General features: G+C 73.3%; 54 protein-coding genes (1 of these 54 only partly in view). 24 read left to right on the top strand and 30 right to left on the bottom strand.

What is annotated here, in order from left to right:
* Positions 1-31: 31 nt before the first annotated feature.
* Together QWZ14_RS12935 and QWZ14_RS12940 are read right to left on the bottom strand one after the other, a co-directional pair.
* Entirely contained in the window at positions 32-1,912 is a 1,881-nt protein-coding gene (locus QWZ14_RS12935) for an ABC-F family ATP-binding cassette domain-containing protein (protein ID WP_290317088.1), read from the bottom strand.
* Positions 1,913-2,031: 119 nt separating this feature from the next.
* The gene (locus QWZ14_RS12940) at positions 2,032-2,271 is read right to left on the bottom strand and encodes a hypothetical protein (RefSeq protein WP_290317089.1); all 240 of its coding nucleotides are present in this window, start codon (positions 2,269-2,271) and stop codon (positions 2,032-2,034) included.
* A 126-nt stretch (positions 2,272-2,397) separates the two neighbouring features.
* On the opposite strand from QWZ14_RS12940, the gene ndk reads away from it, so the two are divergent.
* Positions 2,398-2,820 carry a nucleoside-diphosphate kinase gene (gene ndk / locus QWZ14_RS12945; protein WP_290317090.1) on the top strand — a complete coding sequence of 141 codons (423 nt, stop codon included), beginning with the start codon at positions 2,398-2,400 and terminating at the stop codon, positions 2,818-2,820.
* A gap of 46 nt (positions 2,821-2,866) precedes the next feature.
* Here ndk and QWZ14_RS12950 read toward each other — a convergent pair whose 3' ends face one another.
* The 3 genes from QWZ14_RS12950 to purM are packed head-to-tail and all read right to left on the bottom strand — an operon-like array spanning position 2,867 to position 4,792.
* Positions 2,867-3,025 (bottom strand): aa3-type cytochrome c oxidase subunit IV, encoded by a 159-nt coding sequence (locus tag QWZ14_RS12950; protein WP_290317091.1) that lies wholly within the window; start codon positions 3,023-3,025, stop codon positions 2,867-2,869.
* A gap of 11 nt (positions 3,026-3,036) precedes the next feature.
* Positions 3,037-3,696, bottom strand: coding sequence for a phosphoribosylglycinamide formyltransferase (purN, locus tag QWZ14_RS12955; RefSeq protein WP_290317092.1), 660 nt, complete (start codon positions 3,694-3,696; stop codon positions 3,037-3,039).
* A gap of 7 nt (positions 3,697-3,703) precedes the next feature.
* The gene (purM, locus tag QWZ14_RS12960) at positions 3,704-4,792 is read right to left on the bottom strand and encodes a phosphoribosylformylglycinamidine cyclo-ligase (protein WP_290317154.1); all 1,089 of its coding nucleotides are present in this window, start codon (positions 4,790-4,792) and stop codon (positions 3,704-3,706) included.
* A 115-nt stretch (positions 4,793-4,907) separates the two neighbouring features.
* Between purM and QWZ14_RS12965 the strand changes: the two genes are divergently transcribed.
* Genes QWZ14_RS12965 through QWZ14_RS12990 form a run of 6 tightly spaced genes read left to right on the top strand, consistent with a single transcriptional unit; the run spans position 4,908 to position 11,989 of the window.
* Positions 4,908-5,660, top strand: a complete 753-nt coding sequence (locus tag QWZ14_RS12965) for a hypothetical protein (RefSeq protein WP_290317093.1) — start codon at positions 4,908-4,910, stop codon at positions 5,658-5,660.
* Positions 5,644-6,255: a CDP-alcohol phosphatidyltransferase family protein gene (locus tag QWZ14_RS12970; RefSeq protein ID WP_290317094.1), complete on the top strand. Its 612-nt coding sequence runs from the start codon at positions 5,644-5,646 to the stop codon at positions 6,253-6,255. The genes QWZ14_RS12965 and QWZ14_RS12970 overlap by 17 nt, the downstream gene beginning before the upstream one ends.
* Positions 6,252-7,445, top strand: a complete 1,194-nt coding sequence (locus tag QWZ14_RS12975) for an AI-2E family transporter (protein WP_290317095.1) — start codon at positions 6,252-6,254, stop codon at positions 7,443-7,445. Before QWZ14_RS12970 ends, QWZ14_RS12975 begins: the two co-directional genes overlap by 4 nt.
* A complete protein-coding gene (locus QWZ14_RS12980) occupies positions 7,442-8,221 on the top strand; it encodes a P-loop NTPase family protein (protein ID WP_290317096.1) in 780 nt (259 codons plus the stop codon). The genes QWZ14_RS12975 and QWZ14_RS12980 overlap by 4 nt, the downstream gene beginning before the upstream one ends.
* Before the next feature lie 9 nt (positions 8,222-8,230).
* Positions 8,231-10,435 carry an RNA degradosome polyphosphate kinase gene (locus QWZ14_RS12985; protein ID WP_290317097.1) on the top strand — a complete coding sequence of 735 codons (2,205 nt, stop codon included), beginning with the start codon at positions 8,231-8,233 and terminating at the stop codon, positions 10,433-10,435.
* Between the two features lie 33 nt (positions 10,436-10,468).
* Positions 10,469-11,989, top strand: coding sequence for a Ppx/GppA phosphatase family protein (locus QWZ14_RS12990; protein WP_408903680.1), 1,521 nt, complete (start codon positions 10,469-10,471; stop codon positions 11,987-11,989).
* Between the two features lie 19 nt (positions 11,990-12,008).
* On the opposite strand, the gene QWZ14_RS12995 is transcribed toward QWZ14_RS12990, so the two are convergent.
* The 3 genes from QWZ14_RS12995 to rnd form a co-directional block, all read right to left on the bottom strand.
* The gene (locus QWZ14_RS12995; protein WP_290317098.1) at positions 12,009-12,290 is read right to left on the bottom strand and encodes a YMGG-like glycine zipper-containing protein; all 282 of its coding nucleotides are present in this window, start codon (positions 12,288-12,290) and stop codon (positions 12,009-12,011) included.
* Between the two features lie 13 nt (positions 12,291-12,303).
* Complete coding sequence (locus QWZ14_RS13000; RefSeq protein ID WP_290317099.1) at positions 12,304-12,756, bottom strand: Rap1a/Tai family immunity protein; 453 nt, start codon at positions 12,754-12,756, stop codon at positions 12,304-12,306.
* A 171-nt stretch (positions 12,757-12,927) separates the two neighbouring features.
* On the bottom strand, positions 12,928-14,112 hold the full coding sequence (rnd, locus tag QWZ14_RS13005) for a ribonuclease D (protein WP_290317100.1): 1,185 nt from the start codon (positions 14,110-14,112) through the stop codon (positions 12,928-12,930).
* Positions 14,113-14,237: 125 nt separating this feature from the next.
* Between rnd and aspS the strand changes: the two genes are divergently transcribed.
* Both aspS and QWZ14_RS13015 read left to right on the top strand, forming a co-directional pair.
* Entirely contained in the window at positions 14,238-16,037 is a 1,800-nt protein-coding gene (gene aspS, locus QWZ14_RS13010; protein WP_290317101.1) for an aspartate--tRNA ligase, read from the top strand.
* 30 nt (positions 16,038-16,067) lie between these two features.
* Positions 16,068-16,889, top strand: coding sequence for an EipB family protein (locus QWZ14_RS13015; protein ID WP_290317102.1), 822 nt, complete (start codon positions 16,068-16,070; stop codon positions 16,887-16,889).
* 6 nt (positions 16,890-16,895) lie between these two features.
* Here the strand turns inward: QWZ14_RS13015 and QWZ14_RS13020 are convergent, their stop codons facing one another.
* A complete protein-coding gene (locus tag QWZ14_RS13020; protein ID WP_290317103.1) occupies positions 16,896-18,470 on the bottom strand; it encodes an ABC transporter substrate-binding protein in 1,575 nt (524 codons plus the stop codon).
* 165 nt (positions 18,471-18,635) lie between these two features.
* Between QWZ14_RS13020 and QWZ14_RS13025 the strand changes: the two genes are divergently transcribed.
* The 3 genes from QWZ14_RS13025 to QWZ14_RS13035 all read left to right on the top strand — a co-directional run bounded on the left by QWZ14_RS13025 (position 18,636) and on the right by QWZ14_RS13035 (position 22,027).
* Positions 18,636-19,502, top strand: a complete 867-nt coding sequence (locus tag QWZ14_RS13025) for a TauD/TfdA dioxygenase family protein (protein ID WP_290317104.1) — start codon at positions 18,636-18,638, stop codon at positions 19,500-19,502.
* Between the two features lie 63 nt (positions 19,503-19,565).
* Positions 19,566-20,522: an acetyl-CoA carboxylase carboxyltransferase subunit alpha gene (locus QWZ14_RS13030; RefSeq protein WP_290317105.1), complete on the top strand. Its 957-nt coding sequence runs from the start codon at positions 19,566-19,568 to the stop codon at positions 20,520-20,522.
* Positions 20,523-20,527: 5 nt separating this feature from the next.
* On the top strand, positions 20,528-22,027 hold the full coding sequence (locus tag QWZ14_RS13035; protein WP_290317106.1) for an MFS transporter: 1,500 nt from the start codon (positions 20,528-20,530) through the stop codon (positions 22,025-22,027).
* Positions 22,028-22,096: 69 nt separating this feature from the next.
* On the opposite strand, the gene QWZ14_RS13040 is transcribed toward QWZ14_RS13035, so the two are convergent.
* Both QWZ14_RS13040 and QWZ14_RS13045 read right to left on the bottom strand, forming a co-directional pair.
* A complete protein-coding gene (locus tag QWZ14_RS13040) occupies positions 22,097-24,058 on the bottom strand; it encodes an AI-2E family transporter (RefSeq protein ID WP_290317107.1) in 1,962 nt (653 codons plus the stop codon).
* A gap of 78 nt (positions 24,059-24,136) precedes the next feature.
* Entirely contained in the window at positions 24,137-25,315 is a 1,179-nt protein-coding gene (locus QWZ14_RS13045) for a M20 aminoacylase family protein (RefSeq protein ID WP_290317108.1), read from the bottom strand.
* 91 nt (positions 25,316-25,406) lie between these two features.
* Here QWZ14_RS13045 and QWZ14_RS13050 point away from each other — a divergent pair, with 91 nt between their 5' ends.
* From QWZ14_RS13050 to QWZ14_RS13060, 3 genes are all read left to right on the top strand, one after another.
* On the top strand, positions 25,407-26,336 hold the full coding sequence (locus QWZ14_RS13050) for a class I SAM-dependent methyltransferase (RefSeq protein WP_290317109.1): 930 nt from the start codon (positions 25,407-25,409) through the stop codon (positions 26,334-26,336).
* A 236-nt stretch (positions 26,337-26,572) separates the two neighbouring features.
* On the top strand, positions 26,573-27,061 hold the full coding sequence (locus QWZ14_RS13055) for a MarR family winged helix-turn-helix transcriptional regulator (RefSeq protein ID WP_290317110.1): 489 nt from the start codon (positions 26,573-26,575) through the stop codon (positions 27,059-27,061).
* Between the two features lie 91 nt (positions 27,062-27,152).
* Entirely contained in the window at positions 27,153-27,809 is a 657-nt protein-coding gene (locus QWZ14_RS13060; RefSeq protein WP_290317111.1) for a hypothetical protein, read from the top strand.
* Positions 27,810-27,845: 36 nt separating this feature from the next.
* On the opposite strand, the gene QWZ14_RS13065 is transcribed toward QWZ14_RS13060, so the two are convergent.
* The 3 genes from QWZ14_RS13065 to QWZ14_RS13075 all read right to left on the bottom strand — a co-directional run bounded on the left by QWZ14_RS13065 (position 27,846) and on the right by QWZ14_RS13075 (position 30,604).
* On the bottom strand, positions 27,846-28,922 hold the full coding sequence (locus QWZ14_RS13065) for a tartrate dehydrogenase (RefSeq protein ID WP_290317112.1): 1,077 nt from the start codon (positions 28,920-28,922) through the stop codon (positions 27,846-27,848).
* Between the two features lie 67 nt (positions 28,923-28,989).
* Entirely contained in the window at positions 28,990-29,784 is a 795-nt protein-coding gene (locus QWZ14_RS13070; protein WP_290317113.1) for a calcium-binding protein, read from the bottom strand.
* A 100-nt stretch (positions 29,785-29,884) separates the two neighbouring features.
* Entirely contained in the window at positions 29,885-30,604 is a 720-nt protein-coding gene (locus QWZ14_RS13075) for a DUF1028 domain-containing protein (RefSeq protein WP_290317114.1), read from the bottom strand.
* A 130-nt stretch (positions 30,605-30,734) separates the two neighbouring features.
* Here QWZ14_RS13075 and QWZ14_RS13080 point away from each other — a divergent pair, with 130 nt between their 5' ends.
* From QWZ14_RS13080 to QWZ14_RS13090, 3 genes are all read left to right on the top strand, one after another.
* Entirely contained in the window at positions 30,735-31,742 is a 1,008-nt protein-coding gene (locus QWZ14_RS13080) for a Bug family tripartite tricarboxylate transporter substrate binding protein (protein WP_290317115.1), read from the top strand.
* A gap of 5 nt (positions 31,743-31,747) precedes the next feature.
* On the top strand, positions 31,748-32,533 hold the full coding sequence (locus QWZ14_RS13085) for an NUDIX hydrolase (RefSeq protein WP_290317116.1): 786 nt from the start codon (positions 31,748-31,750) through the stop codon (positions 32,531-32,533).
* A 119-nt stretch (positions 32,534-32,652) separates the two neighbouring features.
* Complete coding sequence (locus QWZ14_RS13090; RefSeq protein WP_290317117.1) at positions 32,653-34,512, top strand: carbohydrate-binding domain-containing protein; 1,860 nt, start codon at positions 32,653-32,655, stop codon at positions 34,510-34,512.
* A gap of 36 nt (positions 34,513-34,548) precedes the next feature.
* Here QWZ14_RS13090 and QWZ14_RS13095 read toward each other — a convergent pair whose 3' ends face one another.
* The 3 genes from QWZ14_RS13095 to QWZ14_RS13105 are packed head-to-tail and all read right to left on the bottom strand — an operon-like array spanning position 34,549 to position 37,138.
* Positions 34,549-35,274, bottom strand: coding sequence for a haloacid dehalogenase type II (locus QWZ14_RS13095; protein WP_290317118.1), 726 nt, complete (start codon positions 35,272-35,274; stop codon positions 34,549-34,551).
* Positions 35,271-36,161: an isocitrate lyase/PEP mutase family protein gene (locus QWZ14_RS13100; protein WP_290317120.1), complete on the bottom strand. Its 891-nt coding sequence runs from the start codon at positions 36,159-36,161 to the stop codon at positions 35,271-35,273. Before QWZ14_RS13100 ends, QWZ14_RS13095 begins: the two co-directional genes overlap by 4 nt.
* A 14-nt stretch (positions 36,162-36,175) precedes the next feature.
* The gene (locus tag QWZ14_RS13105) at positions 36,176-37,138 is read right to left on the bottom strand and encodes a Bug family tripartite tricarboxylate transporter substrate binding protein (RefSeq protein WP_290317122.1); all 963 of its coding nucleotides are present in this window, start codon (positions 37,136-37,138) and stop codon (positions 36,176-36,178) included.
* A gap of 120 nt (positions 37,139-37,258) precedes the next feature.
* On the opposite strand from QWZ14_RS13105, the gene QWZ14_RS13110 reads away from it, so the two are divergent.
* Complete coding sequence (locus tag QWZ14_RS13110; RefSeq protein WP_290317123.1) at positions 37,259-37,663, top strand: nuclear transport factor 2 family protein; 405 nt, start codon at positions 37,259-37,261, stop codon at positions 37,661-37,663.
* A 21-nt stretch (positions 37,664-37,684) separates the two neighbouring features.
* Here the strand turns inward: QWZ14_RS13110 and dctP are convergent, their stop codons facing one another.
* From dctP to QWZ14_RS13135, 5 genes are all read right to left on the bottom strand, one after another.
* Positions 37,685-38,725: a TRAP transporter substrate-binding protein DctP gene (dctP, locus tag QWZ14_RS13115; protein WP_290317124.1), complete on the bottom strand. Its 1,041-nt coding sequence runs from the start codon at positions 38,723-38,725 to the stop codon at positions 37,685-37,687.
* 150 nt (positions 38,726-38,875) lie between these two features.
* Complete coding sequence (locus tag QWZ14_RS13120) at positions 38,876-39,991, bottom strand: Ldh family oxidoreductase (RefSeq protein WP_290317125.1); 1,116 nt, start codon at positions 39,989-39,991, stop codon at positions 38,876-38,878.
* Between the two features lie 73 nt (positions 39,992-40,064).
* A complete protein-coding gene (locus tag QWZ14_RS13125) occupies positions 40,065-41,048 on the bottom strand; it encodes a Bug family tripartite tricarboxylate transporter substrate binding protein (RefSeq protein ID WP_290317126.1) in 984 nt (327 codons plus the stop codon).
* A gap of 95 nt (positions 41,049-41,143) precedes the next feature.
* Positions 41,144-42,046, bottom strand: a complete 903-nt coding sequence (locus QWZ14_RS13130) for a fumarylacetoacetate hydrolase family protein (protein ID WP_290317127.1) — start codon at positions 42,044-42,046, stop codon at positions 41,144-41,146.
* Position 42,047: 1 nt separating this feature from the next.
* Positions 42,048-42,929, bottom strand: a complete 882-nt coding sequence (locus QWZ14_RS13135; RefSeq protein WP_290317128.1) for a TauD/TfdA dioxygenase family protein — start codon at positions 42,927-42,929, stop codon at positions 42,048-42,050.
* Between the two features lie 110 nt (positions 42,930-43,039).
* On the opposite strand from QWZ14_RS13135, the gene QWZ14_RS13140 reads away from it, so the two are divergent.
* Both QWZ14_RS13140 and QWZ14_RS13145 read left to right on the top strand, forming a co-directional pair.
* On the top strand, positions 43,040-44,005 hold the full coding sequence (locus QWZ14_RS13140) for a Bug family tripartite tricarboxylate transporter substrate binding protein (protein WP_290317129.1): 966 nt from the start codon (positions 43,040-43,042) through the stop codon (positions 44,003-44,005).
* Positions 44,006-44,022: 17 nt separating this feature from the next.
* Complete coding sequence (locus QWZ14_RS13145; protein WP_290317130.1) at positions 44,023-45,264, top strand: NAD(P)/FAD-dependent oxidoreductase; 1,242 nt, start codon at positions 44,023-44,025, stop codon at positions 45,262-45,264.
* A gap of 9 nt (positions 45,265-45,273) precedes the next feature.
* On the opposite strand, the gene QWZ14_RS13150 is transcribed toward QWZ14_RS13145, so the two are convergent.
* Positions 45,274-45,597 (bottom strand): nuclear transport factor 2 family protein, encoded by a 324-nt coding sequence (locus tag QWZ14_RS13150; RefSeq protein WP_290317131.1) that lies wholly within the window; start codon positions 45,595-45,597, stop codon positions 45,274-45,276.
* Between the two features lie 107 nt (positions 45,598-45,704).
* Here QWZ14_RS13150 and QWZ14_RS13155 point away from each other — a divergent pair, with 107 nt between their 5' ends.
* A complete protein-coding gene (locus tag QWZ14_RS13155) occupies positions 45,705-46,067 on the top strand; it encodes a winged helix-turn-helix transcriptional regulator (protein WP_353959304.1) in 363 nt (120 codons plus the stop codon).
* A gap of 31 nt (positions 46,068-46,098) precedes the next feature.
* Here the strand turns inward: QWZ14_RS13155 and QWZ14_RS13160 are convergent, their stop codons facing one another.
* The 5 genes from QWZ14_RS13160 to QWZ14_RS13180 form a co-directional block, all read right to left on the bottom strand.
* Complete coding sequence (locus QWZ14_RS13160; RefSeq protein WP_290317132.1) at positions 46,099-46,314, bottom strand: hypothetical protein; 216 nt, start codon at positions 46,312-46,314, stop codon at positions 46,099-46,101.
* A gap of 62 nt (positions 46,315-46,376) precedes the next feature.
* Positions 46,377-47,492 (bottom strand): LLM class flavin-dependent oxidoreductase, encoded by a 1,116-nt coding sequence (locus QWZ14_RS13165; protein ID WP_290317133.1) that lies wholly within the window; start codon positions 47,490-47,492, stop codon positions 46,377-46,379.
* A gap of 106 nt (positions 47,493-47,598) precedes the next feature.
* Entirely contained in the window at positions 47,599-49,086 is a 1,488-nt protein-coding gene (locus tag QWZ14_RS13170; protein ID WP_290317134.1) for a phospholipase D-like domain-containing protein, read from the bottom strand.
* Between the two features lie 48 nt (positions 49,087-49,134).
* Positions 49,135-50,283, bottom strand: coding sequence for an iron-containing alcohol dehydrogenase (locus QWZ14_RS13175; RefSeq protein ID WP_290317135.1), 1,149 nt, complete (start codon positions 50,281-50,283; stop codon positions 49,135-49,137).
* Complete coding sequence (locus tag QWZ14_RS13180) at positions 50,280-51,263, bottom strand: tripartite tricarboxylate transporter substrate-binding protein (protein WP_290317136.1); 984 nt, start codon at positions 51,261-51,263, stop codon at positions 50,280-50,282. The genes QWZ14_RS13175 and QWZ14_RS13180 overlap by 4 nt, the downstream gene beginning before the upstream one ends.
* 235 nt (positions 51,264-51,498) lie before the next feature.
* On the opposite strand from QWZ14_RS13180, the gene QWZ14_RS13185 reads away from it, so the two are divergent.
* Both QWZ14_RS13185 and QWZ14_RS13190 read left to right on the top strand, forming a co-directional pair.
* On the top strand, positions 51,499-51,681 hold the full coding sequence (locus QWZ14_RS13185; RefSeq protein WP_290317137.1) for a hypothetical protein: 183 nt from the start codon (positions 51,499-51,501) through the stop codon (positions 51,679-51,681).
* A gap of 92 nt (positions 51,682-51,773) precedes the next feature.
* A complete protein-coding gene (locus tag QWZ14_RS13190) occupies positions 51,774-52,538 on the top strand; it encodes an SDR family oxidoreductase (protein WP_290317138.1) in 765 nt (254 codons plus the stop codon).
* Here QWZ14_RS13190 and QWZ14_RS13195 read toward each other — a convergent pair whose 3' ends face one another.
* Positions 52,539-53,318, bottom strand: coding sequence for an SDR family NAD(P)-dependent oxidoreductase (locus QWZ14_RS13195; protein WP_290317139.1), 780 nt, complete (start codon positions 53,316-53,318; stop codon positions 52,539-52,541).
* Positions 53,319-53,351: 33 nt separating this feature from the next.
* On the bottom strand, positions 53,352-54,240 hold the 3' portion of the coding sequence (locus QWZ14_RS13200) for an aspartate aminotransferase family protein (RefSeq protein ID WP_290317140.1). 455 nt of this gene lie beyond the right edge of the window; 889 of the gene's 1,344 nt are visible here — the last part of the coding sequence; its start codon lies off the right edge, out of view; the stop codon is at positions 53,352-53,354.

The following is a 54,240-nucleotide window of genomic DNA, read 5'->3' on the forward strand; positions in this document are numbered from 1 at the left end:
GCAACTGCCTGGGAACTTCAGAGTCAGGACACTAGGCGGCCTCGAGCTTCTCGGTCAGCTCCAGCCACTCGGTCTCCAGCCCCTGCAGGATCTTGGCGATCACCGCCCGGCGCGTGGTCGCCCGGTTCACCAGGTCCGACTTGTTGCCGGCATAGAGCCGCGGGTCGGCCAGCGCCCTGTCGATGACCGTGGCCTCGTCCTGCAGCTTGGCGATCTGCGCCTCGAGCTGCTTCAGCCGCTCCTTCAGCGGCGCCAGGGCGCGCCGCGTCTCCGCCTGGCCCTTCTTGTCGGCGTTGCGGTCGCCGCCGCGGGCCGCGGTGCCGGGCTCGGGCCGCGACGCCTTGCGGCCGCCGCCGCCGAGCAGCGCGCGGTAGTCGTCGAGGTCGCCGTCGAAATTGGCGACCACGCCGTTGCCGACCAGCCACAGCCGGTCGGCCACCAGCTCGACCAGGTGCGGGTCGTGGCTGATCAGGATGACGGCGCCGTTGTAGTCGGCCAGCGCCTTCACCAGCCCGTCGCGGGCATCGATGTCGAGGTGGTTGGTTGGCTCATCCAGGATCAGCAGCTGCGGCGCCTCCCGGGTGCAGAGCGCCAGCAGCAGCCGCGCCTTCTCGCCGCCCGAGCAGGCCGAGATCTTCGTCGTCGCCCGCTCCACGTCGAGGCCGAAGCGGGCCAGCTGGGCGCGGCATTGCTGCACCGTCGCCCGCGGCATCACCGCCTGCATGTGGGTCAGCGGCGTGCCCTCCATGTCCAGCTCGTCGGTCTGGTGCTGGGCGAAATAGCCGACCTTCAGCTTGGGCGAGCGGAACATGGTGCCGCCCATCAGCTCCAGCCGCCCGGCGAAGAGCTTGGCGAGGGTCGACTTGCCGTTGCCGTTGGCGCCGAGCAGGGCGATCCGGTCGTCCTGGTCCAGCCGCAGGTCGAGGCCCTTGAGGACCACCCGCTTGTCGTAGCCGATGCTGCCCTGGCTGATCGAGAGCACCGGCGGCGCCAGCTCGGCCGGCTCGGGGAAGGCGAAGCGGGTGACGTGGTCCTCGACGATGCTCTCGATCGCCGGCATCCGCTCGAGCGCCTTGATGCGGGACTGCGCCTGGCGCGCCTTGCTGGCCTTGGCCTTGAAGCGGTCGACGAAGGACTGGATATGCGCCCGCTCGGCCGCCAGCTTCTCGTTCTGCGCTGCCATCTGCGCCTGCCGCTCGGTCCGGACGCGGACGAAATTGTCGAAGGCGCCGGGGTAGAGCGTCAGCTTGGCGCGGTCGAGGTGGGCGATGGCGTCGACGCAGCGCTCGAGCAGCCCGCGGTCGTGGCTGACCACGATGGCCGCACCCGAGAAGCGCTGCAGCCAGCCCTCCAGCCACATGGTCGCCTCGAGGTCGAGGTGGTTGGTCGGCTCGTCCAGCAGCAGGATCTCGGGCTCGAGGAAGAGCACCCGGGCGAGGGCCACCCGCATCCGCCAGCCGCCGGAGAATTCGGTGCTGGGCCGTGCCTGGGCCGCGGCATCGAAGCCGAGGCCGGCGAGGATGGTGGCGGCGCGCGAGGGCGCGCTGTCGGCGCCGATGGCGATCAGCCGCTCGTGGATCTCGGCCATGCGGTGCGGCTCGGGGTGGCCCTCGGCCTCGGCGAGCAGGCCGGCGCGCTCGGTATCGGCGGCCAGCACGGTCTCCAGCAGGCTCTCCGGCCCGCCCGGGGCCTCCTGCGCCACATGCCCCATGCGGGCCCGGGCGGCGAGGCGGATCTCGCCGCCATCGGCCTGGATCTCGCCGGTGATGCATTTCAGCAGGGTGGACTTGCCGGCGCCGTTCCGGCCGACCAGCCCGACCTTGCGGCCGGGATCGACGATCAGGTCGGCGTTCTCCAGCAGCAGCCGGCCGGCGATGCGGAGGGTCAGGTCACGGATGGCGAGGACGGTCATGCGGAGGCTTCTACCGCTGCCGCCGCGCCCCGTCACGCATCGCCGGCCGCTGGGCTGCCCCGCGTGGCGCTACGCCGGCCTGACCGGCGTGGCGTTACGCCGGCCTGACCGGCATGGCGTTACGCCGGCTTGACCGGCAGGGCCTCGGGGTCGGCGGGCTCCTTCGACGCGTCCGGGCGCGGCCGCTGCTCCGGCCCGGCCGTCCCGTCGCCCCATTCGTCCGTGACCATGCCCTGCTGGCTGCTGACCTGGTCGATGTCGGACTTGCTGGGCGGGCGCGGGATATAGCCGGCCTTGGTCTGGCCCCCGGCGGCGTCGTTCCGGGCGGCGTCGGTCCTGGGCTTGTCCTGTTCGGCCATGCAGCGTTCCTCCATCGGACCCGGGTGCCGGATCCGGGGCGACAACGCGGGGGAGGGGGCCGGGTTGGGCTTGCATCGCGCCCTTGGCCCGCCTATCCCGCCGCCACCGTCACAAAGGAACGCCCCATGGCCACCGAACGCACCCTGTCGATCCTCAAGCCCGACGCCACCCGCCGCAACCTGACCGGCAAGATCAACGCGAAATTCGAGGCCGCCGGCCTGCGCATCGTCGCGCAGAAGCGCCTGCAGCTCTCCGAGGCCCAGGCCGGCGCCTTCTACGCCGAGCACAAGGCCCGCCCCTTCTACAAGGACCTGGTCGGCTTCATGACCAGCGGCCCGGTCGTGGTGCAGGTGCTGGAAGGCGAGGGCGCCATCGCCGCCAATCGCGAGATCATGGGCGCCACCAACCCGGCCAATGCCGCGGCGGGCACCATCCGCAAGGAATTCGCCGAGAGCATCGAGGCCAATAGCGTGCACGGCTCGGACGGTCCCGAGGCCGCCGCCCGCGAGATCGGCTTCTTCTTCGCCGGCACCGAGATCGTCGGCTGAGGCGCATCGGGCCGGGGGCTCACCCCCCGGCCCGGCATCCCGGGGCTCAGGCGACGAAGACGAGCATCGCCAGCAGGATCACCACCGTCACGCCGACGCCCCAGGTGGCGAATTGGACGAAGCCTTCCCAGCTCTTCTGACGGTCGGCCAGGATTTCGTTGCTGTCGATCGCCGAGAATTCGTAGTTCTGCTGATGTTCGGCCACGGGGCTGGTCCTTATCGGGTCTCGGGTTGGGGTTTAGGAAGCGGCGGCGATCCCGGCAAGGGGTTGCTCAGCACCGCCGCCGGCGCCGGCCAGGCGACCGCGCCGCCGGCCGCGAGCCGCAGCGCCGCCGGGTACAGCAGGTGCTCCTGCGCCAGCACCCGGTCCGCGAGCGCCGCCTCGTCGTCGCCCGGCAGCACCGGCACCGCCGCCTGGGCCAGGATCGGCCCGGCGTCCATCGCCTCGGTCACCCAATGCACCGTGCAGCCATGCAGCCGGGCGCCGGCGGCCAGCGCCCGGGCGTGGGTATCGAGCCCGGGGAAGGCCGGCAGCAGGCTCGGGTGGATGTTCAGCATCCGCCCGGCCCAGCGCTCCACCAGCCAGGGCGTCAGCAGCCGCATGTAGCCGGCGAGGCAGACCAGGCCGATCCCATGCGCCTCCAGCACCGCCTGCACCGCGGCCTCGTGCGCGGCGCGGTCGCGGCCGTATTCGCGGCTCGGCACCACCGCGGTCGGGATGCCGGCCGCCGCCGCCGTCGCCAGCCCGCCGGCATCGGCCCGGTTGGCCAGCACCAGGGCGATCTCGGCGGGGAAGCCCGGGTCGCGGGCGGCCGCCAGCAGCGCCGCCATGTTGGAGCCGCGGCCGGAGATCAGGATGGCCGTCCTCACCCGCATCACCGGCTCACCGCGGCCAGCTGGCCGGCAGGTTGTCGATGCGGACCTGCGCCTCGCCGCTGCCGGCCTCGAGCCGGCCGATGCGGAACACCGTCTCGCCGGCGCCCTCGAGCAGCGCGGTCGCCTGCGCCACCGCCGCCGGCGCGACCACCACCACCATGCCGATGCCGCAGTTGAAGACCCGCAGCATCTCCTCGGGCGCCACGTCGCCGGTGCGGGCCAGCCAGGAGAACACCGGCGGCACCGTCCAGGCCCCGGCATCGACCACCGCGGCGATGCCGGCCGGCAGCACCCGCGGCAGGTTGCCCGGCAGCCCGCCGCCGGTGATATGCGCCGCCGCCTTCAGCAGCCCCGCCCGGTGCAGCGCCAGCAGCGACTTCACGTAGATCCGGGTCGGCGCCAGCAGCGCCTCGCCGAGGCTCTGGCCGGCGGCGAAGGGCGCCGCCTCGTCCAGCCCGGCCCGGCCCGCCTCGACCACCCGCCGCACCAGGGAGAAGCCGTTCGAATGCACCCCGGTGCTGGCGAGGCCGAGCAGCACGTCGCCCGCGCCGACGTCGGGCTTCGGCAGCAGGTCGCCGCGTTCCGCCGCGCCGACCGCGAAGCCGGCGAGGTCGTAGTCCTCGGCCGCGTACATCCCCGGCATCTCGGCGGTCTCGCCGCCGACCAGGGCGCAGCCGGCCTGGCGGCAGCCCTCGGCGATGCCGCCGATGACGGCCCGGGCCTGGTCCAGCCGCAGCTGGCCGGTGGCGAAGTAGTCGAGGAAGAATAGCGGCTCGGCGCCCTGCACCACCAGGTCGTTCACGCACATGGCGACGAGGTCGATGCCGACGGTGTCGTGCCGCCCGGCATCGAGCGCGACCCGCAGCTTGGTGCCGACGCCGTCGGTCGCGCTGACCAGCACCGGGTCGGCGAAGCCGGCCGCCTTCAGGTCGAACAGCGCGCCGAAGCCGCCGAGGCCGCCCATGGTGCCGCGGCGGCCGGTGGACCTCGCCAGCGGCTTGATCGCCTCGACCAGGGCATCACCGGCGTCGATATCCACCCCGGCGGCACGATATGTCAGCCCGCCCGGCGGGGGAGGAGTGGTGGAACTGGTCAGGTCAGCCTCCGATCGGCTAAGGACATTCCCGGCTTTCTAGCGCGCCTTTGCCGGCGCGTCGCCCCGCCGGCGGCGACCGGCGGAACCGCGTGGGACAGAGCAGGAGATGGTTGGAATGCGGGGCATCCCTGGGCGCCTTGGTCACGGCATGGCGCTGGCGGTCCTGCTGATCGGCGTGCCCGCCGCGGCGCAGACCCTGCCCCCGGTCGGCTCGCCCCCGCCCAGCGCCGCCCCGGCCGGGCTGGCGGCCGAGGCGCCGCCGCTCAATCTCAGCCAGCGTGGCATCCCGGCCGAGGCCAGCGCCGAGAACGGCGTGCTGGCCCGCGACCGGGCGCTGGCCTCCGGTCGCCGCATCGCCTGGGAACGCGCCCTGGCCGAGGCCGGGCTGCCCGCCACCAGCCTCAGCGACCAGCGCATCGAGTCCCTGGTCAGCTCCATCGTCATCGAGCAGGAGCGCACCGCGCCGACCCGCTACACCGGCCGCATCACGGTGAATTTCGACCCCAACCGGGTCCGCGGCGCCCTCGGCGGCGGCACCGCCGTGCCCGGCGCCACCCCGCCGCCGGTGGTCGCCGCCCCGGCCTCGAACTGGCTGGTGGCGGTGGCCAGCTACCGCGGCATGACGGACTGGCTTGAGCTGCAGCGCCGGCTGCGGGCGGCCGGGCAGGTGGCCGGGGTGGATATCCTGGCGATCGCGGTGGACCGGGCGAAGCTGCGGCTCGGCCTGCGCGCCCCGGCGCCGGAGGTGGCGGCGGAGCTGGCCGCCGCCGGCATCGCGCTCGAGCCCCTGCTGCAGCCCGAGGCGGTGCCCATGCCGGGCGCCACCCCCGGCGCCGCCTGGCGACTCGGCCTTGCCGGAGGCGGCTGACCGCGATGGCACCCGGGTGACGCCGGCGCCGCCGCCGGAAGGGCCACCGCATGTGCTGGTGACCCTGCCGAACCTGATCACCCTGGCCCGGCTCTGCGCCGTGCCGGCGACCATCTGGCTCATCCTGCACGGCCGGCTCGACCTCGCCTTCTACCTCTTCATCGGCGCCGGCCTCTCGGACGGGGTGGACGGCTGGCTGGCGCGGGTGACCGACACCCGCAGCGCGCTCGGCGCCCTGATGGACCCGGTGGCGGACAAGGCGCTGCTGGTCTCGGTCTACATCGCCCTGGCCGGCATCGGCGTGCTGCCGGACTGGCTGGCGATCCTGGTGGTGTTCCGCGACCTGCTGATCGTCGGCGGGATCCTGGTGCTCTGGGTGCTGGGCCAGCCGCCGGCGATCGAGCCGCTGCTGGTCTCGAAGCTGAACACCTGCCTGCAGATCGGCCTCGCCGCCCTGGCGCTGCTGCTGGCCGGCTTCGCGCTGCGGGCCGAAGTGCTGCTGCAGGGCTTCATCTGGGCCACCGCGGCCACCACCCTGGCCTCCGGCGTCGCCTATGTCGGCGCCGCCCTGCGGCATCCCCGGGCGGGGCGATGACCCTGCTGCCGCCCGCCGCACCCTCCCGGGCCGAGCCGCCGGCGCCGAGCCCGGCGCCCCCCGCCGCGCCGCGCCCCGGCACCCCGCCCGGCCGCGCCCGCATCGCCCCGCCGGTGGCCACCCGCGCCCAGCGGATCGGCCTCGGGATCGGCGTCGGCGGCGGCCTGCTGCTGGCCTTCTGGCTGTTCTCGCCGATCCTGACGCCCTTCGTGCTGGCCATCGTCATCGCCTACTTCCTCGACCCGCCGGCCTCCCGGCTGACCCGCATCGGCATCCCGCGCGGGCTCTCGGCGCTGCTGATGATCCTGGCGCTGGTGGCGCTCGCCCTGCTGTGCCTGCTGCTGCTCTACCCGCTGCTGATCGCCCAGGTGACGGTGCTGCTGCAGCGGCTGCCGAGCTACGTGCTCGGCATCGGCCAGGCGGTGCGCGACGCGCTGACCCTGCTGGCCGAGCGGCTCGGCCCGGACATCTTCGATGCCCGGCTGCAGGACCTGGCGGTGGGCCAGGCGGGGGCGATCATCTCCTACCTCGGCACCTCGCTGGCGCGGATGATCAGCGGCGGCATCGCCATCTTCAGCGTCTTCACCCTGGTCACCGTCACCCCCGTGGTCGCCTTCTACCTGCTGCGGGACTGGCCGCGGATGATCCGCCGGATCGACGCCTGGCTGCCGCGCCGCTCGGCCGCGACCCTCCGCCAGCTGGCGCGGGACACCGACCGGCTGCTCTCGGCCTGGCTGCGCGGGCAGCTGCTCTGCTGCGCCCTGCTCGCGGTCTACTACGCCGCGGCGCTCTCGGCGGTCGGGCTGGAACTCGGGCTGACGGTCGGGCTGATGTCCGGGGTGCTCTCCTTCATCCCCTATGTCGGCTCCATCACCGGGATGCTGACCGCCCTGGCCCTGGCGCTGGCGCAGTTCGGCACCTGGAACGGGGTGCTGGTGGTGCTCGCCGTCTTCGTCACCGGGCAGGTGGTCGAGGGCTACATCATCTACCCCCGGCTGCTGGGCGACCGGGTCGAGCTGCATGCGGTCTGGGTCATTTTCGCGCTGTTTGCCGGCGGCGTCGCCTTCGGCTTCCTCGGGGTGCTGCTGGCGGTGCCGCTGGCCGCCGTCATCGGCGTCATCGCCCGCCACTGGCTGCGCCGCTACATCGAGAGCCCGCTCTACCTCGACCCGCCACGGACCGGCTCGTGAGCGCCTCGACCTGGACCGGGCGGCCCGCCGAGCCGCCCTTGCCCCGGCAATTGGCCCTGCCGCTGCCGGTCTGCACCCGGTACGACCCCGCCACCGTCTTTGCCGACGAGAGCAATGCCGAGGCCCTGGCCTGGCTGCACCGGCCGGAGGGCTGGCCGCAGGGCCGCCTCGCGCTGCACGGCCCTGCCGCCACCGGCAAGTCCCACATGCTGCGCAGCCTGGCGGCACAGCGCGGCTGGCCGGTGCTGGAGGGGCCGCTGCTGCGCGGCTGGCCGGAGCTGCCCCCGGAGCTGCCGCCCGGGGCCGGCCTGGCCGTCGACGATGCCGACTGCCTGGCCGAGGAGGCGGCGATGCTGCACCTGCTGAACCTCGCCGCCGAGGCCGGGCTGCCGCTGCTGCTGGCGGGGCGGGCGCCGCCGGCCCGCTGGCCGGTGGCGCTGGCCGACCTCCGCAGCCGGCTGCGGGCGATGACCGCGGTCGGCATCCGCGAGCCGGGCGAGGGGCTGCTGGCGACCCTGCTGCGGCAGGATTTCGCCCGCCGCCAGCTGCGGGTGGAGGAAGGGCTGCAGGCCTGGCTGCTGCTGCACCTGCCGCGGGAGGCCGCGGTGGTGGCCGAGGCCGCGGCCCGGCTCGACCGCGCCGCCCTGGCGCATGGCGGCCGCCTCACCCGCGCCCTGGCCCGGGCAACCCTGCCGGAGCTGGCGGGTTTCGGTCCCGATGACGAATCCATGGCAATGGCCGCGGCTGGCTGCCCGCAACCCCCGACCCTGCTGTAGGGTGGCGGCATGAGCCTCACCGAAACCCGCTCGCCGCCCCCGGCGGATGCCCATCCGGCCGCCGCCCTGACCAGGGACCCGGACCGCTTCATCAACCGCGAGCTGTCCTGGCTCGACTTCAACACGCGGGTGCTGGAGGAGGCGGGCAATCCGCAGCACCCCTTGCTGGAGCGGCTGCGCTTCGTCGCCATCTCGGCCGCCAACCTCGACGAATTCTACTCGGTCCGGGTCGCCGGGCTGATCGGGCAGGAACGCGCCGGCATCACCACCCAGTCGCCGGACGGCCGCACCCCGTCGCAGCAGCTCGCCGCGCTGCATGCCCGGGCGCAGGTGCTGATCGAGGCGCAGCAGGTCGAATGGCGCAACCTCCGCGACCAGCTGCGCGAGGCCGGCATCGCCGTCTGCACCAGCGAGGAGCTGGCCCCGGCCGACCGGGCCTGGCTCGACACCTGGTTCATGGAGCGGGTCTTCCCGGTGCTGACGCCCCTCGCGGTGGACCCGGCGCATCCCTTCCCCTTCATCCAGAACCTCGCCGCCTGCATGGTGCTGAAGCTGGTGCGGGAGGAGGATGGCGGCACCATGCGCGCTCTGCTGCCGCTGCCCTCGCAGATCGAGCGCTTCATCCGGCTGCCGAAATTCGACGGCCAGCCCGGCGGCCCCGCCGCCATCCGCTTCGTGCTGCTCGAGGACCTGATCGAGCTCAGCCTGCGCCGCATCTTCCCGGGCTTCATCCCGGCCGAGCACGGGCTGTTCCGCCTCATCCGCGACACCGACGTGGAATTTGAGGAGGAGGCCGAAGATCTCGTCCGCTCCTACGAGACGGCGCTGAAGCGCCGCCGCCGCGGCCGCGCCATCCGGCTCAGCGTCACCACCGCGACGCCGCCCGACATCGTCGACTTCGTCATCGAGGAGCTGGACGCCGAGCGCGGCAGCGTCTTCGTCGTGGAGGGGCTGCTCGGCCTCGACGACCTGAAGCAGCTCATCGTCGACGACCGCCCCGACCTGCTGTTCACGCCCTATGCGCCGCGCTTCCCGGAACGCATCCTGGACTACGGCGGCGACTGCTTCGCCGCCATCAAGGCCAAGGACATCGTCGTCCACCACCCCTACGAGAGCTTCGACGTGGTGGTGCAGTTCCTGCGCCAGGCGGCGCGGGACCCGAACGTGGTGGCCATCAAGCAGACGCTCTACCGCACCAGCCGCGACAGCCCGATCGCCCGGGCGCTGATCGAGGCGGCCGAGGCCGGCAAGTCGGTCACCGGCATCGTCGAGATCAAGGCCCGCTTCGACGAGGAGCGGAACATCGCCCTGGCCCGCGAGCTGGAAGCCGCCGGCGTGCAGGTGGTCTTCGGCTTCGTCGAGCTGAAGACCCACGCCAAGATGTCGCTGGTGGTCCGCCGCGAGGCCGGCACGCTGCGCTCCTACGCGCATTTCGGCACCGGCAACTACCACCCGATCACCGCCCGCATCTACACCGACCTCTCCTTCTTCACCGCCGACCCCGGGCTGACCGGCGATGCCGCCCGGCTGTTCAACTACATGACCGGCTATGCCCGGCCGGACCGGATGGAGGGTCTCGCCTTCGCGCCGCTGACCATCCGGCCGACGCTGATGGGCATGATCGAGGAGGAGCAGCGCCATGCCGAGGAAGGCAAGCCGGCCGGCATCTGGCTGAAGATGAACAGCCTGGTCGACGAGCAGCTGATCGATGCGCTCTACCGCGCCAGCGCCGCCGGGGTGAAGGTGGACTGCGTGGTGCGCGGCATCTGCTGCCTGCGGCCGGGCGTGCCGGGGCTCTCGGACAACATCCGGGTGAAGTCCATCGTCGGCCGCTTCCTCGAGCATTCGCGCATCTACTGCTTCGGCCATGGCCACCGGCTGCCCTCGCGCCGCGCCCGGGTCTTCATCTCCTCGGCCGACTGGATGGCGCGGAACATGGACTGGCGGGTCGAGACCATGGTGCCGGTCGAGAACGCCACGGTGCATGCGCAGATCCTCGACCAGATCATGGTGGTCAACATGAAGGATACGGCGCAGAGCTGGGAGCTCACCGCCGACGGCCTGTGGCGCCGCCTGCCGCCCGGCCCGCACCCGGTCTCGGCGCATGAGTACTTCATGACCAACCCCTCGCTCTCGGGACGTGGCAGCGCCCTCAAGCGCTCGACCCGGAGCGCCCCCCGCAAGGCCCGGCCGGACCGCTTCGCCCAGGATTGAGGCGGCCGGCCATGAACCTCAGGATCACACTGCTTGCCCGTTTCGCCGCTCGCTTCCCATGACGACACCGCCCGAGACGACCATGCCCGCTGCGGCGTGGTGGACCTCGGCTCCAACTCCGTCCGGCTCGTGGTCTTCGAGGGCCGTGGCCGCAATCCGCAGGCGATCTTCAACGAGAAGGCGGTGCTTGGCCTCGGCCGCGGGCTGCAGGCGACCGGCCGGCTGAACGAGGATGCGATCGGCCCGGCGCTGACCGTGCTGGCCCGGTACCACGCGGTCGCCCACGCCATGCGCGCCACGCCGCTGCAGGTGGTGGCGACCGCCGCGGTGCGCGACGCGACCAACGGCCCGGCCTTCGTCGCCGCCATGCACGAGCGCATGCCGGGGCTCGCGGTCCGCATCCTGACCGGGGAGGAGGAGGCGCGGCTCTCGGCCGATGGCGTGCTGCTCGGCTTCCCCGGCGCCGACGGCGTCCTCGGCGACCTCGGCGGCGGCAGCCTCGAGGTGGTACGGCTGGTCAGCGGCCGGGCCGAGCGCGCCGCCTCGCTGCCGATCGGCGCCATCCGCCTGGCCGAGCGCGCCGGCGGCGACGTGGTCCGCGCCCGGGCCATCGCCGAGGCGGAGATGGCCAAGGCCCCCTGGCTGGCCGAGGGCGGCGGCCGCGACCTGTATCTCGTCGGCGGCGCCTGGCGGGCGCTGGCCCGGATGCACATCGCCCAGACCGGCTATCCGCTCGCCATCGTCCACCACTACGTGCTGCGGCGGGAGGAGGCGCGGGACCTCTCGAGCGTGGTCATGGCGGCCTCCCGCCGGGTGCTGGAGCGCATGCCGGGGGCGCCGCAGAAGCGGCTCGGCGACCTGCCCTTCGCCGCCATCACCATGCGCCGGCTGCTGCGGGCGACCGGCGCGGCGCGGGTGGTCTTCTCCGCCAATGGCCTGCGCGAGGGCTGGTATTCCCGTCTGCTGCCGGATGCGGTGCGTGCCGAGGATCCACTGCTCGCCGCCGCCCGCGGCCTGGCCGAGACCTGGGGCCGCGAGCCGGCGCTGCCGCCGGCCCTGGTCGCCTGGACCGACCCGGTCTTCCCCGACCAGGACCCGGTGAGCCGGGGGCTGCGCGAAGCGGCCTGCTGGGTGTCCGACATCGGCAGCCACGACCACCCGGAGTACCGGGCCGAGCAGGCCTTCCTCCGGGTGCTGCGCCAGCATGGCGCCGGGCTCGACCACCATGCCCGGGCCTTCCTCGGCCTTTGCGCCGCGCTGCGCTACGAGGCGGAGCCGGGGGCGCCCTTCCTGGCGCCGACGCGGGTGCTGCTGGACCTGCCGACCATCCGCCGGGCGGAGACGATCGGCGCCGCGCTGCGCCTGGCCTATACGCTCTGCGGCGGCACCCCGGAGCTGCTTGCGGGCACCGCGCTGGAGCGCAGCGGCGGCCGGCTGGTGCTGCGGCTGAGCGAGGGGACCGGCGTCTTCGCCGGGGAGAGCGTTCTGCGCCGGATGGACCAGCTCGGCGCGGTACTGGGCCTGGAAGCGGTGGTCGAGGTGGCGGAGGGCTGACGCCCCCCGCCCGCCCGGTTCAGTACCCGCCGCGGTAGCCGCCGCGCCGGCCGCCGCCGTAGCCGCCGCCGCCATAGCCGCGCGGCTGCGACTGGTCGTACAGGTAGCCACCGGCCCCGCCGGCACCGGCACCGAGCAGCGCGCCCAGGCCGGCATTGCCGCTGAAGGATCCGATGATGCCGCCGATGGCGCCGCCGCCGAGGGCGCCGGTCGCCGTCCGCTGCTGGGTCTGGTTGAGGTTGCCGCAGGCCGAGAGGGCCAGGGCACCGAGGAGGGGCAGGGCGAGACGCATGCTGCGCATGATCATGATCCTCTCAGCGGGCCGCGTTCGGGGCAGGGCGCGTGGTGCGGCGGGCCGGGGCGGCCGCATCGGCCGGGCAGGGGTACTTCGACTGGGCGAAGCGCAGCAGCCCGTCCAGCGCCGGCTCGGCATTGTAGTTCGGGTTGGCGCGGCTCCAGGCGGCGAAGGCCAGGCCGGCCTCGGCGACCGTCGGCGCCGGGTTCGGCACGCAGTACAGCGGCTTGCGGGTGCCGCCGGCCGGATGCAGCAGGGTGTGGTACTGGCCGGCGCTGGTCAGGAAGCCCTGGCAATAGGCGATGGCCTCCAGCTTCGGCACGCCGGACCAGCCGGGATCGCAGACGGCGGCGAGGTCGGCGACGGTCTGGACATGGGTGACGGCGGGCGTGGCGGCCGGTGTCTGGGCCATGGCAGGCGCCAGGGCAAGCGGCCCGCAGGCAAGCAGCGCGGCGGCAATTCGGGTGCGCATGGTCATTCCCCCTATCGAAGCTTGGGCGTCCAGCCGCAGCACGAGACGGCACCGCACCGGAGGGCGGGCGACCGGAACCGCGGCGGGCTGTCCGGTACCGGACAGTCCCTGCTTAACCGGGCATCGCCGGATCGGTTCCATCAACCTTAGGAAGAACCGCGTGAGGCGAGATCACCCTGCGGCGATGAGCTTGATCCGGCGGCCCTCGACGCCGACCGCCAGCCGGCCGGCCTTCAGCGCCAGCGCCGCCTCGCCGAAGACCTCCCGCCGCCAGCCGCGCATCGCCGGCAGGTCGGGGTCGAGCTCGGTCGCCAGCCGGTCGAGGTCGTCGGCATTGGCCAGCAGCTTCGGCGCGACGTTGTGCTCCTCGGACTTGGCCGCCAGCAGCACCTTCAGCAGCGCGACCAGCGCCGGGGAGGGGCTGGGGCCACCGCGGTCCTTGGGCGCCTCCGGCATGGCGCTGTCGGGCAGCGCCTTGGCCTCGCGCATGGCGGCGATCAGGCCGAGGCCGCTGCGGCCCTTGGCGAAGCCCTCGGAGATGCCGCGCGCCCGCGCCAGGTCGGCGGGGGTGTCCGGGCCGGTCGCCGCCAGCTCCAGCAGGGTCTCGTCCTTGACCAGCCGCTGGCGGGGGATGTTGATCCGCTGCGCCTCCAGCTCCCGCCAGGCGGCGGCCGCGCGCAGCAGGCCGAGGAAGCGGCGGTTGGTGGTGCGGGGCTTGAGCCGTTCCCAGGCGGTCGCCGGGTCGGCGCGATAGGTCTCCGGCCGGTTCAGCACCGCCATCTCCTCGGCCACCCATTCGAGCCGCCCCTCGCGCGCCAGCCGCTCGCTGAGGGCCACGTAGATGCGGCGGAGATGGGTGACGTCGCCGGCGGCATAGATGATCTGCGAGGCCGAGAGCGGCCGCGCCGCCCAATCCGAGAAGCGGTGCGCCTTGTCGATCTGGGCATCGGCGAGCGACCGGCAGAGCTGGTCGTAGCTCACCTGGTCGCCGAAGCCGGCGACCATGGCGGCGACCTGGGTATCGAACAGCGGGGTCGGCACCGCGTCGAATTTCAGCAGGAAGATCTCCACGTCCTGCCGGGCGGCATGGAAGACCTTGACCACCTTGGGGTCGGCCAGCAGCACGCCGAGCGGCGCCAGGTCGAGGTCGGGGGCCAGGGCATCGACGACCGCCGTCTCGTGCTCCCCGCCGAGCTGGACCACGCAGAGCTCGGGCCAGTAGGTCCGCTCCCGCATGAACTCGGTATCGACGGTGACGAAGGTTTCGGCGCGCAGCCGCTCGCACAGGGCGGCGAGGGCGGCGGAGGTGGTGATCAGGGCCGGAATCGGCTCTGCGGCTGGCGGACGACGGCTCATCCCCCGTGTCTAGCCCCCCTGGCGGGGAAGGGAAAGCCGGGGAGGCGAGGCCCGGCGCCGCTTGACAGGACCGGCCCTGGGCGCCTCTTACCGGGCTCCGACGCAATTGCAGGTCCAGACCCCCCATGCACGCCTACCGCACCCATACCTGCGGCGCCCTGCGCGCCACCGACGCCGGCAGCCCGGCCCGCATCTCCGGCTGGGTGCACCGCAAGCGCGACCATGGCGGGCTGCTGTTCCTCGACCTGCGCGACCACTACGGCCTGACCCAATGCGTCGTGGCGCAGGGCAGCCCGGTCTTCGAGCAGGCCGACCGGCTGCGGCCGGAAAGCGTCGTCACCGTCACCGGCGAGGTGGTGAACCGCGAAGGTTCCACCGTGAACCCCAAGCTGCCGACCGGCGAGATCGAGCTGCGCGTCCGCGAGCTGGTGCTGCAATCCGCCGCCGAGGTGCTGCCCTTCCAGGTCGCCGGCGACCAGGAGGCGCCGGAGGAGATGCGGCTGCGCTACCGCTTCCTTGACCTGCGGCGCGAACGCCTGCAGCGCAACATGATCCAGCGCGCCCAGATCATCCAGGACATCCGGGAGCGGATGATCGCCACCGGCTTCAACGAATTCCAGACGCCGATCCTGACCGTCTCCAGCCCCGAGGGCGCCCGCGACTTCCTGGTCCCGGCGCGCCTTCATCCCGGCAAATTCTACGCCCTGCCGCAGGCGCCGCAACAGTACAAGCAGCTCACGATGGTGGCGGGCTTCGACCGCTACTTCCAGATCGCCCCCTGCTTCCGCGACGAGGCCGGCCGCGCCGACCGGACGCTGATGTTCTACCAGCTCGACGTCGAGATGAGCTTCGTGACGCAGGAGGACGTCTTCACCACCATGGAGCCGGTGATCCGCGGCACCTTCGAGCGCTTCGCCGCCGGCCGCCACGTCGATGCCAGCCCCTGGATCCGCATCCCCTATGCGAAGGCGATGCTCGACTACGGCTCGGACAAGCCCGACCTGCGCAACCCGCTGGTGATCCGCGACGTCACCGCCGATTTTGCCGGCAGTGGCTTCGGCCTCTTTGCCAAGATCGCAGCAGGCGGCGGCGTGGTCCGCGCCATCCCGGCGCCGGGGGCGGGGGCCAACCCGCGCAGCTTCTTCGACAAGATGAACGAGTGGGCGCGCGAGCAGGGCGCCGGCGGCCTCGGCTACATCACCTTCGACACTGAGGGTCCCAAGGGGCCGATCGCCCGCAACCTGGAAGCCGACCGCGCCGAGGCGATCCGCGCCGCCTGCGGCCTCAAGCCCGGCGACGCCGTCTTCTTCGCCGCCGGCAAGCCGGCCGAGGCGGCGAAGCTCGCCGGCCAGGCCCGCCTCAAGCTCGGCCACGACCTCGGGCTGAGCGAGAAATCCGGCTTCCGCTTCTGCTGGATCACCGACTTCCCCTTCTACGAGCTGAACGAGGAGACCGGCCAGGTCGACTTCAGCCACAACCCCTTCTCCATGCCGCAGGGCGAGATGGCGGCGCTGGAGGGCCAGGACCCGCTGACGATAGGCGCCTATCAGTACGACGTGGTCTGCAACGGCTACGAGATGGCCTCGGGCGCCATCCGCAACCACAAGGCCGAGATCATGGTGAAGGCCTTCGGCATCGCCGGCTACCCGCCGCAGGCCGTCGAGGACCGCTTCGGCGGCATGCTCAACGCCTTCCGCTACGGCGCCCCGCCGCACGGCGGCATGGCCGCCGGCATCGACCGCATCGTCATGCTGCTGGCCGACGAGCCGAACCTGCGCGAGGTCAACCTCTTCCCCATGAACCAGCAGGGCGAGGAGCTGATGATGGGCTCCCCCTCCCCGGTGGAGGAGGCGCGGACCCGCGAATTGCATATCCGCACGGTGCTGCCCCCGGCGAAGGGTGCGGCCGAGCCGAAGGCTTCCTAAGTCACACGCTTCGCCCCAAAGGACCTCCGCATGTCGTTGCGCCGCCCGCTGCTTGCCGCCGCCTTCCTCACCGCCGCCCTCCTCCCGGGCGCGCCGGGCGCCGCGGAGCCGGGGGTGGAGGCCATGGTCGGCCACCGTGCCGCCTATCGCCTCACGCTCGACCGCGCCCGGGACAATTCGGACATCGCCCGCGCCGAGGGGGTGATGCTGTATGAAGTCGTCGACGCCTGCGACGGCTGGGCGACGCGCCAGCGCTTCCAGCTGACGCTGACCGACCGCGACGGCACCGATGTGGAGACCACCTCGGACTACTCGACCTATGAGACCAAGGACGGCCGCAGCATCCGCTTCTCGCTGACCCAGACCTCGCAGGGCGCGGTGTCGCAGCGCGTGGCCGGGGATGCCGAGGTCACGCCGGAGGGCGGCACCGTCCGCTACACCGAGCCCTCGACCAAGCAGGAGGCGCTGCCCGGCGGCACCCTGCTGCCGATGCTGCATACCATCCGCACCCTCGCCGCCGCCCGCGCCAACCAGCGGCTGCTGGTGGTGCCGCTGTTCGACGGCACCAGCGCCGATGGCGCGCAGGACACCACCACCGTGCTGCAGGCCTGGCAGCCGCCGCAGGCGAACGAGCGCTTCCCCGCGCTGGCCAGCCTCGGCAGCGCCCGCATGCGCGTCGCCTTCTTCGACCGCACCCCGAGCGCAACCGGCGGCGGCGCCAGCGCCCCCGACTACGAGGTCGGGCTGCGCTACTACGAGAACGGCGTGGCGGACGAGCTGAAGATGGAATTCGGCGAGTTCAGCGTCGACGGCCGGATGCAGGAACTGGCGGTGCTGCCGAACCCCTGCTGAGCCCCGCTACCCCCGCCTGAGGTTCCACAGGAAGGGGTTCGGCCCCTGCAGCACGCCGCGCAGCTCGGCGCGGAAGGCGGTCCGCAGCCGGAACAGCCCGGTCGGCGCGAAGGGCACGCTGTCCCAGGCCGCCGTCTGCAGCGCCGCCATGGCCTCGGCCTGGGTCGCGGCATCGGCGGCGCCGATCCAGCGCTCCACCGCCGCCTCGCTGGCGACGTCGGTCGGCCAGCCGAACCAGGCGCGCTCGCCATGGCCGCGGATGATCGGGCTGACCGCGGGGTTGGCGATATTGGCCGCCGGGAAATTGGTGTTGTGCAGACTCCAGCCGCCCTGGGCCGGCGTCCCCTTGTTGGCGCGGCGGGCGATGATGGTGGCCCAGTCGCTCTCGACCAGCTCGACGTTCATCCCGAGGCGGCGCATCAGGTCGGCGGTCACCCGGCCCTGCTGGGTCACCGCGGGGAAGTCGCTGGGATTGATGTGGACGATCCGCTCCCCGGCATAGCCCGCCGCCTTCAGCGCGGCCCGGGCATTATCCATCGCGGCCTCGCCGCGTGGGGCTGCGGGAAACTCCCGCACCTGCGGCAGGCCGCAGGGGAAGACCGCATGGCATTCCGACCAGTCGCCGGGCAGGGCGACGGCGGCCATGTAGTCCGGCTGCACCAGCACGTCACGGATCGCCCGGCGCACCGCGACGTCGTCGAAGGGCGGGTGCAGGTGGTTGAAGCGGAGGAAGCCGAGGAAGCCGTTGGGGTCGTAGACCTGGGTGCCGATCCCGCGGTCCCGCTGCAGGACCGGCACGAGGTCGGGCAGCGGATACTCGATCCAGTCGATCTCCCCGGTCCGCAGCGCCGCCGCCGCGGTGCCGCCATCGGGGATCCAGACCAGCTCCAGCCGGTCGAAATGCACGCGCTTGCCACCCGAGGCGGCCTCGGCCGGCTCGTCCCGCGGCACATAGGCGTCGTTGCGGGCATAGGCGGCCAGGGCCCCCTGGTTGAACTCGCCGGCGAGGAAGCGCCAGGGGCCGCTGCCGACCATCTCGGTGATGGGCCGGTCGGCCGGCGTGGCCGCCAGCCGCTCCGGCATGATGAAGGCGGGGCTGGCGCCGGGCTTGGCCAGCGCGTCCAGCAGCGCGGGGAAGGGGCGGTGCAGCCGGATCACCAGGTCGCGGTCGTCGACCGTACCCCACTCCGCCACGGCGCGGGCGAGCACCTGGCCGAAGCCGTCCCTGACCGCCCAGCGCCGGAGGGAGGCGGCGCAGTCCCGCGCCCGCACCGGTGTGCCGTCGTGGAAGCGGAGGCCCTCCCGCAGCCGGATGGTCCAGGTGAGCCCATCGGCCGAGACCTCATGCCCCTCGGCCATCTGCGGCCGCGGCCGCAGCTTCGCGTCGCAGCCATAGAGCGTGTCGAAGACGCAGTAGCCATGGGTGGTGGCGATGGTGGTGGGGTTGAACATCGGGTCCAGCCCGGTCGGCGCCGCCTGCGGCATGAAGCGCAGGGTGCGGGCGCGGCTGGATTGCGCCAATGCCGGTTGCGCGAGTGCCGCCAGGGCGGCGGTCTTCATCAGGCTGCGTCGCTGCTGCATCGGCCGTCTCCTCATCCCGGCCCTGCCGATAGGCCAGCCGGCGCGGGTGGGGAAGGGGCGGGGCTTCCGCCCCGGGCGCATTCGGCGCCATACTCCGTCCAGCCGTCGCAGAACGGCCCGCCAGTCACCCGGCCAGCGCAGCACTGCCCCGGAGGCCACCCGGCCATGGACATGATGGTTTCCCCCCGCATCGAGGAGCATCCGCTCGGCGAGAGCTTCGGTGCCGAATTGCGCGGCCTGCGCATCGCCGGCGACCTGCCGGAGGCGGAGTTCTCCGCCTACCTCGATGCCTTCCACCGCCACCACCTGCTGCTGGTGCGCGACGTGCCCTTCAATCCGACCGCGCAGGTCGAGTTCAGCCGCCGCATGGGCCCGCTCGAGCTGCATTCGCAGACCCGCGCCATGCTCGACACCCACCCGGAGATCTTCTGCGTCGGCAACTGGACCGTGGACGGGGTGCTGAAGGCCAATTTCGCCCGCGGCATCGAGCAGTGGCACGCCGACAGCAGCTACCGCGAGATCCCCAGCGCGGCCTCGCTGTTCTACGGCGTGATCTGCCCGCCCGAGGGCGGCGAGACTTGGTTCATCGATGCCGCCGGCGCCTATGCCGGGCTGCCCGAGGCGACCAAGGCCGACATCGACGGCCTGCGCTGCGTGCATTCCCTGGCGACGCTGGCCGAATGGGGCCGCCGCCACAACCCCGACCGCCCGCCGCTGACCGAGGCGCAGACCGCCAAATGGCCGCCGGTCTCGCAGCCGCTGGTCCGCACCCATCCGGTCACCGGGGTGAAGTCGCTGTTCCTCTGCCCCGCCGTCATCAGCCATGTCGAGGGCATGGACGCCGCGGCCGGCCGGGCGCTGATCGAGGGGCTGATGGCCCATGCCGCCCAGGAGACGTACATCTACCGCCACCGCTGGCGGGCCGGCGACCTGGTGATCTGGGACAACCGCTGCCTGTTGCACACGGCGACGCTCTTCGACCACGAGAAGTACCAGCGCCTGATGCACCGGACGACGGTCGCGGGCGCCTGAGCCCCGGCGCGGAAGTTCCGGGGGCGCTTTCCGCCGCCCCGGATTTCGGCTAACCCGCCGGGCATGCGCCACTTCCTGGACTTCGAAAAACCGATCGCCGAGCTCGAGGGCAAGATCGAGGAGCTGCGGCGGACCTCGGATGCCGGCGGGATCGACGTGGCCGAGGAGGTCGGCCGCATGCGCGACAAGGCCCAGGCCCTGTTGCGCACCACCTACGGCAAGCTGACGCCCTGGCAGAAGACGCTGGTCGCCCGCCACCCGGACCGGCCCAAATGCCTCGATTACATCGCCGCGCTGATCGAGGAATGGACCCCGCTCGCCGGCGACCGCGCCTTCGCCGACGATGCCGCGGTGATCGGCGGCCTCGGCCGCTTCCGTGGCCGCGCCGTCGCGGTGCTCGGCACCGAGAAGGGCTCCGATACCGAAAGCCGGGTCATCCACAATTTCGGCATGGCCCGGCCGGAGGGCTACCGCAAGGCGCGGCGCATCATCGAGCTGGCCAGCCGCTTCAACCTGCCGATCCTGAGCTTCGTCGATACCGCCGGCGCCTTCCCGGGCATCGAGGCCGAGGCGCGCGGCCAGTCCGAGGCCATCGCCCGCTCGATCGAGGCCTGCCTCGACGCCCCGGTGCCCTTCGTCGCCACCATCATCGGCGAGGGCGGCTCGGGCGGCGCCATCGCGCTGGCGGCGGCCGACCGCATCCTGATGCTGGAGCACAGCATCTATTCGGTCATCAGCCCCGAGGGCTGCGCCAGCATCCTGTGGCGCGACGCCGCCCAGGCGGCGACCGCGGCCGAGGCGCTGAAGCTGACCGCCGAGGATCTGCGCCGGCTGAACATCGTCGATGCCGTGGTGCCGGAGCCGATGGGCGGGGCGCACCGCGACACCGCGGCGACGCTGGCGGCCGTCGGCGACAAGGTCTGGGGGCTGCTGGAGCCGCTGCTGGCGCTCGACGGCGCCACGCTGCGCGCCCGGCGGCGGGAGAAATTCCTGGAGATGGGCCGGAACAGCGTGGTCTGACGGCCATGGCCGAGCCGCGCATGTCGCCGGCCGAGATGCGCCGGGCCTTCTTCCTCACCTTCCCCGGCGTCGCCCCGGCGATCATCCTCTCGGCCATCGACCAGACCATCGTCGCCACTGCCCTGCCGGCCATCGCCGGCTCGCTCGGCGCGGTCGAGCACCTCTCCTGGGTGGTGGTCGCCTATCTCATCGCGGCGACCATCGCCGCCCCGGTCTTCGGCCGGCTGGGCGATGTCTTCGGCCGCCGCCGCCTGCTGCTGGTGGCGCTGGGGCTGGCGGCGCTGGGCGCCGCCCTCTCGGCCGCGGCGCCGAGCTTCGGCGTGCTGATCCTCGGCCGGCTGATCCAGGGCTTCGCCGGCGGCGGGATGGCGACCCTCGCCATGGCGCTGATCGGCGAGGCGGTGCCGCCGCGCGAGCGCGGCCGCTTCCAGGCCTATATCGTCGCCAGCTTCACCACCGCCTCCTGCCTCGGCCCGATCACCGGCGGCTTCATGACCGAGCATTTCGGCTGGCGCGCGGTCTTCTGGGTGCTGCTGCCCTGGATCGCGGTCGCGGTGCCGCTGGCGCTGCGCATCCCGGCCCGGCCGGAGGGGCTCTCCCGCGCCCGCCAGGCCGGCTTCCGCTTCGACCTGCCGGGGGTGCTGCTCTTCGCCGGCTTCGTCGCCCCGGCGCTGATGGCGCTGTCGCAGGTGCAGAAGCTGCGGCTCTCGGCGCTGCCGGCAGCGGCCGGGCTGGCGGCGGTGGCGGCGCTGTCCCTGGTCCTGCTGCTGCGGCAGGAGCGCCGGGTGCGCGACCCGCTGCTGCCGCTGCCGCTGCTGGCCGAGCCCACCGTGCTGCGCAGCAACCTGATGACCGCCTGCGCCCATGGCGCGCTGATCGCGCTGCTCACGTTCCTGCCGATCTACCTGCAGAGCGTCCGCGGCGCCTCGGCGGTGCAGGCCGGGGTGCTGCTGCTGCCGCTGTCGCTCGGCGGGGCGATCGGCGGGCTGTCCTCGGGCTGGCTGATGACCCGGACCGGCATCGGCATGCCCTTCGCCACCTTCGGCCTCGCCCTGGCAGCGGCGGCGCTGGCGGCCATCGCGCTGCTGGCCGGCGGCCTGCCGGACTGGGGCGTGGCCGGGCTGTTCGGGGTGGTGGCGGTGGGCTTCGGCTGCTCCTACCCGGTGGTGCAGATCACCGTGCAGGTGGCGGGCGGCCCGGGGCGGCTTGGGGCGGCCGCGGCCTCGGTGCAATTCTCCCGCACCCTCGGCGCGGCGGTGGCGACGGCGGTGCTGGGCGCGCTGCTCTTCGGCACCCTGGCGGCGGGCGACGCGACGGTCGCGGCGCATTTCGCCCGGCTGGTGCAGACCGGCCCCGGGCTGCTGGCGACCCTGCCGGCCGAAGCCCAGGCGGCGCTGCGCGGCGGGCTGGGGGAGGCCTTCCGCGCCGCCTTCCTCGGCGCCGCGGCCATGGCGGCGGCCGGCAGCTGGCTGGCCAGCCGGGTGCCGCTGCAGCGCATCGTCTAGCGCGGTCTCCGCCCGCTTCGGCGCACGGAGCCCGCTGCGGCGTGTTGCTCCGGCGCCGGGCGCCGCGGCTCAGGCCGGCGCGGCGGCCAGGCCAAGCGGCGGCGGCGGCTCGGGCGGGGCGACCGGCGTGGCCACGGCCGGCGTGGCGGTCCCGGCCGCCTCGGCCGCGAGGTCGAGCGCCTCCACCAGGCTGATCGCCAGCTGCAGCGGGCCGGCCTCCGCCTCCGCCCGCAGCGCCCGGGCAAGGGCGCCGTCGCCGTCGTTGCCGCCGGTCGGCGTCCAGGCCAGGGCGATGGCGGGCACGCCGGGCATCCGCCGCCGCGCCCGGCGCAGCAGGTAGCGGGCGGTGGCGCTGCTGCTGCCGCCCTCGAGCAGGCAGAGCACCATCAGCTTCGGCGCCACCTCCGCGGCGGGGCCGCCGGTCTGCACGCCGAAGCCGCGCCGGGCCAGCACCTGGGCCAGCATGCTGGCGGCCAGGGCATCGAAGGGGCCGCGACCGTGCAGGCAGAGCACGGCGCCCGGCGCATGCCAGGCGGCCGGCAGCGGCGGCGGCGGCGGCTCGCCGGCGGCCGGCTCCGGATCTTCCTCCTCCTCCAGGTCCTCGACCAGCAGCTCGACGCTGCGCACCAGCGCCTCCCGCCGCTCCGGCTGCAGCGTGCCGTGCACCGCATCGGCCTGGGCCAGCCGCAGCGCCGGCAGGGCGACGGCGTCGAGGTATTCGGCCAGGGGCTTCTCCTTGAGGCAGCGCTCGGCCTGCTCGGCCAGGGCGCTGGCGTCGCCGGCGAGCGCTCGCTGGTAGAAGGTCTCCTCCGGGTCGAGCGGCGGCTGGTCGCCCAGCATGACCTCGAGGAATTCCAGCCGCTCGACATGCCGGCCCAGCACCACCAGGCAGACCGTCAGCGGCACCGCCAGCAACAACCCGATCGGGCCCCAGAGCCAGGTCCAGAAGGTGGCGGCGGCGATGACGGCGATGGGCGAGAGGCCGGTCGAATGGCCGAAGACCAGCGGCTCGAAGACCTGGCCCATCAGCAGCTCGCTGACCCCGAAGAGCACCAGCACCCAGACCAGCATGGTCCAGCCGGGATCCACCGCCAGGGCCATCAGGATCGGCCCGGTGACGGTGACGAAGACGCCGATGAAGGGCACGAAGCGCATCAGCGCCGCGACGAAGCCCCAGAGCAGCGGGTTGGGCACGCCGATCAGCCAGAGCGCCCCGGAGATGAGCAGGCCGAAGGCGGTGTTCATGCCGGTCTGCGCCAGGAAGAAGCGGGAGAGGCGATAGGCGGCGTCGTCCATCGCCGCCATGGTCCGGTGCAGGTCGCGTGCCCCGGCCAGGCGGATGAGCCGGTCGCGCAGATCCTCCCGGTAGAGCAGGATGAAGATCACCAGGATGACCACGATGCCGGCGGTTGCCAGCGGGCCGATCAGCGGCTCGGCGACACGGCGCAGCATCTCCATCGCGGTCGGGTCGGGGGCATGCACCTCGACCGGGATGGGGGCCGGGGCTTCGGTCCGCGAGGTGGGGGAGGCCTTGGCCGGCGCCTCGCCCTCGTTGCCGATGCCGCGGCCCATGGCCTGGACCGCGCCGCTGACCCGGTCGAGCAGCCCGCCGGCGCTCTGCAGCCCCGAGAGCTTCTGGCCGATCGTCGCCTGGTAGGTGGGCAGGTTCTCCGCCAGCAGGCTGGCCTGGCGGCCGACCAGGGCGCCGATGCCGAGGAAGATGGCGCAGGCCAGCAGCACGGTGACGACCACGGCGACCGGCCGCGGGATGGCGACGCGGCGCAGCCCGCGGACCACCGGTGCCAGCACGAAGGACAGCAGCACCGCCAGCACCAGCGGCACCAGCAGCTCCTGGCCGAAGTACAGCACCGCCATGACCAGCAGCGCGCCCTGGAGCATCTCCATCCCCGAGCCGGGGGCGCCGGCCGCGGCCAGCCCCCGGGTCAGCGACGCGGCCCGGTTGGGTGGGCCGGCCGATGGCGTGGCGGCGGAGGAGGCACCGGAGGGAGGGCTTGTCGGGGCATCTGCCATAGGCCAGGGGTTCCGCGAGGACAGGCCGGAGTTGACCTGCGAGGCGGAACGCCCTGCCGCGGCGATCGTTTCGTGCAACTACCTGTCGTGGCCGGCCAGCTCCTTCTCCACCACCGCGGCGAGGATGCCGGCGCCGTAGGGGATGGCGGCGTCGTTGAAGTCGTAGGCGGGGTTGTGGACCTCGCAGCCGCCGGCCGCGCCCTCGCCGTTGCCGACCAGGATATAGGCGCCCGGCCGCTCGGCCAGCATGTAGGAGAAATCCTCCGAGCCCATGGCGGGGATGCGGGCGCGGTCGACATGCGCCTCCCCCACCATGGCGGCGGCGGCATCGGCGATGAGGGCGGTCTGCTCGACGCCATTGACCACCGGCACCGTCACCTCGCGGAAGTCGAGCTCGGCGGTCGCGCCGAAGCCGGTGGCGATGCTGCCGGCCAGCGCCCGCATCCGCGCCTCGATCAGCGCCATGGTCTCGGTGCGGAAGGCGCGGACGGTGCCGCGGAGCGAGACCGTCTCGGGGATGACGTTGTAGGCGGTGCCGGCGGTGAAGCCGGTGACGCTGACCACGCCGGTGTCGTTCGGCGCGACGTTGCGGCCGATGATGGACTGGAAGGCCGAGACGATGGCGGCGCCGCAGACCACGGGATCGACCGTGCTCTCGGGGCGCGCGCCATGGCCGCCCTTGCCGTGGATGTGCAGGTCGAAGAAGCCGCAGCCGGCCATCATGGCGCCGGCGCGGATGCCGTAGTGGCCGACCGGCATGCCCGGGCGGTTGTGCAGCCCATAGACCGAATCGCAGGGGAAGCGCTCGAACAGCCCGTCGGCGACCATCGCCTGGGCGCCGCCCTGGCCTTCCTCGGCCGGCTGGAAGATGAAGTGGACGGTGCCCTCGAAATTCTTCGTCTCGGCCAGGTAGCGGGCGGCGCCGAGCAGCATGGTGGTGTGGCCGTCATGGCCGCAGCCGTGCATCTTGCCGGGATTGGTGGATTTATGGGCGAAGTCGTTGGCCTCCGGCATCTCGAGCGCATCCATGTCGGCGCGCAGCCCGATGGCGCGGTTGCCGCGGCCGTTGCGGAGGATGCCCACCACGCCGGTGCGGCCGATGCCGCGATGGACCTCGATGCCCATGGCCTCCAGCCGCTCGGCCACCAGGGCGCTGGTGCGGTGCTCCTCGAAGCCGGTCTCGGGATGGGCGTGGAAGTCCCGCCGCCAGGCGGTCAGCTCGTCCTGGTAGCGGCGGATCCGTTCGATCGGGCTCAAATGCGTCTCCTGTGCGGCCGAGGGCAGATTGGCTCGGCATGGCCGGGCGTATTGCGCTATGTCTACGGCAGTAGCGGGTCAACTGCGGACCATGGAACAACGTAGCGAGGAAATGGCCCGGCCACAGCATGTGGTCCCGGCGCCGGACGGGCTGGCGCGCGGCGCGCCGGTGCCCTGGTGGGTGAAGCTCGGCGTCAAGCTGGGGCTGGCGGCGGTCGGCGTCCACGGCGGCCGGGCGCGGCGGCTGGGGCTGGCGCGGCCCTCCTTCGAGGCCGGCGACCCGGCCAAGCTGCTCAACGCGCCGCCGGCCTGGCTGGCGGAGGCGACGCGGCTGATGGGCCGGCGGCCGCGCACCCTGCTGGAGGTGGGCCCGGGGCGGATGGTGCTGCGGGCGCCGGTGCTGGCCGGGCTGGGGCTCGAGCATGTCTGGTTCGTCGATCCCTCCGACGCGGCGCCGGCCGATCCGGGCGCCTATCTGGCGGTGGCGACCCTGGCGCGCAGCCACGGCGTGCCGGTGCCGGACCTGACCGGCTGCGCCGACCGGACGGCGATCCTCCGCCGCTGCCAGGCGAGCCTGCTGCTCGGGGGGCCCGAGGTGCTGGCGGCCATCCCGGACGGGGCGGTCGACCTGGTGGTGAGCGAGGCGGTGCTCGAGCACGTGCGCCGGTCCGACCTGGCGCCGCTGCTGGCGCAGCTGCGGCGGGTGACGGCGCCGGACGGGGTCGGCATCCACCGGATCGACTTCCAGGACCACCTCGGCGGCGGGCTGCAGCACCTGCGCTTCAGCGACAGCTTCTGGGCCAGCGCCCTGGTGGGCAAGGCCGGGATCTACGTGAACCGGCTGGGGCTCTCGGCCATGGTCGGGCGCTTCCGCCATGCCGGCTTCACGGTGGAGGTGCCCGAGGCGGTGGTCTGGCCGCGCCGGCCGAAGGGGCCGCACCGGCCGCATCCGGATGCGATGCGGCCCCTGGCGGACGACCTCGTGGCGCGGGCAGTGCTCGAAGTGCGGATGCGGCGGTAGGGCAGGACCCTGAATTTTACCCTCAATTCCGCTCAATTCGGCTCAAATCTCCTCAACTCTTGAGGATCAAGCCGTTGATATGGCTGGATCCCGCCGACAGAATTGAGGGGCTGGGCGCTTCAGTCCCGCCCCGGCCGGCACCGCCCGGACCGGACTGCCGGTTGCGGCAAATATTCCTATAGCGTACCGGCCGGGACGGTGCAACCGGTTTGCCCGGCCGGGGCAGGAGGATGGGGATGCAGCCAGAGGCCGGCGCGCCGGGGGATTTCGCGCTCGAGGAATTCCTGCCCTACCGGCTCTCGCTGGTGACCAACCGGACCTCGCGGCTCTTCGCCCGGCGCTACTCGGCCGCCTTCGGGGTGAGCATCGCCGAATGGCGGGTGCTGGCGGTGGTCGGCCGCTTCGGCGGGCTCTCGGCGACGGCGGTGGTCGAGCGCACGGCGATGGACAAGGTGAAGGTCAGCCGCGCGGTGCAGGCGCTGCTGCGGCGCGGGCTGCTGCGGCGGGAGGGCGACGCCGCCGACCGGCGGGTCCAGCGCCTGGCCCTGACCGAGGCCGGCCAGCGCGTCCATGCCGGCATCGTGCCGCTGGCCCGCGGCCTCGAGGCGGAGCTGCTGGCCGGCCTCGCCCCGCCCGAGCGCGCCGCGCTGGTCCGGCTGCTGGAGACGCTCGAGGCGCGGCTGGCCGCCATGGGGGCGGGGCCGGAGGCCGAGGGCCCGGATTGACGCGGCGGCGACGCGCGGGCCGGCCGTGCAACCTATGGCCGAAGCGGAGCCGGCCGGGCTAGGCTGTGGCGCTTGCCTTGAGGAGAGTGCCATGTCGCGTCGCGTGTTGCTGGCTGCCGTGCTGGGCCTGCTGGCCTGGATCGGGCCCTCGGGAGCGCAGACCAGCGATCCCTCCTTCCGGGTGGTCAACAACACCGCGAATGTGGTGAACGAGGTCTATGCCTCCCCGTCGAACGAGCGGAGCTGGGGCCAGGACCGGCTGGGCACGGAGGTAATCCGCCCGGGCGGGCTGCACATCGTCCGGCTGCCGGCCGACGGGAACTGCAATTACGACGTGCGGATCGTCTACCAGGGCGGCAGCGCCGAGGAGCGGCGCAACCTCAACACCTGCCAGTTGGTGGACCTGGTGCTGGGCGGCGGGGTGGCGCCGCCGCCGCGGACGGCGGGGCCACAGGGGAACGGCCAGGCGCGGCCGCAGCCGGGCAGCCAGCAGCAGGGCAATCCCTCCTTCAACCTGGTCAACCAGAGCGGGCGGGTGATCGAGGAATTCTACGCCTCCCCCTCCTCGCAGCAGAACTGGGGCCCGGACCGGCTGGGCGACGAGGTCGTGCAGCCCGGCACCACCTTCGCGGTGCGGCTGCCGCAGGGCGAGTGCAGCTACGACATCCGGGTGGTCTGGCAGGGCGGCGAGTCGCAGGAGCGGCGCAACATGAACATGTGCGCCCTGACCAACTACACGGTCCGGTAGCGCCGGCGGCCGGGCCGCGCGGCCCGGCCCTTCGCCTCAGGCATTGGCGCCGGCGAGCGCGGCGATCACCGCCTCGGTCACCTCCGCGGTTGTCGCGGTGCCGCCGAGGTCGGGCGGCAGGCCGGTGCCGCGGGCGGTGACCGCCTCGACCGCGGCCATGATGCGGGCGGCGGCGCGCGGCTCGCCCAGGTGGTCGAGCAGCATCGCCGCGGTCCAGAAGGACCCGAGCGGATTGGCGATGCCCTTGCCCGTGATGTCGAAGGCCGAGCCGTGGATCGGCTCGAACATCGAGGGGCGGCGGCGCTCGGGGTCGATGTTGCCGGTGGCGCCGATGCCGAGCGACCCGGCCAGCGCCGAGGCGAGGTCGGAGAGGATGTCGGCATGCAGGTTGGTGGCGACGACCGTGTCGATGCTGCCGGGCTTCATCACCATCCGCGCGGTCATGGCATCGACCAGCATCTTGTCGACGGTGAGCTCCGGGTAGTTCGCGGTGACGGAGGCGCAGACCTCGTCCCACATCACCATGCCGTGGCGCTGGGCGTTGGATTTCGTGACGACGGTCAGCAGCCTGCGCGGGCGGGACATGGCGATCTCGCAGGCGTGGCGGCAGATCCGCTCGATGCCGGCGCGGGTGAAGACGGCGACATCCATGCCGACCTCGATCGGCAACCCGCGATGGGCGCGGCCGCCGACGCCGGCATACTCGCCCTCGGAGTTCTCCCGCACGATGACCCAGTCGATCTGCCGCGCGAGCTCGTCGCGCAGCGGGCCCCTGATGCCCGGCAGCATGCGGGTCGGGCGGACGTTGGCGTATTGGTCGAAGCCCTGGCAGATCGCCAGGCGCAGCTCCCAGAGGGTGATGTGGTCGGGGATGTCGGGGGCGCCGACGGCGCCGAAGAAGATGGCGTCGCAGCCCTCGAGCTGCCTGAGGCCGTCGTCGGGCATCATCTTGCCGGAGGCGCGGTACATCGCGCTGCCCCAGTCGAAGTGCTGGAATTCGCAGGCGAAGCCGCCGTCGGCGGCGGCGGCGGCCTCGAGCACGCGGCAGCCGGCGGCGATGACCTCGGGGCCGATGCCGTCGCCGCCGATGGCGGCGATCTTCAGGTGGCGCATGGCTTGGCTTTCCCCCGGCTCTTGGTCCTGGCCATGGCTTTAGCCATGGCCAGGGGCCGGGGCAAGCTCAGCCCAGGATGAAGTCCGAGGCGGCCAGCGCATGCGCGCCGAGCAGGGTGAAGCTGGCATTGCCATGGGCCGGCGGGGTCGGGGCGGTGAAGACCGGGGCGAAGATCTCGACCAGGGTATTGCCGTCTGCGACGGCGTAGCGGACCTGGAAGCTGGTCCCGTCGACGAAGGCCCCGGTGCCGAGGAAGACCGCGGCGGGCGGCGTCGAGAAATTGGCGAGGAAGGGGGTGAGGTCCAGCAGGTCCTCGGCGTGACGGAAGTCGGTGACCACGTCGCCCCTGGTGTCGAAGCTCGGCATCCGCGCGCGGGTGTCCATGGCGCCGAACTGGAAGATGTCGTGGCCGGTGCCGCCGGTCAGGGTATCGGCGCCGACGCCGCCATTCAGCAGGTCGTTGCCCTTGCCGCCGATCAGGAGGTCGGCGCCGCCGCCGCCGTGGAGGCTGTCGTTGCCGGTGCCGCCATTGAGGGTATCGGCCAGGTCGCTGTCGCGGGCCTGGGCGGCGCGGATGGGGTTGTCGGCGGCGATGACGCCGTAGCCGAAGATCAGGTCGTCGCCGTCGCCACCGATGACGGAATCCGCGCCGTAGCCGGCATGGACGGTGTCGTTGCCGGTGCCGGCGTCGATGGTGTTGCCGTAGATCACCGGGCCGGGGCCGGGCTCGGGGAAGATCGGCGCATAGGGCCCGTTCAGGCCGTCCCCGTAGATCAGGTCATTGCCGGCGCCGGCGATGATGATGCTGTCGGCGATGTCGCCCAGCAGGACGTCGTTGCCGGCGGTGCCACGAATACGCATGAGCTGGGATTCCCCTTCAAGGTGTGTTTTGTATACAAAAAACACCTTATAGGCGAAATTCGGGCGAATGGCTACTGCACATGGTGGCGAATTGGCCGGCTCAGCGCCGGAAGCGGAGCGAGATGCCCTTGCTGCGCCAGCTCGCCTCGATCGCGTCGAGGTCCACCCAGCCGGAGGGATTGGCCCGGCGGGGCTGGTCGCGCAGCCCCGGCTCGCGGTCCCGGCGCCAGAGGCCGAGCAGGCGGCGCAGCTCGAGCAGGGGCTCGGCATGGTCGTCGACTCGGAGGTTGATATCGGGGAAGTCTTCCGTGGTGGTCAGCAGCAGGGCGGCGGACTGTCGGCCGCGCTTGTCGCCGCCGGCGGCATCCCCGGCGTCGAGCGCCGCGACCAGCCGTTCCGCCAGCGGCAGGTTGTCGCGGCTGACGAAGGCGGCGACGGTATCGGCCAGCACCGCCTCGCCGGCCAGCATGTTGCCGGCGACGGAGAAGCCGTGGCCGGTCCGGTCGCCGCACCACTCGACGCAGTTCTGCCCGGTCCAGGCGGCGGTGCGGCCGTGCCGGTCCACCGCATGCACCTGCCGGATGCCGCGGCCCTCGTCCCCGGCCAGGGCGCTCTCGATGGCGGCGGCGGGGGAGAGGCCGCGCGCCATCGCGTCCAGCACGGCGGGGCCGAGGTAGCGGTTGGTCATGGACTGGGTGGAGACGGCCCCGACGCCGGTTCGCACGAAGGGGCAGCTCGCGCCCACGGCGAAGGCGCAGGTGGCGACGGCGACCGCGAAGGCGCCCGTCCCGGGGTCATGCGCGACAATGGACCAGGTCATGGGGTCTCCCTTACCGCCGCGGCGTCCGGCCGGGCGTTGCGCGGCCGCTGCCGGGCCGCCCGGCCATGGTTGCGCGCCCGGCGGCCCGGCGTCAGTTTGGGCGCGAAAAAGCCGGGAAGGAATCGCTATGTTGGCAGCAGCGCAGTATCGGGGCGTCGGCCGCCGCGCCGTCCTGGGCGGGGTGGCCGCCCTGGCGGCGCCGGGGCTGGCGCGCGCCCAGGGCCAGGCCTGGCCGGACCGGCCGGTGCGGCTGGTGGTGCCCTTCGGCGCCGGCGGGGCGATCGATACCCTCTCCCGCACCGTGGCCAATGCCTTCCCCGCGCTGGCCAATGGCCAGACCCTGGTGGTCGAGAACCGCGGCGGCGCCGGCGGCACCATCGCCGGGGCGGTGGTCGCCCAGGCGAAGCCGGATGGCGCGACGCTGATGATGGCCGACCTCGGCGCCAATGCCATCGGCAAGGAATTGCAGCCGAGCCTCGCCTACGACCCGATGCGGGCCTTCGCCCCGGTCTGCCACCTGGTGAACCTGCCGCTGGTGGTGGTGGTGCCGGCGGCGCTGCCGGTGACGGATCTCGCCGGGCTGATCGCCATGGCCCGCCGCCAGGGCGACATGGTCTATGCGCATCCGGGCATCGGCTATTCCGGGCATCTGGCGCAGGAGCTGATGCTGCAGCGGACCGGGGTGAAGATGACCCCGGTGCCCTACCGCAGCGGCGCCGAGGTGGTGCGCAGCCTGCTGGCGAACGAGACCCAGAGCTGCATCATCACCATCTCGACCAGCCTGCCCTTCATCCGCGAGGGCAAGGTGCGGGCGCTGGCGGTCGCCGGAAGCCGCCGCGTGGCGCTGCTGCCGGATGTGCCGACGGTGGCGGAGGCGATGCCCGAGGCGCTCGGCGGCTTCGAGGCGAATGTCTGGCACGGCATCCTGGCCCCCGCCGGCCTGCCGCCCGAGCTGGCCGCGGCGGCGGCCCGCATCTTCAACGCGGTGCTGCAGCAGCCGGAGGTGCGGCGGGTGATCGAGCAGACCCAGGCGGGCGAGGTGGTCGGCGGCACGCCCGAGCAATTCGCCGCCTTCATCGCCGCCGAGCATGCCCGCTGGGCGCCGCTGATCCGCTCCGCCGGCATCCGGACGGAGTGAGCGCGATGAGCGACGCGCAGCCGGCCACCCCGCGCCCGGCCTCGACCGTGCTGCTGCTGCGCGACGCGCCGGCGGGGCCCGAGATCTTCATGGTGGTGCGGCACCGCGCCATCGAATTCGCCGCCGGCGCGCTGGTCTTCCCCGGCGGGCGGGTGGAGCCGGCGGATGCCGAGATCGCCGCCGGGCTGGCGGGGGCTGCGGATCCGCTCGGCGCCTTCCGGGTGGCCGCGGTGCGGGAGACCTTCGAGGAATGCGGCCTGCTGCTGGCCCGCACCCTCGGCGGCGTGCCGCTCGACCCGGCCCAGGGCGCCGCGGTGGGGGCGGCGCACCGCGAGGCGCTGAACGCCGGGGCGCGCGGCTTCGCGGCGCTGCTGCAGGCGGAGGGGCTGGTACCCGACGTCGGCGCGCTGGTGCCCTTCGCCCATTGGGTCACGCCCGCCGACCTGCCGAAGCGCTTCGACACCCGCTTCTTCCTGGCCCCGGCGCCGATGGGCCATGCCGCCGCGCATGACGGGCGGGAGGCGGTGGACAGCATCTGGATCCCGCCGGCCCAGGCGCTGGCGGAGGCGGATGCCGGCCAGCACACCCTGCTGTTCCCGACCCGCATGAACCTCGCCCGGCTGGCCGGCGCGGCGGATGTGGCGGCGGCCATGGCGACCGCGGCCGCCCGGCCGGTGGTGACGGTGCAGCCCAGCATCGAGACGGATGCCGAGGGGCGGAAGGTGCTGCGGATTCCGCTTGAGGCCGGCTACGGCGGGCCGCTGTTCCCGGCGGGCACCCGGGCGATGTGAGGCATCGCTGCCGGATCGGATCGTATGCAATTTCATGGTCGACCGACCTCCGTTCCCCATGCCAGCCTCGGTTGCCGGGTGGAATGGCCGGATCAACTGTCCGGTGTGGGGGCCGTCACATGGAACTGGATATCCTGCTGCGCGGGCAGTCGAATGCGTATCTGCTCGTCGGCGATGAATTCGGCGGGGCGGGGGCCGCGGCGCTGGTGTCGGAGGTGCAGCGGCTGCTCGGCTTCGACGGCGGCACCGACACCATCCGGCTGACGGCGGATTGGTACACGCCGGGCTCCCGGACCATCTACGGCGGCACCGCCTTCATCGGCGACTGGGTGCAGCGCGGCGGCGACGGCGCCTGGCAGCCACTGTCGCACGAGCAGGACCTGCTGGCCTACATCGCCGGGCATCCGCATCCGCAGGCGACCGAGACCGCGGTGGTCTGGCTGCACAGCGAATACGACAGCCTGAACGCCGGGCTCGGCACCGCCGAGTGGCAGAGCGCGGTCCGCACCGATGCCGAATGGACCCGCGCGGCCCTGGGCAAGGACGTGGCGCATTCGCCCTATGTCTTCGTCAGCGCCATCCCCTTCTCCGGCGCCGACGACCGGGCGACCCAGGCGATCCGGGCGGGGATGGAGGGGCTCAGCGCCGACCCGGCCTTCCATGCCCGGGTCGGGGCGCGGGCCGCCGACATCGACATGAGCTTCAAGTTTCCCAGCGAATCGGACAACGGCCAGGCCTATGGCAATGCCCATATGTCCGCGGCGGATACGGTGCAGACCGCGCTGCGGCTGGCCCGCTCGGTCGCCGAGGAATGGGCCGACTACGCCCGGCCGGGCTCGCCGGTGGCGCAGGCCGGCGGCCGGCTCGACGATGCCGGGCCGGAGGTGACCGGGGCGCGGATGGCGGCGGCGGATACGCTGCTGGTGACGGTGCTGCAGGACCAGGCGGGCGGCTTCGGGACGCTGGATGCGGCAGCCGCCCGGGGGCTCGGCTGGAGCGTGCGCAGTGCTGCCGGCAGCCTCGCCGCCGACCATGCCGAGGTGGTCTCGGCCGATACCCTGCTGCTGCATTTCGGCGCCGCGGTGCCGGCGGACGGGCTGCTGTTCTACGGCTATGGCCATGACCGGATCGCCTGGTTCGACCAGCCGGGCGAGGGCCATGCGATCTACGACGACCAGGGCCTGCCGGTCTGGACCCCGGCGTCCGGGGTGGCGACCGGCGGCGGGGCCGCGCCGGGGACGCCGGTGCGGATCACGGTCGGCAGCGGCTCGGACAGCCTGATGCTGCGGATCTCCCAGGATGCCTACCAGGGCGATGCGCACTACACGGTCGGCGTCGACGGCGTGCGGATCGGCGGCGTGCTCAGCGCCCATGCGGCCCATGGCAGCGGCGCCGCCGACCAGGTGACGCTGCGGGGCGACTGGGGCCCTGGCCAGCACCAGGCGGTGGTGACCTTCCTGAACGATGCCTATGACGGCCCGGGCGCCGACCGCAACCTGCATGTCGAGGGCGCCCGCTACGACGGCGCCGAACTGGGCGGCGCGGCGCGGGAGCTGCTGTCGAGCGGCACCGCGGCGATCGGCTTCACCGACGCCACGGCGCTGCCCGGCGGGGCGGCGACCACCGTCGGCGCCGGCGCGGACAGCCTGGTGCTGCGGATCGCGCAGGATGCCTATCTCGGCGATGCGCAGTACACCGTCGCGGTCGATGGCGTGCAGCTCGGCGGCACCCAGACGGCGCGGGCGCCGCACGGCGCCGGGCAGGCCGATGCCGTCACCCTGCACGGCGACTGGTCGCCCGGCGGGCACAGCGTCGCGGTCAGCTTCCTGAACGATGCCTGGGACGGCGGCGGCAACGACCGCAACCTCTACGTCGAGGGCGCCAGCTACGACGGCACGCCGCTCGACGGGGCGGCGCAGGCGCTGCTGTCGGCGGGCACGGCGCGCTTCGGCTTCACCGACGCCGGCCCGATCGGCTGAGCCGCGGGGGGAGCAGCGATGCTCCCCCCGGACCTGCTACAGCCCGAGCTGGTGGGCGAGGTCCTGGAAGTCGCGGGCGACGACGTCCCAGGGGTCCTCGGCGCGGGTGTCGGTCTTCTGCCCCGGGCCATGCTCGCCCGGGCGCAGCACGAAGGCGGTGGCGAGGCCGGCGGCACGCGCCGCCCGCAGGTCGCCGTTGTGGGCGGCGACCAGGCAGAGCTCATCGGGGCGGATGCCCAGCACCTCGGCGGTGCGGAGATAGGCTTGGGGGTCCGGCTTGTAGGCCTGGGCCACCTCGGCGCCGAGGATGGCGTCCCACGGCAGGCCGGCGCGCTTGGCCATGTTCAGCAGCAGCGCGATGTTGCCGTTCGAGAGCGGCGCCAGGATGTACTTCCGCCGCAGCCGGGTGAGGCCGGCGACGGCCTCGGGCCAGGGGTCGAGCCGGTGCCAGGCGCGGTTGAGGTCGTCGAGCGCCGCCTCCCCGACCGTCGCGGGGTCCATGCCGTTGTCCTGCAGCACCGCCTCCAGGTTCTCCCGGTGCAGCACGTCGAGCCGGGTGAAGGGGCGGCGGCCGGAGCGGCATTCCTCCATGCCGGGCTGGTAGCGCTTCCGCCAGGCATCGGCGAAGGCGCGGGGGTCGAGGTCGCCGCGGCCGTGCCTGGCCAGGAAGGGCGCGGCCTCGCGCGCCACGCCCTCGCGCCAGTCGACGACGGTGCCGAAGACGTCGAAGACGAGGGCCTTGACGCCCGGGAAGCCGGTCACCGCTTCTCCTCCGCCAAGGGGGAAATTTGCGCCCATTTCTTGTCGAAGTCCCAGACCTCGGGGAAGCCCATCAGCTCGCAGATGCGGCCGAAGCCGTAGCTCTCGCTGGCCGGCAGGCCGTTGCTGTCGCCGTGCTGCTTCAGGTGGGAGAAGGCGCGCTCGAGCGCGGCGGCGACGCTGAGGAAGCCGACCGCGGGGTAGATGGCGATGGCGTAGCCGATCTCGGCCAGCCGCGCGGCGGGCAGGATGGGGGTGCGGCCGCCTTCCACCATGTTGGCGAGCAGCGGCTTGTCGATCGACCTGCCGATGGCCTGCATCTCGGCCTCGCTCTCGGGGCTCTCGATGAAGACCACGTCGGCGCCGGCATCGGCGAACATGCGGCCGCGGCGGATCGCCTCATCGAGGCCGAGGGTGGTGCGGGCATCGGTGCGGGCGACGATGAGGAAATTGGGGTCCCGCCGAGCCTCCACGGCGACCTTGATCTTCAGGCACATCTCCTCGGCCGGGATCACCTTGCGGCCGGGCGTGTGGCCGCATTTCTTCGGCATTTCCTGGTCCTCGAGCTGGATGCCTGTCACGCCGCCGGCCTCGTAGCCCATGACGGTGTGGCGGACGTTCAGCAGCCCGCCGTAGCCGGTATCGGCATCGGCGATCACGGGGGTCTTGCAGCCGCGGGCGAAGGTGGAGACCCGGCCGACCATGTCGGTGTAGGTGGCGATGCCGGCGTCCGCCACGCCGAGATGCGAGGCGACCGTGCCGAAGCCGGTGACGTAGAGGCTGGTGAAGCCCATGCCGTCCGCGACCTTGGCGGAGATCATGTCGAAGATGCCGGGGGCGACGATGAAGCGGCGCTCGGCGAAGGCGGATTTCAGGCTGGGATGGGCCATCGGTGGTGGTGCTCCTATTGCTGGCGTTGGATGTGGCCGGCCGCGGCGGCGGCGGCCCAGAGGCGGTCCTCGTGCTGCATCGCCTCGAGCAGGGCGGGGCCGGGGCGGAGGTCGGGCTCGATGCCCATGGCGGTGAAGCGGCCCTTGAGCACCGGGTCGGCATAGGCCTGCCCCAGCAGCGCGTTCAACCGCCCGACGATGGCGGCCGGCAGCTTTGCCGGGCCGAGCAGGCCGACCCAGCCGGCGAGGTCGAACTCCGCCACGCCCTGCTCCTGCGCGGTCGGCACCTCCGGGAAGAAGGGCGTGCGCGTCGCGGTCGAGACCGCGAGGATGCGCACGCGCCCGGTCTGCATGTGCGGCGTGGCGCTGGCGGTGCTGGTCCAGCCGACCGGCAGGTGGCCGGCGACCACGTCGTTCATCAGCTGGCCGCCGGAGCGGTACTGCACATCGGGGGTCTCGATGCCGGTGCGGCGGGCGAGCTCCTGGCCGATGAAGGAGGACAGCGCCTCGGTGCTGCCGGTGCCGACCCGGCCCGGATTGGCCCGGGCGAAGGCGACCATCTGCGCCAGGTCGGCGAAGGGCTGCGCCGTGCCGGCGGCCAGCACCATGGTGTTGCGCGACAGCATGGCGACGGGGGTGAAATCCGTCACCGGGTCGTAGGGCAGGTGGGTCAGGTGGTAGCGGTTCATGATGTGGGTGGAGACGACGGCGGTCAGCGTATGGCCATCGGGCTCGGCCCGGGCGACCACCTCGGTGCCGACGACGCCGGCGGCGCCGGCCCGGTTCTCCACCACCACCGGATGCGGCAGCAGCGGCCGCAGCGCCTCGCCGATGGCGCGCGCCAGCAGGTCGGTGCCGCCGCCGGTGGCATAGGGGATGATCAGCCGGACCGGCCGGCTGGGCCAGGCGGGCTGGGCCAGGGCAGGCGTGGCCAAGGCGAGGGGGGCGGCCAGCAGGCTGCGGCGGCCGAGGCGCATGGATGGTCTCCTCCGGGATTTGGCCGGAGTATCGGCCGGGCGGCGCCGTGCCGGAAGAGGCGGGATGCGGAAGCCCCGGCAGGCGTGCCAGGATGGGCCACCCCCAAGGAGGAGAAGACCATGCCCGACGCCAGTGGAAAGCCGGCCGCCCAGACCGCGGCCGCCGAGATCGAGCAGGTGATCCAGACCTATTTCGACGGGCTCTACGAGGGCGACGTGGCCAAGCTGGCCGCCGCCTTCCACCCGGTCTCGCACCTGTACTGGGAGAAGGACGGCGGGGTGGAGGACCTGCCGCGCGAGCAATGGTTCGAGATGGTGCGCAGCCGCCCCTCGGGCGCCAGCCGCGGCCTCGAGCGCGACGACCGGATCCTGCTGATGGACATCAGCGGGCCGGAGACCGCGCTGGTGAAGGTCGCCTGCCAGCTGCCGCCGCGCTACTTCACCGACTACCTGGTGCTGAACCGCACGCGCGAGGGCTGGCGCATCGTCAGCAAGGTCTACCGCTTCGACACCCGGGAGGGCTGAGGCCGCCCGCCGCGGCCGGGCTCAGGGCACCGGCCTCGCCCAGATGCCCTGGGCCGGCGCGGCGATGCGGTTCCAGACCGCGGCGCAGTCGGCGCCGCAGCGGCGCAGCCACTGCGGCAGCAGCACCGTCTCCAGCAGGCGGCGGCGCTGCGGCTCCGCCCAGGCCTCGTCCACCACGACCATCTGGCCGCGGCTGCCGCCGCTGCAGCGGGGCCGTCCGGCGTTGCAGGCGAAGCCGTCCTCGATGCTCACCTCGGCGGCCGCGAGCACCGCCTGCTCCATCCGCGCCAGGCCGGTGGCGAGGGCGGCGCGCACCGGCTCGGGCAGGTTGCGCCAGACGGCGCCGTTCATCACCACGGCCGAGACGAACCAGTTCACCGGCAGCCGGGAGACATGGCTGGTCACCGCGGCGAGGCCGATGCGGTTGCCGGGCAGGCTGCCGGTGATGGCGCAGTCCAGGCTGCGGGCGCGGAGGGCGGTGACCACCTCGGACAGCGGCATCATGCGGGGGACGGCGTGCACCGCCTCCAGCAGGTCGGCCTGGCCGATGGCCCCGACCCGGATGCGGCGGCCGGCGAGGTCGCCGAGCCCGGTGAAGGGCTCCCGGCAGAAGACCACCTGGGTCGTCGGGATCAGCAGCGCGAGCAGCCGGATGTCGTAGCGCTCCTCCAGCACGCTCGCCAGGTGGTCGCGCCACTGGTCGAGGCTGCGGCGGAGCGTCGCCATGTCCGGGTTCAGCCCGGGCAGGTCGACGATGCTGAGCTCCGGGTCGTCGCCGGCGGCGAGCGCCAGGGGCACGGTCGCCACCGGCAGCACGCCGAGGCGGATGAGGGAGAGCAGCTCCGATTCGCGGATGCCGGTGGTCTCCAGCGGGGCAATGCTGGGGAGGAGCCGGCCGTCGGTGATGCGGGGGACCTCCCGGGCCCAGAAGGGCTCCTCGAATTCGGCGAAGAGCCCGGCATGGGCATAGAAGCCGACGACGCGGAGCGGGATCGGCGGCCGGCCCGGCGCCTCCTCCGCCCGGCCGGGCCCGGCGGCGAGCAGGCCGAGCAGCAGGGTCATGGCCCAGCTTCCGCTTCGACTGCCGCGTCCCAGCCTCGACATCCGGTGCCACCCCCGCCGGCCAGCGGCCGCCGGCATGGCGGCCGGCGCGCAGGCCCCGGGGGATTGATCGCCGCTAATTCCGGCGAATGCAATGGCCGGGCGTAGCGCCTAGCGGTTGGGGCGCAGCAGGTAGGGCGCGCCGGCACGTTCGCAGATGCCGCGGATCAGCAGGTCCAGGCTGTCCGGCACCGGCACGCCCTCCGCCAGGCGCCGGGCCCGCATGATGTCCTCCGGCTCGCCCGCGACCATCACCGGCTCGGCCGGGTCGGCCGGCGGCGTCGCGTGCAGCACGTCGAGGGCGTCGTCGAGGTCGCTCTCGAAGGCGCCGGGGTCGCGGAAGGCGGCGGGGTCGAGGGCCAGGAAGAAGTGGCCGATGTTGTGCGGCTGGCCGGGCTTCTGGGTGCGGTTGCGGATGGGCGAGAAGCTGGCGCCGACCAGTGTGCCGCCGAGGATGTGCACCAGCATGGCCAGGCCGTAGCCCTTGGCGCTGCCCTTGGATTCCGTGCCCCCCACCGGGGTGATGCCGCCCTCGGGGCGGTCGAAGACGAAGGCGTTGCCCTCATGCGGGTCCGAGACGCCCTGGCCGGCGCCGTCGACCACCCAGCCTTCCGGCAGCGGGGCGTCGTTCAGGTGATGCACCTTCACCTTGCCGGCGGCGACCGTCGTGGTCGCCATGTCCAGCACGAAGGCGGGGTTTCGCGTGGCCGGCGCGGCGAAGGCCAGCGGGTTGGTGCCGAGCACCGGCATGGCGCCGCGGGTCGGCACCATGGTGACGCCGCGGGTCGAGGAGGTGACCATGCCGATGACGCCGCGGGCGGACGCCATCCGGGCATAGGCGCCGGCGGCGCCGAAGTGGTGGCTGTTGACCACGCCGACCACGCCGACGCCGAACTGCTTCGCCTTGTCGACCGCGAGGTTCATCGCCATGGCCGAAACCGGATGGCCGAGGCCGTCGGCGCCATCAAGCAGGGCCGTCGGGCCGGTGTCGCGCAGCACCTTGGGCTGGGCGGCGATCCGGATGCGGCTCTCGCGCACCCCGTCCTCGTAGGTCATCAGCATCGAGAGGCCGTGGCTGTCGACGCCCATCAGGTCGGTCTCGACCATGATGCCGGCGGTGGTCGCGGCATGGTCGGCGGGCATGCCCCAGGCGGTGAGGATGGCGGTGATCTGGGCGCGGATGGCCTCGGCGGGGACGGGGCGGCCGGTGGTGACGTTCTTGGCCATGGCTTGCGTGCAGGCCGAGGGCTGTCCCGCCCCGGGCCCGTCCTTTCCTGTCTGGGGTTGCGGTTCCGGGGGGTCAGTCGACGCGGGCACCGGTCGCCCGGACGATCGGCACCCAGCGCTCGATCTCGGAGGCGATGAAGTCCCGCGTCCGCTCCGGCGTCATGCCCTCCGGGATGGTATTGCCGAGGCCGGTCAGCCGGTCCCGCACCGCCGGCTGGCGCAGCGCCTCGGCGATCTGCTCGTAGAGGAACTGGCGGATGGGCAGCGGCGTGCCGAGGGTGGTGGACCACGGCGTCCAGGTGGTCGCCTGGTAGGCGGGCAGCCCGGCCTCGGCGCTGGTCGGAAGCTCGGGCGCCATGGGGGAGCGTTCGGGCGTGGCGATGACGATGCCGCGCACGATGCCGGCCTTCAGCGGCTCCGCCAGGAAGGAGATGGTATCGGCCTGGAAGGCGGTGCGGCCGGCGGCGAGGTCGGCGAAGGCGGCGGCGGAGCCGCGGTAGGGGACGTGCTGCGCCTCGACGCCGAGCAGGTTCACCAGCATCGCGCCGGCGATATGCCCGGTGGTGCCGTTGCCGGAGGAGCCGTAGTCGTACTTGCCGGGATTGGCCTTCAGCAGCGCCGCGAATTCGGCGAGCGTGCGGACGCCCAGCGAGGGATGCACCGCAACGGCGACGGCGGAATGGCTGCTGATGGTGATGTGGTCCACGCCGGTCAGCGGATGGACCCGCAGCCGGTCGCCGTAGAGGCCGACGTTGAGCGTGTGGGAGCCCAGCGCCCCGACCAGCAGGGTGTAGCCGTCGGGCGGCGTCGCCGCGACGGTCTCGAAGGCGACGGTGCCGCCGCCGGAGGGGCGGTTCTCGACGATGAACTGCTGCCCGATCTGCTGGCTGAGCTGGGTCGCCACGACGCGGGCGTTGATGTCGGCATTGCCGCCGGGGGCCAGCGCCACGACGATGCGCACCGGACGCGACGGGTAGTCGGTGCCCGGCGCGCGCGGCTGCGCCTGGGCCGTGCCGATGGCAAGCGCCGCCATCGCGGCCGCGATCAGATTTTTCATGGATGTTTCCCCCGAGGACGCGACGTCTTGCTCATGGTGTCCAGAGGCCCTTCGGCCTCCGGCGGGGCGTCGAGAGGGGCAGCGCCCCTCTCGCCTTACGCGATCCCGTGCTCCAGCACGCCGACCCTCTCGACCTCCAGCCGCATCCGGTCGCCCGGGCGCAGGTAGCGCGGCGGGCTGCGGAAGTGGCCGGAGCCGGCCGGCGTGCCCGTCGCGATGACGTCGCCCGGCTGCAGCGCCATGTAGCGCGACAGGTAGGCGATCAGCGCGGCGACGCTGAAGATCAGGTCCCGGGTATTGCCCTCCTGCACCAGCTCGTCGTTCAGCCAAGCGCGCAGCCCGAGCTGCCAGGGCTCGCCCACCTCGTCGGCGGTGACGAGATACGGGCCGAGCGGGCAGAAGCCGTCGAGGCCCTTGGCGAAGCTGGTCATGGCCAGCGGCTGGTCGAACTGGAATTCGCGGGCGGAGATGTCGTTCAGCACGGTATAGCCGGCGACGTGGTCGAGCGCGGTGCCCTCGTCCACCTGCCAGGCGGTGCGGCCGATGACGACCGCGAGCTCCGCCTCCCAGTCCGGCTTGGTGACGCTGGGGGGGATGGCCACCACGCTGCCGGGGCCGCAGACCGCGGAGGTGGGCTTCAGGAAGATGCGCGGCGCCGTCAGCGCCGGCCCGCCGACTTCCCTGGCGTGGTCGGCATAGTTGCGGCCGACGCCGAGGATCTTGCCGGGGGCGAGCGGCGCCAGCAGGGTGACGCCGGCCAGCGGCCGGCGCAGCGCCGCATTCTCCGGCCGGGCGGCGAAGGCCACCGCCCGGGCGGCCGAGACCAGCGCGGCCTCGCCGGCGGCGAGCAGGCCGCGCAGGTCGACCGGCAGCCATTCGGCCGGCTGGTCGGAGGCGCTGCAGGCGGCATCGAGCGCCGGCTGCAGCGCCACGATGGCATCGCCGAGGACCGCGCCGGTCCAGGCCGCGCCATCGGCGGCGAAGGTGGCGAGCTTCATCTCAGGCGGCCAGGGCGGCGTAGTCGAGGGTCGCCATCACCTGCACCCGCAGGATGTAGCGCGGCTCGTCGGCGCGGTAGTCGGCGACGGCGTTGTGGCAGGTGCCGATGTTGTCCCACATCAGCAGGTCGCCCGGCGTCCAGGCGTGGCTGTAGAGGTATTTCTCCTGCGCCTGGTGGCGGAAGAGATACTCCAGCATGGCGTCGCTCTCGGCGCGCTCCAGGCCCTCGATCCGGATGGCGTAGCCGGGGTTGCAATACAGCACGCGGCGGCCGGTGATGGGATGGAGGCGAAAGACCGGCTGCGGGACGGGGGGCTTCTTCGCCTTCTGCGCCGGGGTCAGCGGGCCGCGGATGCTCCCCGGGCGCATGCGCATGACGTCCCAGAATTTCTCGAAGTCGTGGATGGCGACGCGGCCCTCGAGCCGTTCCACCACCTCGGGCGGCAGGTCGTCGTAGGCGGCGTGCATGTTGCGGAACTGGGTGTCGCCGAGCGGCCGGCCGTCGCGCAGCGGCACCTGCTTGGCGTGCAGCGCATTGGCCAGCGCGATCTCGGTCGAATAGGACATGTCGGTGTGCCAGCCCTGGCCGGCGTCGTTCAGGCCGATGGGCTTGCCCTCGGCATCCCGCTTGTTCGACAGGATCATCACCTCCGGGTGGTCCGGGGCGTGGAAGAGGTTGGCGACATTCACCTCGAGGTCGCCGAAGCGGCTGCCGAAGGCCGAGAGCTGCGGCGCCCCGAGGTCCTGGCCGGGGAAGCAGAGCACGCCGTACTGGCCGAGCGACCGCAGCAGCGTGCGGTAATCCCCGGGGCTGAGCGGCCGGGCCAGGTCGATGCCCTCGATGCGGGCGCCGAGGCCGGCGTTGTTTGGCGTGATACGCATGATGGCTTCCTCCGGGCCCGAGAATTGGCCGCCCCGCCGGTGCGGTCAAGCTTGCGCCCGGCACCGGTGCGGCGGAGCATCGACCCCAAGCAGAACAGGGGGGGGCGGCGATGCGGATCGGACGACGGGCGGCGCTGGCGGCGGCGTTCCTGCCGCTGGGGCGGCCGGCGGGCGCGCAGGCGGACTACCCGAGCCGGCCGGTGCGGCTGGTGGTCGGCTACCCCGCCGGCGGCAGCACCGACGTGGTGGCGCGGCTGCTGGCGGAGCGGCTGGGGCGCAGCCTCGGCCAGCCGGTGATCGTCGAGAACCGGCCGGGGGCGAGCGGCACGCTGGGCGCCGATGCGGTGGCGAAGGCGGCGCCCGATGGCCATACCCTGCTGGTCGGCGCCTCCGGCGAGATGGCCATCGCCCGGGCGACGCTGCGCAGCATCCCCTACGCGCCGGAGGATTTCGCCCCCATCGCGCTGCTGACCGAGCAGCCCTTCCTGGTGCTGGTGAACGGGGCGCTGCCGGCCGATAGCCTGGCCGCGCTGGTGGCGCTGGCCCGGGCGCGGCCGGGGACGCTGAACTACGGCTCCTTCGGCACCGGCACCGCGCCGCACCTGCTGGGGGAGCTGCTGAAGGCCGAGGCCGGGATCGAGGTGACGCACGTGCCCTACCGCGGCTCGGCGCCGCTCACCGCCGACCTGCTGGCCGGGCAGGTGCAGTTCAGCTTCGACACCATCCCGGCGGCGCTGCCGCATCTCGGCACCGGGAAGCTGCGGGCCCTGGCGCTCTGCCGGGCGACCCGGGCGGCGGCGGTGCCCGGCGTGCCGACCACGGCCGAGGCGGGGATGCCCTGGCTGCTGGGCGGCACCTGGGCCTCCCTCGTCGCGCCGGCGCGGGTGCCGGAGGCGATCCAGGCCCGGCTCGGCGCGGCGGTGCGGCAGGCGATGGGAGAGGCCCTCGCGGACGCCTTGCGCGAGCGCGGGCTGGAGCCGGTCGGGGCCGATGCCGCGGCGGCCCGGCGCTACATCGCCGCCGAGCAGACCCGCTGGGCGGCGATCGCCCGGCGGGGCAATGTGCAGCCGGAATAGCGGGACGGGATGACGGGATGCGGGTGATCGTGGCCGGGGCCGGCATCGTCGGGCTCTGCGTGGCCTGGCATCTGGCGCGCGGCGGGGCCGAGGTGCTGGTGCTGGACGGGGAGGCGCCGGGCTCGGGCGCCTCCTCGGGCAATGCCGGGGCGATCAGCGCCGGCTCGGTCGCGCCGCTGGCCATGCCGGGGGTGCTGCGCCAGGTGCCGCAGATGCTGCTCGACCCCGACGGGGCGCTGCATATCCCGGCGCGCTATGCGCTCAAGGCGGCGCCCTGGCTGCTGCGCTTCGTGGCCAGCGCGCGGCCGGCGCGGGTGGAGGCGATCGCCGATGCGCTGGCCGGGCTCCTGTTCGGGGCGATGGAGCAGCACCGGCTGATCCTGGCCGAGGAGGGCGCGCTCGACCTGATCCGGGAGACCGGGCAGCTCTACCTCTACCGCGACCGGGCGCAGTTCCAGAAGGATGCCGGCGGCTGGGCGCTGCGGCAGCAGCACGGGATGCGGGTGGAATTCCTCGACGGCCTCGGCGCCATCCAGGAGCTGGAGCCGGATGTGCGCGGCGACTACCAGCTCGGCCTCTTCATCCCGGAGCAGGGCAGCAGCATCAATCCGCAGCGCCAGGCGGAGGTGGTGGCGCGCGGCGTCGAACGCCTGGGCGGGCGCATCCGGCGGGAGGCGGTGCAGGCCATCACCACCGAGGGCGGGCGGGTGACCGGGGTGATGACCGCGGCGGGGGCGGAGCCGGCCGACCGGGTGGTGCTGGCGGCGGGGGCCTGGTCGGGGCGGCTGCTGCGGCCGCTCGGCATCGACGTGCCGCTCGAGACCCAGCGCGGCTACCACGTCATGCTGCCGGATGCCGGGATTTCCTTGCAGCGGCCGGTGGTGCCCTCGGACCGCAAGGCCTTCATCTCGCCGATGGAGCATGGGTTGCGGCTGGCCGGGACGGTGGAATTCGGCGGGCTCGAGCACCCGCCGACGCCGCGGCGGGCCGCGCTGCTGCTGCGCGACCTGGCGATGGTCTTCCCGCAGGCGCGGACCGAGGGGGCCGGCGAGCACTGGATGGGCCACCGCCCCTGCCTGCCGGACAGCCTGCCGGTGCTCGGGCCGGTGCAGCGCTGGCCGGGGCTCTGGTGCGCCTTCGGCCATGGGCACCTCGGGCTGACCGGCTCGGCGCCGACCGGGGCGCTGCTCGCCCAGGCGATGCTGGGCCCGGCGCCGAACCTCGACCTCGCGCCCTATGCGGTGGAGCGCTTCGGCTGAGCGATCGCCTCAGCGGATATCCAGCGCGGCGATGAGCCCCCGGTCCAAGGTGAAGGCCTGCCGCAGCCGGACCGGGCTGTTCGGGAAGCGCCCGGCGACCTCGGCGGCGACCAGGATGCGCCCGGCCTCCTCGTGCCAGTCCAGCACCCGCGTGGCGAAGGGCGTCGCCGCCTGGGTGGCGAGGCGCCAGGCGATGATCGCGGCGCGGCCGCGATGGTCTTGGGCCGCGTCATGCACCTCGGCATCGGCGGCGAAGCAGGCCCCCAGCGCCGCGGCCTCGGTGCTGGCCTCGGTGGCGAAAAAGGCGGCGATGGCGGGGGGCAGGCCGGTCATGCGGGATCTCCTTTGGGGACGGCAAGTGGGGACGGCATGCGACGTCGCGCCTTGCGGTCCCCGGCAGATCGGGCCCAGATCCGGGCATGGCAAGAACGAACGAAAAAGTGGGGTCCTTACCCGTAGGTGAGCCCGCGGCCCACACCCCGGCCTCGGCCGCCGCCGGGATCGCCGGCGCCATCGGCATGCTGGAGGGGCGGTGGAAGCTGGAGATCCTGTTCCACCTGTTCGGCGGCCAGGTGCGGCGCTTCTCGGAGTTGGAGCGGGCCATCCCGGCGGTGTCGCAGAAGATGCTGATCCAGCAGCTCCGCCAGCTGGAGCAGGACGGCATCGTCGCCCGGAGGGTGTATCCCGAGGTGCCGCCCCGGGTGGAGTACTGGCTCACCGACTGGGGGCAATCGCTGTGTCCGGCCCTGGATGCGCTGCTGCAGTGGGCGGAGCGGCGCGAGGGCCGGGCCGGCGCCGGCTAGGCCCCGGTCCGGGCCGCCCGGCGCCGATCCCTCAGCGCAGCCGGTCGGCCGGCGTCGTCATGTAGCCCTGGCGGCGGACGTAGATGCTGCCCTCGCTGGTGACGGCGCCGGTCGCCATGTTCTTCTCGGTGTTGCCGATGACAGTATCGGGCTGGCCGGAGTACTCGCCCCCCGCCTGCAGGCCGCCGGGGCCGCAGGCGGACAGCGCGAGGGTCAGCAGCAGGGCGGCGGCGAGGTGCGTTTTCATCCGCCAGACATGCCCTGCCGGCCGGCCCCGGGCAAGGGCGGCGTGCCGGACCCGCCCCGGCGTCACTGCGCCGCCGCGAGGGCCGCCGCCGGCGCCTTCGGCGTCAGGTGGGCGACCCGCGGCAGCACCTCCTGCTGCAGCAGCCGCAGCGAGTTCTTCCAGGCGGCAGGATTGTCCTGGTAGTCGAAGCCGAAGACCAGCAGCTGGCCGAAGCCGCCGACCTCCTCGTAGATCGCCTCCAGCCGCTCGGCGACGGTCTTCGGCGAGCCGACCAGCCAGTTGCGGCGGGCGCAGTATTCCACCGTGACGTCGCTGTCCGGCACCTCGGGGCTGTGCTTGAGGTATTCCTTGAAGCCGAAGTTCGACAGCAGCGGCAGGAAGTAGTCGCCCATCATGCGGCCCATCATGGAGCCGACCGAGAGCCGCCAGGCCTCCTCGTCGGTATCGGCGACGAAGACCTCGCGCACCAGGCGCCAGTCGTTGCGGTTGGCGGTGCGGCCGGACTTGCGGGCGCCGGCCTCGACGCTGTCCCAGTGGCTGGTGACATAGCCGGGGTTGAGGTTGAGGCTCATCGGCAGGAAGCCGTGCTCGCCGGCCATCTTCAGCGTGTCGGAATTCTTCGACAGCCCGGCGACGCCGATCGGCGGGTGCGGCGCCTGCAGCGGTTTGATGTGCGGCTTGAGGAAGCCGAACATCGTCTCCGGCCGGTCGACCTTCCAGTACTTGCCGTCGTAGTGGAAGGGCTCGGTCGCCGACCAGAGCCTGAGGATGATGTCGAGGGCCTCCCGCGTCATCTCGCGGTTGGTGCCGGACATGCCGTCGACGTTGAACATGGCCCAGTCGCTGGGCAGGCCGCTGGCGGCGATGCCGAAGTTGAGCCGGCCTTCCGAGAGGTGGTCCAGCATGGCGACGCGGTTGGCCAGCTCCGCCGGGTGGTGGTAGGGCAGCAGGAAGCCGCCCGGGCCCATCCGCAGCCGGGTGGTTTCGCGCAGCGCCTGGGCGATCAGCAGGTCGGGGGCGGGGTGCGGCTCCCAGGGGGCGGTGTGGTGCTCGCCGACCCAGGCTTCGGAGAAGCCCAGCTCGTCGAGCCAGCGGAGCACGCCGAGATCCCAGTCGTGGCCTTCCTTCAGGCCGCGTTCCGGGGGATGCGACGGCATCATGAAGTAACCGAATTCCATGCTGTCCCTCCTCAGGCTCCGGCTTGGCGCCGGTTCAGGGGGGATGCTCGCGCCGGTTGCGGCGCCGGTGCAAGCGGGAAATCGCCGGCCGGGCCGGGGTTCTGCCTCAGCGGCGGCGCCAGAGCCTGAAGCGGCGGAACAGGCCGCGCTTGCTCAGGCTTTCGAACATCTCGCCCGGGCCCTCCGGGTCCAGCACCTCGTTGTCGGCCAGCCAGGCCTCGACCGCGCCGAGGTCCGGCGTCTCGTAGGGGCGGAGGCTGCGGCCCCCGGAGCGGAGCGCCTCGATGGCGCCGATCAGCGAGCCCCCGGCGGCGATGCGCTCCGCCACCACCTGGGCCTCCGTGCCCAGATGCTCGGCCAGCAGGGCGTCGCGCACCGCGACGATCCGCGGCCCGGCCTCGGCATTGCCGGGCTGCGCCGTGTCGATGACCACGTCGCATTCGGTATCGAGCCGCATCGAGCGGTTGTTCATATTCGAGGAGCCGACCCGCAGCACCCGGTCGTCCACGACCAGCACCTTGGCATGGACATAGATCGGCTGCCCCTGCGCGGTGACGGGATGGTAGATGCGGAAGCGCCGGTGGGTATCGAGCCGGCGCAGCGCCTCGAACAGCCGGGCACGGGCGCTGTCCATGGCGATCGGCTCGAGCCAGCCCTGCGCCGTCAGCGGGTTGACCAGCACGATCTCCGGGCCGTCGGGCTCGGCCAGCCGCCGGGCGATGGCCTCGGCGATGCGGCGGGAGGCGAAGTACTGGCTCTCGGCATAGATGCAGCGGCGCGCCGAGGCGATCAGGTCGAGGTAGAGCCGCTCGATCTCATGGGTGCCGGGTGCCTCGTTCAGCTCCGGCATGGTGCGGGCGATGCCGACGTCGACGGCATGGAATTGCGGTACCAGCCCCTCGGGCCAGCAGGCCGACCGGCCGGTGACCGGCGCCAGCGGCGGGCCGCCGGCGGCCTGCCAGCGGTCGCGCGCCAGCTCCCCGAGGGCGGCGGCGGCGGGGCCTTCCAGCGCGGTCGTCGCATCGTGCCAGGGCGGGTGCTGGGCGCCGCCCGGCGTGGCGCGGCGCGGCTCGTCGTCGCGGTGCTCGCTGGTGTCCCAGCGGTCGGCGGTCATGTCGATGCCGCCGCAGAAGGCCAGGCAGTCGTCCAGCACCACGATCTTCTGGTGATGCGAGGCGGCCGGCGGATGCGCCCCGTCCAGCTTTACGGTGATGCGCGGGTGCCGCATCCAGCGGAACAGGGTCAGCAGGGTGGTGCCGCGGAAGATGGTCTTCACGCTGCCGACGTCCCAGCGCAGCAGGAAGATCTCGAGCCCCGGCCGGCGCTCCACCAGCCAGAGGATGAAGTCGCCCAGCCGGTCCGGCGCATCCGGCGAGGCATCGCCCGGCAACAGGCTGATGCGCGCGTCGAAATCCCAGCCGATCAGCATGATGCGGCGCTCGGCGCGGAGCATGGCGGCGCGGACGTGGCGGAAGTAATCCGCCGCATCCACGATCACCGCGGCGCGGTCGGCCTGCACGATCCGCCAGCAATTATGGCCCGGTTGCAGGATCGGCTGCGGCGAGGCGAGCATGGCGCGGGAAGAAAGCTGCATGCCTCCCATTTTCACCGCTTGCGGACCGCGGCACTTAACATCCACGTGTCACGCCATCAGGCGGAGGATGGCGGCCACATCCTCCGGCCCGGTGACCGGGCGGGGGTTGGTGGCGATCGGCGGGCCGCCGTCCCAGCGGGCGGCGAGGCCGGGGATTTCCTCCGCCCCGATGCCGACCTCGGCCAGGGTGGTGGGCAGGCCGAGGCCGCGGATGAAGCCGCGCAGCGCCTCGGCGCCGGTGGCCCCGCCGAGGATGCCGGCGATGACCGCCTGGCGGTCGGCGTTCACCGGCGCGTTCCATTGCATCACCGCCGGCAGGCCGAGGCAGGAGGTGATGCCATGCGGCACGCCGCGGGCGGCGCCGAGGATATAGCCGATGCCATGGCTGGCCCCGACCGCCACATTGGCCCAGCCGCCCATGACCGAAAGCCACATCGCCTGCTGCGCCATGCCCCGCGCCGCCAGGTCCTCCGGCCTGGCGCGGATCGCGGGCAGGGCGACGCTCAGCATCTCCAGCGCCTGGCGGGAGACGGCATCCGAAAAGGGCGCGCGCTCGAGCGCGCAAAGGCGTTCCGCCGCGTGGTCCGTCGCGCGGATGCCGGAGGAGAGCAGCAGCTCGGCCGGCGTCTCGAGCGTCGCCGCCGGGTCGAGCACCACCGCGACCGGGACCTGCATCGGGTGCAGGGCGCGGTACTTCCGGCCCTCGGCGAGGTCGGTGTAGCCGGCATGCGGGGCGAATTCGGCGGCCGAGAGCGTGGTCGGGATGGCGGTGATGCGCGGGCTGGGGGAGGCGGCGTCCCAGCCGAGCGGCTGCGCCCCGCGCGAGACGGCGAGGCCGGTCAGCCCGGCGGCATCGGTCACGCCCTGCCAGACCGCGGCGCAGGCGACCTTGGCGCCGTCGATGACGCTGCCGCCGCCGAGCGCGACGACGCGGTCGGCCTCGGTCTCCCGCAGCAGGGCGGCGAGGGCCAGCACGTCCTCGACCGGGGAATGGGCGCGCATGGCCGAGGTCTCGCCCGCGAGCTTCGGGCCGATGGCGGCGCGGGCGGCGGCGGCGATGCGGCTTTGCGCCAGCGAGCGGGTGGTGACGAGGACGACGCGCCGGCAGTCGGCCAGCTCGGGCGGCAGGGCCTGGTCCACCGGCAGGCCGTGGCGGACCCGCTGCTGCGCCGGCCAGGTGTGGAGATGCGTGCTCATTCCGCCGTGGCTCCTGCGTCCTGCACGACCTTGGCCCAGAAGGGGATCTCCCGGGCGACGAAGGCGGCGAAGTGGTCGGGGTCGGGGCTGGCGATGGCCTGCAGCCCTTCCTGGGCGAAGCGGTCGCGCACCGCCGGCATCGCCAGGGCGGCGGCGGTGGCGGCGAAGATCCGGTCGCGGATGGCGGGGGGCAGCTTCGCCGGGGCAAACAGCCCGTACCAGCCGGCGATGTCGAGCGCCGGCAGGCCGGCGGCCGCGGCGCCGGGGACATCGGGGATGACCGGGGAGGGGGCGGCCGTCGTCATGGCCAGCGCGGTCAGCCGCCCGGCCCGGGCATGCGGCAGGACCACCGGCGGGGTGCCGATGATGATCTCGATGTCGCCGGCGAGGATGGCGGTGAGCGAGGGCGCCCCGCCGCGGAAGGCGACATGGGTGAGCTCGAGGCCCGTCGCCCTCGTGAACATGGCGCCGGCGAGGTGGCTCGGCGTGCCGATGCCCGGCGTGCCGTAGTTCCAGCGGCCGGGCGTCGCGCGGATGCGCCCGATGAGCTCGGCGAGCGTCCGGATGCCGCTGGCCGGGTTCACCGCGATGATGGTCGGGATGTCGCTGAGCTGGGTGATGGGGGTGAAGTCGGCGATGGGGTCGAAGGCGACCCGGCGGAACATGGCCGGGTTCACGCAATGGCTGAAATTGCCGCCGAGCAGCAGGGTATAGCCATCGGGCTCGGCCCGGGCGACGTGCTCGGTCGCGATGTTGGAGCCGGCGCCGGGGCGGTTGTCGATCAGGATGGTCTGGCCGAATTCGCGCCCCAACGGGTCGGCCAGGCTGCGGGCGAGGAAATCGGCCGAGCCGCCGGGCGGGAAGCCGATGACCAGGCGGATGGGCCGGGCGGCGGGCCAGGCCAGGGGCCCGGCGGGCTGGGCGCGGGAGAGGCCCGGGACTGCCAGGGCCGGGGCGGCGAGCAGGGCGCGGCGGCGCATTAGGCGGCGGCCGGCGGACGGGCGGGGCGGGGCATGGTCGGGACGTTCCCTTGTCGGGTTATGCCCGGCAGTCTGCCCGCATCGGCGGTGCCGGGCCAGGGCCGGCGCGGGCGTTAAGAAACCGTAAAAGATGCTTTTCCGGAACGGTTTCGCCGCGGCATGATCTGCCGCCGGGAAGGGGCGGCCGCGGTCGCGTCCCGGCCCGGCCTTGCCCTACCCCTCAGGATGATTCTCCATGGCACCACGCATTCTCTCGCCGGAGGATGACCAGGCCCGGGTCCTGCGCCGGCCGCCGCCGCGCCGGCTTCGTACCGCCAAGCCCGAGGAGGGCACCGGGGAGGGGGAGCTGCTGCATGTCCTGCGCGCCCTCGCCCTGGTGGTGCTCGGCACCCTGGCCTTCGGCTGGCTGATCTCCTGAGTCCGGGCCGGGGCTGGGCCGGGGCTGGGCCGAGGCGGCGCGCGGCGAAGGCCGGGCTTGAACCGGGCCCCGCCGGGCGGCAGGCTGGGGGGATGACGGATACCCCTGCGCCGCGCCCCGTGCTGCTGGTGACCGGCGGCGGCCGCGGCATCGGCGCCGCCGTGGTGCTGCTGGCCGCCGCCCGCGGCTACGACCTGGGCTTCACCTACCGCGGCGATGCGGCCCGCGCGGCCGCGACCGCCGCGGCGGCCGAGGCCGCCGGGGCCGGCGTGCTGGCGATGCGGGCCGATGCCGGCGATGCCGCGGCCCGGGAGGCCTGCTTCGCCGCCCTCGATGCGCGCTTCGGCCGGCTGGACGCGCTGGTCAACAACGCCGGCATCACCGGCCCGACCGGACGGCTGGACGAGACCGCCGATGCCGTCTGGGAAGAGGTGCTGCGGGTCAACGTGCTGGGCACCGTCGGCTGCACCCGGGCGGCGGTGCGGCGGATGTCGACGCGGCATGGCGGCCGCGGCGGCGCCATCGTCAACGTCTCCTCCCGCGCCTCCGAGATCGGCGGCGGCGGCGAGTGGGTGCACTACGCCGCCAGCAAGGGGGCGGTGGACACCCTGACCATCGGCCTGTCGCGCGAGCTGGCGACGGAGGGCATCCGGGTGAACGCGGTGAACCCCGGGCTGATCGACACCGAGCTGCATGCGGCGGCGGGCCTGCCGGGGCGCGTCGCGCGGCTCTCGGCCGGGGTGCCGATGCAGCGGGGCGGCAGCGCCGAGGAAGTGGCGGAGGCGGTGCTCTGGCTGCTGTCGGATGCCGCCAGCTACGTCACCGGGGCGCTGCTGCCGGTGGGGGGTGGCCGCTGATCAGACGTGCTGGCCGCCGTTGATGTGCATCTCGGCGCCGTTCACGTAGGAGCTGGCATCGGAGCAGAGGAAGTAGATCGCCTTGGCGACCTCGGCGGGCTTGCCGAGGCGGCGCATCGGGATCTGCTCCTCGACGATCTTCTCGGTGCCCGGCGAGAGGATGGAGGTGTCGATCTCCCCGGGGGAGATGGCGTTCACCCGGATGCCGAGCGGGCCGAAGTCGTGCGCCATCTCCCGCGTCAGGGACATGAGCGCCGCCTTCGAGGTGGAATAGGCGGCGCCGGCGAAGGGATGCACCTTGCTGCCGGCGATGGAGGTGACGTTCACCACCGCGCCGCGGGTCTTCTTCAGCTCCTCCAGCAGGCCGCGGGCCAGCATGATCGAGGAGAAGAAGTTCACCTGGAAGACCCATTTCCAGTCGTCGATCTGGGTATCGATGGTGTTCAGCCGGGCGCCGCCGGCCCCCTTCGGGGAGATCCCGGCATTGTTCACCAGCGCGTCCAGCCGGCCCTCGTCCGGGATCAGCCGCTCGCGGATCTCCTCGATGGCGCGGAGCGTGTCCGCGGCGTCCGAGAGGTCGGCCTGGATATGGTCCTCGGGCCCCATCTCCCAGGGGCATTCCTCGGGGAAGGGCTGGCGGGAGACGGTGATGACGCGCCAGCCGGCGGCGGAGAAGACCTTCACCGTGGCATGGCCGATCCCCCGCGAGGCGCCGGTCAGCAGCAGGACCCGGCGTCCCTGGGCCGGCGCGCGGCGAACCACGGCGGGTGGCATCGGCATGGTGTCCATCGTCTCCGGAGCTCGAGGCGCAGGCTAGACCGGCACGGCGCCCGCGGCCAGCAGCGGCTTGCGGGCGGCGACGAACTCCTCGACCGCGGCGACGTAGCGGGCGCAGTCGGCCTCGCCCACCGGCAGGCTGAGGGCGGCCATGCCGCGGCGGGCGAGGTAGATGCCCTGGGCCAGCAGGTCGAAGAAGAACAGCTCGCGCAGCGCGTTCTCGGCCGGCGTCGCGGCATAGGGGGCGGTGATCGGGCCGGGGCGGAAATGTACCGTCAGCATGGAGCCGCGGCCGGTGAACTGCATGCCGACGCCGGCCGCCGTGCAGGCGGCGTTGAGCGCGTCGCGCAGCGCCTCGCCGCGGGCATAGAGCGCCTCGGCGGTCGCGGCGTCGAAGATCTCGCCCATCGCCACGCAGCCGGCGGCCATGGACCAGACGTTGTTGTTGAAGGTGCCGGCATGCGGCAGGGTGCCCGGCTTGTGGCCGTCGAAGACCGCCATGATGTCGGCCCGGCCGCCGAAGGCGCCGAAGCTCATGCCGCCGGCCATGTACTTGCCGAGCGTGGTCATGTCGGGGATGACGTCCATCCTCTGCTGCAGCCCGCCGGGGCCGTGCCGGCTGGTCATGACCTCGTCGAAGATGAGCACCGCGCCGGTCTGGCGCGTCGCGTCGCGCAGCGCCTGCAGGAACTCGCGGCTGGCCGGGATGCAGCCGCCGGAGCCCAGCATCGGCTCGACCAGCACCGCGGCCAGCAGGGAGCCCTCGGCCAGGATGTCCCGCGTCGCGGCGGCGGGGTCGTTGTAGTCGGTGAAGGCCAGCGGGATCGGCAGGTTCACCGCGGATTGCTCGGTGGCGAAGGTCAGCACCCCGCCGTGGTAGCCGCCGCGCATCACCATGACCTTGGTCCGGCCGGTGAAGCCCCGC

The organism is Paeniroseomonas aquatica (genome assembly GCF_030409335.1).
Taxonomy (GTDB): Bacteria; Pseudomonadota; Alphaproteobacteria; order Acetobacterales; family Acetobacteraceae; genus Belnapia; species Belnapia aquatica.

Excerpts from the sequence above, each read along its gene's own strand:
- purN (WP_290317092.1), bottom strand. The coding sequence starts at position 3,696 with ATGCGGGTGAGGACGGCCATCCTGATCTCCGGCCGCGGCTCCAACATG.
- QWZ14_RS13015 (WP_290317102.1), top strand. The coding sequence starts at position 16,068 with ATGTCGTTGCGCCGCCCGCTGCTTGCCGCCGCCTTCCTCACCGCCGCC.
- QWZ14_RS13170 (WP_290317134.1), bottom strand. The coding sequence starts at position 49,086 with ATGCAGCTTTCTTCCCGCGCCATGCTCGCCTCGCCGCAGCCGATCCTG.
- ndk (WP_290317090.1), top strand. The coding sequence starts at position 2,398 with ATGGCCACCGAACGCACCCTGTCGATCCTCAAGCCCGACGCCACCCGC.
- QWZ14_RS13085 (WP_290317116.1), top strand. The coding sequence starts at position 31,748 with ATGAGCGACGCGCAGCCGGCCACCCCGCGCCCGGCCTCGACCGTGCTG.
- aspS (WP_290317101.1), top strand. The coding sequence starts at position 14,238 with ATGCACGCCTACCGCACCCATACCTGCGGCGCCCTGCGCGCCACCGAC.
- QWZ14_RS13160 (WP_290317132.1), bottom strand. The coding sequence starts at position 46,314 with ATGAAAACGCACCTCGCCGCCGCCCTGCTGCTGACCCTCGCGCTGTCC.
- QWZ14_RS13025 (WP_290317104.1), top strand. The coding sequence starts at position 18,636 with ATGGACATGATGGTTTCCCCCCGCATCGAGGAGCATCCGCTCGGCGAG.
- QWZ14_RS12995 (WP_290317098.1), bottom strand. The coding sequence starts at position 12,290 with ATGCGCAGCATGCGTCTCGCCCTGCCCCTCCTCGGTGCCCTGGCCCTC.
- QWZ14_RS13100 (WP_290317120.1), bottom strand. The coding sequence starts at position 36,161 with ATGGCCCATCCCAGCCTGAAATCCGCCTTCGCCGAGCGCCGCTTCATC.
- QWZ14_RS13000 (WP_290317099.1), bottom strand. The coding sequence starts at position 12,756 with ATGCGCACCCGAATTGCCGCCGCGCTGCTTGCCTGCGGGCCGCTTGCC.
- QWZ14_RS13125 (WP_290317126.1), bottom strand. The coding sequence starts at position 41,048 with ATGAAAAATCTGATCGCGGCCGCGATGGCGGCGCTTGCCATCGGCACG.
- QWZ14_RS13150 (WP_290317131.1), bottom strand. The coding sequence starts at position 45,597 with ATGACCGGCCTGCCCCCCGCCATCGCCGCCTTTTTCGCCACCGAGGCC.
- QWZ14_RS13140 (WP_290317129.1), top strand. The coding sequence starts at position 43,040 with ATGCGGATCGGACGACGGGCGGCGCTGGCGGCGGCGTTCCTGCCGCTG.
- QWZ14_RS13165 (WP_290317133.1), bottom strand. The coding sequence starts at position 47,492 with ATGGAATTCGGTTACTTCATGATGCCGTCGCATCCCCCGGAACGCGGC.
- QWZ14_RS13120 (WP_290317125.1), bottom strand. The coding sequence starts at position 39,991 with ATGGCCAAGAACGTCACCACCGGCCGCCCCGTCCCCGCCGAGGCCATC.
- QWZ14_RS13130 (WP_290317127.1), bottom strand. The coding sequence starts at position 42,046 with ATGAAGCTCGCCACCTTCGCCGCCGATGGCGCGGCCTGGACCGGCGCG.
- QWZ14_RS13180 (WP_290317136.1), bottom strand. The coding sequence starts at position 51,263 with ATGCGCCGCCGCGCCCTGCTCGCCGCCCCGGCCCTGGCAGTCCCGGGC.
- QWZ14_RS12975 (WP_290317095.1), top strand. The coding sequence starts at position 6,252 with ATGACCCTGCTGCCGCCCGCCGCACCCTCCCGGGCCGAGCCGCCGGCG.
- QWZ14_RS13020 (WP_290317103.1), bottom strand. The coding sequence starts at position 18,470 with ATGCAGCAGCGACGCAGCCTGATGAAGACCGCCGCCCTGGCGGCACTC.
- QWZ14_RS13040 (WP_290317107.1), bottom strand. The coding sequence starts at position 24,058 with ATGGCAGATGCCCCGACAAGCCCTCCCTCCGGTGCCTCCTCCGCCGCC.
- QWZ14_RS12935 (WP_290317088.1), bottom strand. The coding sequence starts at position 1,912 with ATGACCGTCCTCGCCATCCGTGACCTGACCCTCCGCATCGCCGGCCGG.
- dctP (WP_290317124.1), bottom strand. The coding sequence starts at position 38,725 with ATGACCCTGCTGCTCGGCCTGCTCGCCGCCGGGCCCGGCCGGGCGGAG.
- QWZ14_RS13110 (WP_290317123.1), top strand. The coding sequence starts at position 37,259 with ATGCCCGACGCCAGTGGAAAGCCGGCCGCCCAGACCGCGGCCGCCGAG.
- QWZ14_RS13070 (WP_290317113.1), bottom strand. The coding sequence starts at position 29,784 with ATGCGTATTCGTGGCACCGCCGGCAACGACGTCCTGCTGGGCGACATC.
- QWZ14_RS13075 (WP_290317114.1), bottom strand. The coding sequence starts at position 30,604 with ATGACCTGGTCCATTGTCGCGCATGACCCCGGGACGGGCGCCTTCGCG.
- QWZ14_RS13035 (WP_290317106.1), top strand. The coding sequence starts at position 20,528 with ATGGCCGAGCCGCGCATGTCGCCGGCCGAGATGCGCCGGGCCTTCTTC.
- QWZ14_RS13190 (WP_290317138.1), top strand. The coding sequence starts at position 51,774 with ATGACGGATACCCCTGCGCCGCGCCCCGTGCTGCTGGTGACCGGCGGC.
- QWZ14_RS13195 (WP_290317139.1), bottom strand. The coding sequence starts at position 53,318 with ATGCCGATGCCACCCGCCGTGGTTCGCCGCGCGCCGGCCCAGGGACGC.
- QWZ14_RS13090 (WP_290317117.1), top strand. The coding sequence starts at position 32,653 with ATGGAACTGGATATCCTGCTGCGCGGGCAGTCGAATGCGTATCTGCTC.
- QWZ14_RS13135 (WP_290317128.1), bottom strand. The coding sequence starts at position 42,929 with ATGCGTATCACGCCAAACAACGCCGGCCTCGGCGCCCGCATCGAGGGC.
- QWZ14_RS12965 (WP_290317093.1), top strand. The coding sequence starts at position 4,908 with ATGCGGGGCATCCCTGGGCGCCTTGGTCACGGCATGGCGCTGGCGGTC.
- QWZ14_RS13030 (WP_290317105.1), top strand. The coding sequence starts at position 19,566 with ATGCGCCACTTCCTGGACTTCGAAAAACCGATCGCCGAGCTCGAGGGC.
- QWZ14_RS13175 (WP_290317135.1), bottom strand. The coding sequence starts at position 50,283 with ATGAGCACGCATCTCCACACCTGGCCGGCGCAGCAGCGGGTCCGCCAC.
- rnd (WP_290317100.1), bottom strand. The coding sequence starts at position 14,112 with ATGAGCCGTCGTCCGCCAGCCGCAGAGCCGATTCCGGCCCTGATCACC.
- QWZ14_RS13145 (WP_290317130.1), top strand. The coding sequence starts at position 44,023 with ATGCGGGTGATCGTGGCCGGGGCCGGCATCGTCGGGCTCTGCGTGGCC.
- QWZ14_RS13050 (WP_290317109.1), top strand. The coding sequence starts at position 25,407 with ATGGAACAACGTAGCGAGGAAATGGCCCGGCCACAGCATGTGGTCCCG.
- QWZ14_RS13105 (WP_290317122.1), bottom strand. The coding sequence starts at position 37,138 with ATGCGCCTCGGCCGCCGCAGCCTGCTGGCCGCCCCCCTCGCCTTGGCC.
- QWZ14_RS13065 (WP_290317112.1), bottom strand. The coding sequence starts at position 28,922 with ATGCGCCACCTGAAGATCGCCGCCATCGGCGGCGACGGCATCGGCCCC.
- QWZ14_RS12985 (WP_290317097.1), top strand. The coding sequence starts at position 8,231 with ATGAGCCTCACCGAAACCCGCTCGCCGCCCCCGGCGGATGCCCATCCG.
- QWZ14_RS12940 (WP_290317089.1), bottom strand. The coding sequence starts at position 2,271 with ATGGCCGAACAGGACAAGCCCAGGACCGACGCCGCCCGGAACGACGCC.
- QWZ14_RS13060 (WP_290317111.1), top strand. The coding sequence starts at position 27,153 with ATGTCGCGTCGCGTGTTGCTGGCTGCCGTGCTGGGCCTGCTGGCCTGG.
- QWZ14_RS13185 (WP_290317137.1), top strand. The coding sequence starts at position 51,499 with ATGGCACCACGCATTCTCTCGCCGGAGGATGACCAGGCCCGGGTCCTG.
- QWZ14_RS13055 (WP_290317110.1), top strand. The coding sequence starts at position 26,573 with ATGCAGCCAGAGGCCGGCGCGCCGGGGGATTTCGCGCTCGAGGAATTC.